The organism is Vibrio tapetis subsp. tapetis (assembly GCF_900233005.1).
GTDB lineage: Bacteria > Pseudomonadota > Gammaproteobacteria > Enterobacterales > Vibrionaceae > Vibrio > Vibrio tapetis.
Window position 1 is genome coordinate 1614565 of the sequence record NZ_LT960611.1, and the last position, 57671, is coordinate 1672235.

49 protein-coding genes and 2 tRNA genes (2 of these 51 only partly in view) are annotated in these 57671 nt (G+C 43.9%); 15 read left to right on the forward strand and 36 right to left on the reverse strand.

Annotated elements, in window-relative coordinates:
- On the reverse strand, positions 1 to 416 hold the 5' end (the start) of the coding sequence (gene fusA, locus VTAP4600_RS07230; RefSeq protein ID WP_102522177.1) for an elongation factor G. Its footprint begins 1669 nt before the window's first position; the window shows 416 of its 2085 coding nt (coding positions 1-416); the start codon lies at positions 414 to 416; its stop codon lies off the left edge, out of view.
- A 296-nt stretch (positions 417 to 712) separates the two neighbouring features.
- Positions 713 to 2092: a DNA repair protein RadA gene (radA, locus tag VTAP4600_RS07235; protein ID WP_102522178.1), complete on the reverse strand. Its 1380-nt coding sequence runs from the start codon at positions 2090 to 2092 to the stop codon at positions 713 to 715.
- A 122-nt stretch (positions 2093 to 2214) separates the two neighbouring features.
- Here radA and VTAP4600_RS07240 point away from each other — a divergent pair, with 122 nt between their 5' ends.
- Positions 2215 to 4560 (forward strand): PilZ domain-containing protein, encoded by a 2346-nt coding sequence (locus VTAP4600_RS07240; protein ID WP_102522179.1) that lies wholly within the window; start codon positions 2215 to 2217, stop codon positions 4558 to 4560.
- A gap of 64 nt (positions 4561 to 4624) precedes the next feature.
- On the opposite strand, the gene serB is transcribed toward VTAP4600_RS07240, so the two are convergent.
- A complete protein-coding gene (gene serB, locus VTAP4600_RS07245; protein WP_102522180.1) occupies positions 4625 to 5584 on the reverse strand; it encodes a phosphoserine phosphatase in 960 nt (319 codons plus the stop codon).
- Between the two features lie 125 nt (positions 5585 to 5709).
- Between serB and VTAP4600_RS07250 the strand changes: the two genes are divergently transcribed.
- The 5 genes from VTAP4600_RS07250 (at position 5710) to VTAP4600_RS07270 (ending at position 10402) form a co-directional block, all read left to right on the forward strand.
- Complete coding sequence (locus VTAP4600_RS07250; RefSeq protein WP_102522181.1) at positions 5710 to 6324, forward strand: YtjB family periplasmic protein; 615 nt, start codon at positions 5710 to 5712, stop codon at positions 6322 to 6324.
- Positions 6325 to 6468: 144 nt separating this feature from the next.
- Positions 6469 to 6855 (forward strand): hypothetical protein, encoded by a 387-nt coding sequence (locus tag VTAP4600_RS07255; protein WP_145958559.1) that lies wholly within the window; start codon positions 6469 to 6471, stop codon positions 6853 to 6855.
- A gap of 45 nt (positions 6856 to 6900) precedes the next feature.
- Positions 6901 to 9042 (forward strand): protein-disulfide reductase DsbD family protein, encoded by a 2142-nt coding sequence (locus VTAP4600_RS07260; protein ID WP_231897887.1) that lies wholly within the window; start codon positions 6901 to 6903, stop codon positions 9040 to 9042.
- On the forward strand, positions 9042 to 9596 hold the full coding sequence (locus VTAP4600_RS07265; RefSeq protein WP_231897888.1) for a protein disulfide oxidoreductase: 555 nt from the start codon (positions 9042 to 9044) through the stop codon (positions 9594 to 9596). The genes VTAP4600_RS07260 and VTAP4600_RS07265 overlap by 1 nt, the downstream gene beginning before the upstream one ends.
- Before the next feature lie 74 nt (positions 9597 to 9670).
- The gene (locus VTAP4600_RS07270; RefSeq protein WP_102522184.1) at positions 9671 to 10402 is read left to right on the forward strand and encodes a DsbA family protein; all 732 of its coding nucleotides are present in this window, start codon (positions 9671 to 9673) and stop codon (positions 10400 to 10402) included.
- A gap of 68 nt (positions 10403 to 10470) precedes the next feature.
- On the opposite strand, the gene deoD is transcribed toward VTAP4600_RS07270, so the two are convergent.
- The 9 genes from deoD to prfC form a co-directional block, all read right to left on the reverse strand.
- Entirely contained in the window at positions 10471 to 11184 is a 714-nt protein-coding gene (deoD, locus tag VTAP4600_RS07275; RefSeq protein WP_102522185.1) for a purine-nucleoside phosphorylase, read from the reverse strand.
- Between the two features lie 91 nt (positions 11185 to 11275).
- Positions 11276 to 12496 carry a phosphopentomutase gene (locus VTAP4600_RS07280; RefSeq protein ID WP_102522186.1) on the reverse strand — a complete coding sequence of 407 codons (1221 nt, stop codon included), beginning with the start codon at positions 12494 to 12496 and terminating at the stop codon, positions 11276 to 11278.
- An 18-nt stretch (positions 12497 to 12514) separates the two neighbouring features.
- A complete protein-coding gene (deoA, locus tag VTAP4600_RS07285) occupies positions 12515 to 13861 on the reverse strand; it encodes a thymidine phosphorylase (protein WP_102522187.1) in 1347 nt (448 codons plus the stop codon).
- Positions 13862 to 13951: 90 nt separating this feature from the next.
- Entirely contained in the window at positions 13952 to 14728 is a 777-nt protein-coding gene (deoC, locus tag VTAP4600_RS07290; RefSeq protein WP_102522188.1) for a deoxyribose-phosphate aldolase, read from the reverse strand.
- Between the two features lie 268 nt (positions 14729 to 14996).
- On the reverse strand, positions 14997 to 15167 hold the full coding sequence (locus VTAP4600_RS07295) for a XapX domain-containing protein (RefSeq protein WP_102522189.1): 171 nt from the start codon (positions 15165 to 15167) through the stop codon (positions 14997 to 14999).
- A gap of 306 nt (positions 15168 to 15473) precedes the next feature.
- Positions 15474 to 16736: a NupC/NupG family nucleoside CNT transporter gene (locus tag VTAP4600_RS07300; RefSeq protein WP_102522190.1), complete on the reverse strand. Its 1263-nt coding sequence runs from the start codon at positions 16734 to 16736 to the stop codon at positions 15474 to 15476.
- A 206-nt stretch (positions 16737 to 16942) separates the two neighbouring features.
- A complete protein-coding gene (locus tag VTAP4600_RS07305; protein WP_102522191.1) occupies positions 16943 to 17728 on the reverse strand; it encodes a TatD family hydrolase in 786 nt (261 codons plus the stop codon).
- A complete protein-coding gene (locus VTAP4600_RS25920) occupies positions 17718 to 17873 on the reverse strand; it encodes a DUF5363 family protein (RefSeq protein ID WP_172443089.1) in 156 nt (51 codons plus the stop codon). Before VTAP4600_RS25920 ends, VTAP4600_RS07305 begins: the two co-directional genes overlap by 11 nt.
- 193 nt (positions 17874 to 18066) lie before the next feature.
- A complete protein-coding gene (prfC, locus tag VTAP4600_RS07310) occupies positions 18067 to 19656 on the reverse strand; it encodes a peptide chain release factor 3 (protein ID WP_102522192.1) in 1590 nt (529 codons plus the stop codon).
- 456 nt (positions 19657 to 20112) lie between these two features.
- Between prfC and VTAP4600_RS07315 the strand changes: the two genes are divergently transcribed.
- Together VTAP4600_RS07315 and VTAP4600_RS07320 are read left to right on the forward strand one after the other, a co-directional pair.
- Complete coding sequence (locus VTAP4600_RS07315; protein ID WP_172443090.1) at positions 20113 to 20853, forward strand: transporter substrate-binding domain-containing protein; 741 nt, start codon at positions 20113 to 20115, stop codon at positions 20851 to 20853.
- 9 nt (positions 20854 to 20862) lie between these two features.
- Entirely contained in the window at positions 20863 to 23280 is a 2418-nt protein-coding gene (locus VTAP4600_RS07320) for an EAL domain-containing protein (RefSeq protein ID WP_197708660.1), read from the forward strand.
- Positions 23281 to 23295: 15 nt separating this feature from the next.
- Here VTAP4600_RS07320 and rimI read toward each other — a convergent pair whose 3' ends face one another.
- The 4 genes from rimI to ubiT form a co-directional block, all read right to left on the reverse strand.
- Positions 23296 to 23742, reverse strand: a complete 447-nt coding sequence (gene rimI / locus VTAP4600_RS07325; RefSeq protein WP_102522194.1) for a ribosomal protein S18-alanine N-acetyltransferase — start codon at positions 23740 to 23742, stop codon at positions 23296 to 23298.
- The gene (locus VTAP4600_RS07330) at positions 23735 to 24154 is read right to left on the reverse strand and encodes a DNA polymerase III subunit psi (protein ID WP_102522195.1); all 420 of its coding nucleotides are present in this window, start codon (positions 24152 to 24154) and stop codon (positions 23735 to 23737) included. Before VTAP4600_RS07330 ends, rimI begins: the two co-directional genes overlap by 8 nt.
- Before the next feature lie 151 nt (positions 24155 to 24305).
- On the reverse strand, positions 24306 to 24812 hold the full coding sequence (locus tag VTAP4600_RS07335; RefSeq protein WP_102522196.1) for a GNAT family N-acetyltransferase: 507 nt from the start codon (positions 24810 to 24812) through the stop codon (positions 24306 to 24308).
- Positions 24796 to 25323, reverse strand: coding sequence for a ubiquinone anaerobic biosynthesis accessory factor UbiT (gene ubiT / locus VTAP4600_RS07340; RefSeq protein ID WP_102522197.1), 528 nt, complete (start codon positions 25321 to 25323; stop codon positions 24796 to 24798). The genes VTAP4600_RS07335 and ubiT overlap by 17 nt, the downstream gene beginning before the upstream one ends.
- Positions 25324 to 25521: 198 nt before the next feature.
- Here ubiT and VTAP4600_RS07345 point away from each other — a divergent pair, with 198 nt between their 5' ends.
- The 3 genes from VTAP4600_RS07345 (at position 25522) to VTAP4600_RS07355 (ending at position 29710) form a co-directional block, all read left to right on the forward strand.
- Complete coding sequence (locus tag VTAP4600_RS07345) at positions 25522 to 27561, forward strand: sensor domain-containing protein (protein ID WP_102522198.1); 2040 nt, start codon at positions 25522 to 25524, stop codon at positions 27559 to 27561.
- Positions 27562 to 27811: 250 nt separating this feature from the next.
- Positions 27812 to 28825, forward strand: coding sequence for a ubiquinone anaerobic biosynthesis protein UbiU (gene ubiU, locus VTAP4600_RS07350; RefSeq protein WP_102522199.1), 1014 nt, complete (start codon positions 27812 to 27814; stop codon positions 28823 to 28825).
- A 12-nt stretch (positions 28826 to 28837) separates the two neighbouring features.
- Positions 28838 to 29710, forward strand: coding sequence for a U32 family peptidase (locus tag VTAP4600_RS07355; protein ID WP_102522200.1), 873 nt, complete (start codon positions 28838 to 28840; stop codon positions 29708 to 29710).
- A gap of 83 nt (positions 29711 to 29793) precedes the next feature.
- Here the strand turns inward: VTAP4600_RS07355 and VTAP4600_RS07360 are convergent, their stop codons facing one another.
- The 16 genes from VTAP4600_RS07360 to rlmE all read right to left on the reverse strand — a co-directional run bounded on the left by VTAP4600_RS07360 (position 29794) and on the right by rlmE (position 47862).
- Positions 29794 to 31149, reverse strand: a complete 1356-nt coding sequence (locus VTAP4600_RS07360) for an MATE family efflux transporter (protein WP_102522201.1) — start codon at positions 31147 to 31149, stop codon at positions 29794 to 29796.
- A gap of 263 nt (positions 31150 to 31412) precedes the next feature.
- Positions 31413 to 32309: a lipoprotein NlpI gene (gene nlpI / locus VTAP4600_RS07365; protein WP_231897889.1), complete on the reverse strand. Its 897-nt coding sequence runs from the start codon at positions 32307 to 32309 to the stop codon at positions 31413 to 31415.
- 137 nt (positions 32310 to 32446) lie between these two features.
- On the reverse strand, positions 32447 to 34579 hold the full coding sequence (pnp, locus tag VTAP4600_RS07370) for a polyribonucleotide nucleotidyltransferase (protein WP_102522203.1): 2133 nt from the start codon (positions 34577 to 34579) through the stop codon (positions 32447 to 32449).
- A 424-nt stretch (positions 34580 to 35003) separates the two neighbouring features.
- The gene (rpsO, locus tag VTAP4600_RS07375; RefSeq protein WP_102522204.1) at positions 35004 to 35273 is read right to left on the reverse strand and encodes a 30S ribosomal protein S15; all 270 of its coding nucleotides are present in this window, start codon (positions 35271 to 35273) and stop codon (positions 35004 to 35006) included.
- A 275-nt stretch (positions 35274 to 35548) separates the two neighbouring features.
- Entirely contained in the window at positions 35549 to 36517 is a 969-nt protein-coding gene (truB, locus tag VTAP4600_RS07380; RefSeq protein WP_102522205.1) for a tRNA pseudouridine(55) synthase TruB, read from the reverse strand.
- Positions 36517 to 36912, reverse strand: coding sequence for a 30S ribosome-binding factor RbfA (gene rbfA / locus VTAP4600_RS07385; protein WP_102522206.1), 396 nt, complete (start codon positions 36910 to 36912; stop codon positions 36517 to 36519). Before rbfA ends, truB begins: the two co-directional genes overlap by 1 nt.
- A 96-nt stretch (positions 36913 to 37008) precedes the next feature.
- Positions 37009 to 39585, reverse strand: coding sequence for a translation initiation factor IF-2 (gene infB, locus VTAP4600_RS07390; protein WP_102522207.1), 2577 nt, complete (start codon positions 39583 to 39585; stop codon positions 37009 to 37011).
- Positions 39586 to 39608: 23 nt separating this feature from the next.
- The gene (nusA, locus tag VTAP4600_RS07395; RefSeq protein ID WP_102522208.1) at positions 39609 to 41096 is read right to left on the reverse strand and encodes a transcription termination factor NusA; all 1488 of its coding nucleotides are present in this window, start codon (positions 41094 to 41096) and stop codon (positions 39609 to 39611) included.
- Between the two features lie 35 nt (positions 41097 to 41131).
- A complete protein-coding gene (rimP, locus tag VTAP4600_RS07400) occupies positions 41132 to 41587 on the reverse strand; it encodes a ribosome maturation factor RimP (RefSeq protein WP_102522209.1) in 456 nt (151 codons plus the stop codon).
- Positions 41588 to 41847: 260 nt separating this feature from the next.
- Positions 41848 to 41924 (reverse strand) — tRNA-Met (locus VTAP4600_RS07405).
- A gap of 54 nt (positions 41925 to 41978) precedes the next feature.
- Positions 41979 to 42063: transfer RNA gene (locus VTAP4600_RS07410), tRNA-Leu, on the reverse strand.
- Positions 42064 to 42073: 10 nt separating this feature from the next.
- On the reverse strand, positions 42074 to 42409 hold the full coding sequence (gene secG / locus VTAP4600_RS07415; protein ID WP_102522210.1) for a preprotein translocase subunit SecG: 336 nt from the start codon (positions 42407 to 42409) through the stop codon (positions 42074 to 42076).
- Positions 42410 to 42817: 408 nt separating this feature from the next.
- Entirely contained in the window at positions 42818 to 44155 is a 1338-nt protein-coding gene (gene glmM, locus VTAP4600_RS07420) for a phosphoglucosamine mutase (RefSeq protein ID WP_102522211.1), read from the reverse strand.
- A gap of 24 nt (positions 44156 to 44179) precedes the next feature.
- Positions 44180 to 45016: a dihydropteroate synthase gene (gene folP, locus VTAP4600_RS07425; protein WP_102522212.1), complete on the reverse strand. Its 837-nt coding sequence runs from the start codon at positions 45014 to 45016 to the stop codon at positions 44180 to 44182.
- Between the two features lie 89 nt (positions 45017 to 45105).
- A complete protein-coding gene (gene ftsH, locus VTAP4600_RS07430; RefSeq protein ID WP_172443091.1) occupies positions 45106 to 47106 on the reverse strand; it encodes an ATP-dependent zinc metalloprotease FtsH in 2001 nt (666 codons plus the stop codon).
- Between the two features lie 126 nt (positions 47107 to 47232).
- Complete coding sequence (rlmE, locus tag VTAP4600_RS07435) at positions 47233 to 47862, reverse strand: 23S rRNA (uridine(2552)-2'-O)-methyltransferase RlmE (RefSeq protein ID WP_102522214.1); 630 nt, start codon at positions 47860 to 47862, stop codon at positions 47233 to 47235.
- Positions 47863 to 47975: 113 nt separating this feature from the next.
- On the opposite strand from rlmE, the gene yhbY reads away from it, so the two are divergent.
- Positions 47976 to 48272 carry a ribosome assembly RNA-binding protein YhbY gene (yhbY, locus tag VTAP4600_RS07440; protein ID WP_102523932.1) on the forward strand — a complete coding sequence of 99 codons (297 nt, stop codon included), beginning with the start codon at positions 47976 to 47978 and terminating at the stop codon, positions 48270 to 48272.
- 107 nt (positions 48273 to 48379) lie between these two features.
- On the opposite strand, the gene ltrA is transcribed toward yhbY, so the two are convergent.
- Positions 48380 to 49594: a group II intron reverse transcriptase/maturase gene (gene ltrA / locus VTAP4600_RS07445; protein WP_231897890.1), complete on the reverse strand. Its 1215-nt coding sequence runs from the start codon at positions 49592 to 49594 to the stop codon at positions 48380 to 48382.
- A gap of 1039 nt (positions 49595 to 50633) precedes the next feature.
- Positions 50634 to 51107 carry a transcription elongation factor GreA gene (gene greA / locus VTAP4600_RS07450; protein WP_102522215.1) on the reverse strand — a complete coding sequence of 158 codons (474 nt, stop codon included), beginning with the start codon at positions 51105 to 51107 and terminating at the stop codon, positions 50634 to 50636.
- Between the two features lie 564 nt (positions 51108 to 51671).
- Here greA and VTAP4600_RS07455 point away from each other — a divergent pair.
- Both VTAP4600_RS07455 and dacB read left to right on the forward strand, forming a co-directional pair.
- Positions 51672 to 52715 carry a porin gene (locus VTAP4600_RS07455; RefSeq protein WP_102522216.1) on the forward strand — a complete coding sequence of 348 codons (1044 nt, stop codon included), beginning with the start codon at positions 51672 to 51674 and terminating at the stop codon, positions 52713 to 52715.
- 123 nt (positions 52716 to 52838) lie between these two features.
- On the forward strand, positions 52839 to 54269 hold the full coding sequence (gene dacB / locus VTAP4600_RS07460; RefSeq protein ID WP_102522217.1) for a serine-type D-Ala-D-Ala carboxypeptidase: 1431 nt from the start codon (positions 52839 to 52841) through the stop codon (positions 54267 to 54269).
- On the opposite strand, the gene VTAP4600_RS07465 is transcribed toward dacB, so the two are convergent.
- Together VTAP4600_RS07465 and tyrS are read right to left on the reverse strand one after the other, a co-directional pair.
- Positions 54235 to 55062, reverse strand: coding sequence for a magnesium transporter (locus VTAP4600_RS07465; protein WP_102522218.1), 828 nt, complete (start codon positions 55060 to 55062; stop codon positions 54235 to 54237). The two genes, dacB and VTAP4600_RS07465, sit on opposite strands and share 35 nt — an antisense overlap.
- Positions 55063 to 55454: 392 nt before the next feature.
- Positions 55455 to 56642, reverse strand: coding sequence for a tyrosine--tRNA ligase (tyrS, locus tag VTAP4600_RS07470; RefSeq protein WP_102522219.1), 1188 nt, complete (start codon positions 56640 to 56642; stop codon positions 55455 to 55457).
- Between the two features lie 130 nt (positions 56643 to 56772).
- On the opposite strand from tyrS, the gene VTAP4600_RS07475 reads away from it, so the two are divergent.
- Positions 56773 to 57671, forward strand: the 5' portion of a protein-coding gene (locus VTAP4600_RS07475) for a peptidoglycan DD-endopeptidase ShyC (RefSeq protein ID WP_102522220.1). Its footprint extends 406 nt past the window's final position; only the first 899 of its 1305 coding nucleotides appear in the window; it begins with the start codon at positions 56773 to 56775; the stop codon falls past the right edge of the window.

Here is a 57671-nt window from a genome sequence, read left to right on the forward strand (position 1 = left end):
GCGCCCATACGGTCTAGTTTGTTAACGAAGATGATACGTGCAACTTCTGATTCGTTCGCGTAACGCCAGTTAGTTTCTGATTGTGGTTCAACACCACCAGAACCACAGAATACGCCGATGCCGCCATCAAGAACTTTAAGAGAACGGTAAACTTCTACTGTGAAGTCAACGTGTCCCGGAGTATCGATAACGTTAAAACGGTGATCATTCCAGAAACAACTTACCGCTGCAGATTGGATAGTAATTCCGCGCTCAGCTTCCTGTTCCATGAAGTCAGTAGTTGACTCACCATCGTGAACTTCACCAGTTTTGTGGATCTGGCCAGTAAGCTTTAGGATACGCTCAGTTGTCGTGGTTTTACCCGCATCAACGTGCGCGAAAATACCAATGTTTCTGTATTTTGATAAATCAGTCATCGTTTTACTCTATTAATAGGATATAAAATGCGCGCAAAGTATACCACAATCTGTCAAGACTAATAGTATTGCGTGCATTCGATAGAAAAAAACTCTCCGCGCTCGAGACGTGGAAAGTTGTGTGTTTAAACTTTAGTAGCGATAAGTTCGGTTTTCTATTCTATATAGTTAAAATAGTTCCTCTAGTGACAATTCCTCAGCATTTTTCAGCTCGGATACTACGTCTCGCGTACTAGGGTTAAAAGTTTGCGCCGATTATAGCTACTTTTGGATTGGGTTTGAATAGAAAAAACACACTAAAGCTCATCAAAAGCCTCGATGGCATCAGAAAGCTTTTTAACACCATGTATTTGCATACCTTCGATGCCGCCTTTTGGCATGTTCGCCGCTGGCACTATCGCTTTTTTGAAACCATGCTTGAATGCTTCCATCAAACGCTCTTGCCCACTTGGTACTGGGCGGATTTCTCCAGCCAACCCAACTTCACCAAAAACAACGACATCTTTTGGTAATGGACGGTCTCGAAAACTAGAAAGAAGTGCCACAAGCAGTGCCAAGTCTGCGCTGGTTTCCGTCACTTTGACGCCGCCAACTACGTTCACAAAGACATCTTGATCCGCCATTTGCAGCCCACCGTGTTTATGCAACACTGCGAGCAACATCGACAATCTATTCTGATCGAGCCCCACTGCGACACGGCGTGGATTTGCTAGCTGTGAGTAATCCACCAGCGCTTGTATTTCTACTAATAGTGGTCTTGTTCCTTCCCATACCACCATAACTGAACTGCCAGAAGTGTCTTCTTCACCTCTGGATAAAAAGATAGCGGACGGATTACTGACTTCTTTTAAGCCTTGTCCGGTCATAGCAAATACGCCGAGCTCATTAACAGCGCCAAAACGGTTTTTGTGACTACGCAACGTTCTAAACCGGCTATCGTTGCTGCCATCTAACAATACTGAACAGTCAATAATATGCTCTAACACTTTAGGCCCAGCTAAGCTGCCGTCTTTGGTAACATGACCAACAAGGAATATTGAGACATTATTTTGTTTTGCATAACGAGTTAATGCTGTCGCAGATTCTCTCACTTGAGCGACACTACCAGGGGAGGACTGAACATCAGCAACATGCATAACTTGAATTGAGTCGATCACCATAATGCGAGGTTGTTCTTTTTCCGCTATTTGGCAAATTTTATCGACGTTCGTTTCCGACAACATCTTTAAGTTATCTTTAGGTAAACCCAAACGAGATGCTCGCATGGCCACTTGTTGTAAGGACTCTTCTCCTGTGACATACAAGGTCGGCATTTCGCTGGCCAAGCGGCACATCGTCTGCAATAACAATGTTGATTTGCCTGCTCCAGGGCTGCCACCGATCAATATTGCGGCTCCGGGTACGATTCCCCCGCCCAATACTCGGTCGAGTTCTTTAAAGCTACTGCTAAATCGAGGAACTTCTTGTAAGTTGATTTCAGAAAGAACCTGTACTTGCGATTCGGTCGCGGAACCCGCATAACCGGACATTCGCTCATTACGTGCTACTTGAGGCGATGCCGCTAAGCGAACCTCTGAAATTGTATTCCATGCACCACAAGCGTTGCACTGCCCTTGCCAGCGGGGAAAATCCGCGCCACAATCATTACAAACATAAGCGCGTTTTGCTTTTGCCATACCATTCCACTTCTTAAAAACTATACTTAAAGATATCTATAATTAGACTAAACGTATAATCTACTAAAGGTACAGCGTACCTCGCCGATAACTCACTAAGGGTAAACACTTTAACAGAAACCATGGAACAGGCAGAAATACTCTCTTTCGTAGAACGATTAATTCCAGTATATCATTCCGATGATTTTGACCTTGTGTTGTCTCAAATGACAGAGGGGGAGCACCCTTCTGCCAAAATCATCATAAAAATGGAACTGAAACGAGTCATGGCGCCTTGCAGTAAATCCATTGATTTACGAGGTCGTGTACAAGGAGACTGCCGAGAATACAATCTCAATGGTATTCGTCATTGGTTCGATGATGTGGCAATCAATGCTTATCATAAAAAGATCAAGCGCTATGGTGGCTACACCGAAGGGGTCTGGGAAGCGCTGATCAACACTCGAAATAACTTTAGGGTAATGAGCAAAGTTCGCTCTAATATGCCGTACAGCATTACCGACCCAGAGAGCCCATATGAAGCCGAACTCATTCGCTTAGGCTATGACCTTCGTCGTCAAGAAAATCGCTTACGCATGGCTAGCCAAGTCAATATTAAGCTCAGCTCAGGACAAGAGATTCACGGAGTCAGTGTCGATCTTTCCTGTTCAGGCGCACGTTTTAAAGTACCCAGCGCGTTTGACTATCGTTTAGGCGAAGTGATACAAGCTACCTTTGTACAAATTGCTAAAGAAGTGAACGACCCTCAATTAGAAGAAGCCTTAGAATACCGAATTTTGGGTGTGGACGATTGCTACGAGAATAATAGCGTTCGCTGGTTGAGGCTAAAAAGGCTAACGGATACCGATGTTATCGCCCATGCCATAGAAGAACTACTACAGAAAAGCAGTAAGCGCGCCAAGCACGATAATCAAGATCACATCTTACGTGCCCGTTCTCGTGGTTATGAACACTGCTATCTTCGCCACACCACTAATTTGCCACTTTTCTTTAGCGGAACCAGTTTACGCTACGGCCTGCTGACGGATGCCAACCAATCCATTTGGAACTATTGGCATGATGAACGCAATCAACAAGCCTTTGGTACCTTATTTACCAAAGAGCGTATGGCACCACTTATACAGCCAGGCATGAAAGAGAGCAGTAATTTCGTGTATTCTTTCACCCACGACCATCAAGACAAAACCCTGTTTTATAGCATGATGCTTCCCGAAGCCAGCATTGCACAGCGTCAACTGTTTTGGCACGTTGGTGCAAGACGTGACAGCTGGCGTGTCCACAAATTACATATGTTTGAGCTAACGAAAGACGACATAGAGCATTTGCTTGAAGTTGCACCAGAAATGAAAGAAACGCTCAATACACTAACGCATATCGGTATTTTGCAAGAAGTCAGCGACGCAACGAATAGCTCCGACTATTTATTAACAGAGAAGCCGACACTGCCCAGTTCAGAGCTCAATCCATATCGTCATTCTCGCTCTGTTGTTGGATCACCTCAAGGCGTTTACTTTGATGCCAGCACTCAACGTAAAGAACCACGCTTTATGTTCGACTCTCCCGTGGCTGTTACTGCAAACGACGAAGAGGCGATTAAAGGCAAAAGTGTTAACTTTTCGACTAGAGGCATCCACTTAACGCTTGAATCTCCACTATCAGCAAAAGCGGGAGATGAAGTTCGTGTCAACTACCTTGAACTGCAACGCTATGACACTGATGTTCCGCTGTCTGATGTCAACTATCAAGTCATCAGGTTGAGCCCAGATAGCCGAGAAATTCAGCTCACCATCATCGACAGCCAACAAGCGAATCGCAGCATTAATTTCTTAAAAAGACTAATTAGTCACAACCAATCAAAACTGGTTGAAGATACTGAAGAGCTTCCATCTAAGGAACTGCTCAATGCTATGCACCTTTTGCTACTCAATAGAATGGTTAGCATTCCATTTTATATTGAAAAGAAAGACCGAATTCTCCAACCAAGAGCCGTCGGGGTTAACTTTCCACTGCATTCTTTGGCAAAAATACTGCAATCCTTAGGGCATGCGGGCAAAGTATCACTGGAACCTTTGTTTAAAAACCGAACCAATACTTTATTGGCCTCGCCTATGCGACCAGTAGAGGGAGCGAAACCACAGTTCCATGACTTATATATTGGGATCATACAAAACGGCAAACAAATCGAACAATTTGCGACCAAGCTACACAGTGATTTCGAAACGATTGAAGAACGGATTTTGTTTGTAAAGAAGACCAAATTAAAAGGCAAATTCTACGCATTGCGCCTTTCAGGAATGCCGATTTTTGAGTCCACTTCCAATTTGCTGAACCTCGAATTGGGAGATCTTGCAAAAGCAACCATGCATCACGCACGCGCGCTCGAGAAAGAGTTTAACAGTTTGGTAGGTTATGGGGAGTTGGTTGATATAACCGATGAAGTACTTATCCGCTTAGAGCTAACAGAATAACAATGAATCGGCTTTCACTCACCAAGTGAAAGCCGAACCAATCAAAAATATCAAAAACTTAGCACTACCAGTTCACTTTACGTTGCTTCACCAGCCCAGCACTTAAAATACACAATACCCCGCCTAATCCGGCATATCGTACGGCTGTTTGCGCCACCTGTTCGACCTTAGGTTTAGCGTGATAAGCAACGCCTAAACCCGCACTCGCCATCATCACGAGATCGTTCGCACCATCTCCAACGGCCACTGTATTGTGCGGTTCAATATCATATTGCTCGGCCAACTGCTGCAAAATCTCAGCTTTCGTTTGAGCGCTAACAATATCCCCTAATACTTGACCTGTAAGTTTGCCATCAAGGATCTCTAAGGTATTCGACTGTGCATGATCAAGATCTAAGGTATCTTTCAGGTAGTCAGAAAAGTAGGTAAAGCCACCCGATGCAATCGCCGTTTTCCAACCATACCGCTGCAATGTTTCAACCAGAGCTTCGAGTTCCGGCATAAACGGTAATCCACAACGAACTTGCTCTAAAATGGATTCATCCGCGCCCTTCAAGGCGCCAACACGCTGGCGTAAACTTTCCTCAAAGTCCAATTCACCTTGCATGGCCCGTTCAGTGACTTCTGCTACCATCTCGCCCACACCGGCCAATTTGGCAATTTCATCGATACACTCGATTTGAATTGCTGTGGAATCCATGTCCATAACAATGAGACCTGGCTTGGATAAGTCCGGCAGATCAGTAAGGCTGGCATAGTCTAGTTTGAGCGCTTGTAGGATTTCTTCATGCTGTGCCGTAAGATTACCCGCCATCAAGGCCACTTCATAGGGGCCAGCTTGCCACACTGATAGCACCGCATTATATTGACCCGTTAAAAAATCGAGATCTTCCAGTTGCTGTGTTGAAATATAAGAACCAAAAATGATCCAATTCGCTTTGCTTTTGTCTAGCTGAGTGGCATGGAGTACTTCTGGAAATCTATTAAGAAGAGGAATCCGTTTGTTAAATGAAAATGTCATCATTTCGTCCGTGAGTATTGATTCATAATTACAATACAGGAACGTTACCCTATTGCAATTTAGAAAGGCAAGCTACAATATGCTTTAACGTTCTAAATAGACCTATTTAGACACGACTAGGGAATTTTATGAGTACATCATTATTTTCATTTCGTTCTTTTTTACGACTACTGGCCATGGCCGTGTTGGCAGTCCTGTTCGTCTTGATGATCCAAAACAGCGTCGTGATCAGTAAAGGAAATGAACAAATCCAGACTCGCCAGTTGGAAACTCTGACTAACATCTTGGTCTCCCAAGCCGCACTCTCTGCCAGCAACATGCTGGTTAACGAGGAACAAGAGCGGCTGTTGCAATTAACTGAACAACTGTCCAAAGACCCTCTCGTATTTGATGCAACCATTTATGATGCCGAAGGTGTCAAGCTTGCTTCTAGTCAAAACGCTCAACCTGTTCGCGCCACTTTAGGCCTAGATACCCCTTTAGGTACAGCCAATATCGGACGGCAGCAACTTGTAGAACCTATCGATCATGATGGAAACCAAATTGGTTTTGTAAGAATTACATTTGAGAAAGGACGCGTCACCGCCATTTCCGATCACCACTATCGAAACAGTGATCGCATGATGTATCTCATGATTCTTATTAGCTTTTTCAGTGGTGTGCTGATCAGTTTCCTCATGCGCCGCCAAGTTCGAAAAAGTCGTACCGGTGAAAACCTTCTCCTTAAGAACGTGAACGGATAATCACCGAGCTTTTATTCGCATAAACATCAAATAAAGGTGGCTAAGGTCACCTTTATTTACATTTCCCTGACCAAACTCGTATTGCAACGCGGCTTACTCTTCTTTACTCTGATTCATTCCATCACAGATCAAACTGAGGCAACCTTGCTAAGACGTAACGAAACTCGTCGCGTTATCTGGTCGTTATTGTTAGTTGGATGGCTTCTAGTAAGCTGTTTAGCCAATACAATCAATGGCTACGGCAACGTCACGCCTGTCGTTTCATCAGACTTAGCTTCCTTATCTCAGCCCGTGGACTCGAAGGCTAACTTTGTCCAAGCTACGGCAGACAACGATGATTCCGGGGTATGTGAAAAATCCAAGCAATTACTGAATCAAAGCCATACTGACGGCAATTTAGTGTTCTTGTTGTTTGCCTTCACTATTCTCTTATCTACGCTTCTACAACCCCGTACGCTGCACGATCAACCAGAGCCTCTTCGCCCCCCCAAAGCTCGCCTCCACCTTACTCATTGCGTTTTTCAGGAATAAAAACACGGTATTACCGTTCTATATTTTTATTACTGGAGAAAAATCGTGTTAAAAAAAATTAAATTACGTCTTGCCGTGATTAAATCGTGGTATCTGCTCACACTTTGCTTACTGGCAAGCTTCGCAGTGAACGCGTCACAAACCGTACAAAGTACAGGCTGGATCACCGATCCGAATCACCCGCCGGCCTCGCTCAGATTTATGCTAACTGGCGCACAAGATCCTTCTGCACGTCAAATAGAAGCCGTGCTTGAAGTTCAACTTGAACCTGAATGGAAGACATACTGGCGTAGCCCAGGTGAAGGCGGCGTTGCGCCTACTTTAGACTGGTCAAACTCAAGTAACATTGCCGACTTGCAGTGGCATTGGCCCGCGCCCAACTACTATGAGTTGTTAGGGGTAACGACATTAGGCTACCAATCGCAAGTCGCTTTTCCTATTACCATCACGTTAGAAGATGAGACCAAGCCTGCTGTCTTAGACGCCTCGTTACGAATGGCCTCCTGCACAACCATATGCGTGATAACGGATTACCCTATCAAGCTTCCTTTTACTCCACAGGAACTGCGCTTAAATCAAGAAGCCATGTTCCTCTATAGTCAAGGCATGAGCAATACGCCTAAACAGACCCAACAAGTGTCCATCGAAGGCACTTATTGGGATCAAGCTAACCAAACACTGACAGTTGAATTAAGTCAATCAGGTCAATGGCAATCCCCAAGACTGTTCGTTGATGGAAAGGCCATAACTGACGAATACTTCGAACAACCAACCATACACCTAGAAGAGCAAACCTTAACTGCAACCTTTAAAGTCAGTAACTGGTTAGGGGAAGCCGACCTGACTAATAAACCGATAACGCTCACCGTGGCAGATGACACGCTTGCGGTCGAACTTAACACCGACATAAGCGCCGTACCATTTCAATCGAATATAACGACAACAACAGAGCATAGCTTATTCGTCATGCTGGGATTTGCGCTCCTTGGTGGCTTAATTCTTAACTTAATGCCCTGTGTACTACCTGTTTTAGGGATGAAATTGAATAGCATCGTGAGCGCACAGAATTTACCTCTTGCTCACGTAAGGCGCTCCTTTATTGCGTCTGCTCTGGGCATTGTCTCTTCCTTTGCGTTACTCGCGGTAGGCATCAGTGCCTTAAAACTTGGCGGTCAAGCCATTGGGTGGGGAATACAATTCCAAAATGGCTGGTTCATCGGATTTATGTTTGTTGTGACCCTCGCGTTTGCGGCTAACCTTTTCGGTTTTTTTGAACTACAGCTGCCATCTAAGCTGAATACTTGGCTAGCAAGGCAAGGGGACAACTCATATTTGGGTCATTACGTGCAAGGCGCATTTGCAACCTTGTTAGCGACCCCATGCAGTGCTCCGTTCCTTGGCACAGCAGTGGCGTATGCCCTTGGCGCATCCTATACCGAGTTATGGCTGATCTTTCTGGCACTAGGACTCGGTATGAGTGGCCCGTGGATACTACTGGCGATCAGACCGAAACTGATCACCTTGCTTCCAAAACCCGGCGCGTGGATGTTTAGAGTGAAAATGGTGTTTGCCGTGCTCATGTTGGCAACCAGTCTGTGGCTTGCCAGCTTACTAAGCCCTTTTATAGGCCAAGCTGCCATGCTCTTACTCATTGCTTTAGTACTGCTTGCCTTAATTATTTGGGTGCGTATCAAGCACGGGACAAAAGCCTTGCTCCTGATACTAGCAAGCATCGCGTTCTTTCTCGGTGCTGGGTTGGTCGTGGGCAGCGTTACCGCAAAACATTGGTCAACGCCAATTGTCGATGATCTAAACTGGCAGCCGCTAAATGCAGACGAAATCCCGACTCTTGTCGCACAAGGGAAAACCGTTTTTGTGGATGTCACCGCAGACTGGTGTATCACATGTAAAGCCAACAAAATCGGTGTGATTTTGCAAGATCCCGTCTATTCAGCTCTCGGGGATCAAAATATTGTGTTAATGAAAGGAGACTGGACGACACCGAGTGATTCTGTAACGAAATTCCTGCAAAGCCACCAAAGGTATGGCGTGCCATTTAACATCGTCTATGGGCCATCTTCGGCACAAGGTATTCCTCTACCCGTCATCTTAAACAGTGAAGACGTTGTCTCGGCTATTCATGCAGCCGATCTTGACTCTTCTTCCACGCAGAATCGAGGTGAGTGATGTATTACGCGAATGAAAAAAATAATTTACCTAGTCAAAAACCAAAGAAAGGACTCAAGGGCTGGATAAAAGAAATCACATCAATGCTCATTGTAATGACGCTGATCTCAACCGCCGCAAATTGGTTCTTTACCCGTGATATGCCATCTGGTGTGGCGCCGAGTATCGTCGGCCACACGTTAGACGGCCAGCCTGTCAATGTGGCTCAGTTAAGCAAAGACAAACCCGTAATTGTGTACTTTTGGGCAACGTGGTGCGGCGCATGTAAGTTTGTTAGCCCCGTCATTGAGTTCATAGCTCAAAACAATACGGAGCAATCCAAACATATTTTTAGTGTTGCACTTTCATCAGGCAGTGACGAGCGTGTGCAACGATTTATGACAGCAAAAGAATACCAGTTTGCGGTACTCAATGACCAAAATGGTCAGTTAAGCCGAGACTGGAATATTAGTGTGACACCCACTGTCGTTGTCATAGAACAAGGTGAAATCAAAAGTATCGCCACCGGTGTTACAGCCGCCGTATCGATTTGGTTCCGCTCTCTATTTATGTGATCGTTACCAAACTCGACTCGATAATAATTTAGCTCTGGCTGATTTTCGAAGAGACAGAGAAATAGGAAAAGACAATGAAAATAATGATTCGTACCAGCGCCTTGATCTTTCTACTTAGCCAGTCAAGTTCGTTACTGGCATCACCGCTTTCTAGCACACAACAAACCCAGCTTCGTGAAATTGAGGTGATCTTAAAAAGCGAACCGCAACTGATTGAACAACTACACCAAAGCTTAACTAACTATGTCAGTAGCCAAAATCAGTTTGAGAACAACTTAGCCCAGCATCGTGACTGGCTTTTTAACAACCCGATTCATCCATTTTATGGTAACCCTGATGCTAAGCATGTCATCATCAACTTTACTGATCATAACTGTCCTTACTGTAAAAAACTGGAAAGTGCACTGGAACAATTAGTAAAAGAGCGAAGTGACATTAAAGTGATCAACGTATACGTGCCCATTAAACATATGATGAGTCAGCAGCAATCTATCAGCGCTGCGCAATACGCATTAAACGTGTGGCAACAATCACCGAATGATTACGCCAAAGTTGACAAACTACTGTTCGCCAATCGCAGTATGCACAATTCAGAGTCAATTAATAAAGTGGCGAAAGCAACGAATACTCAATCGCTTCTTGTCGAAGACAAAGCACTAAAGCAAGCGGTAGAAAAAAACTATCAAGTATTTCAAGATCTTGGATTACGAGGCACCCCTGCCATGTTAATTAATGATCAAGTTCTCGCAGGTTACATGCCTTATGAGCAGCTTAAGCCTGTCTTAGCTAAAGAGTTTCCGCAGTAATAAAAAAGCCGAGCCCCTTTAACGGGCTCGGCTTTTTAATAATGAAGAGTTCAGATAGGTTGACTTAATTAGTCACCAAGTAACACTGAATCTAACGCAATTTCCATCATTTCATTAAACGTCGTTGCACGTTCTTCTGACGTGGTTTGTTCGCCTGTTTTAATGTGATCAGATACCGTGCAAATCGCGAGTGCTTTCGCGCCGTATTCCGCCGCAACGCCGTAGATTCCGGCCGCTTCCATTTCAACACCTACGATGCCGTATTTATCCATCACTTCAAACATTTCTGGATCTGGCGTATAAAAAAGCTCAGCAGAGAACAAATTACCCACTTTGACGTTAATGCCACGAGCTTTAGCTGCTTCTTCAGCATTGCGCACCATCTCGTAATCTGCAATCGCCGCAAAATCATGATCTTTAAAGCGAATACGGTTTACTTTTGAGTCCGTACACGCGCCCATACCAATCACGACATCGCGAACTTTGATGTCTTCATTGACTGCACCACAACTGCCCACACGGATGATCTTCTTGACGCCAAAGTCTTTGATAAGCTCTGTCGCATAAATAGAACAAGATGGAATGCCCATACCATGTCCCATAACAGAGATCTTACGGCCTTTGTAGGTACCCGTGTAACCGTACATGCTGCGAACATCACATACCTGAACTGCGTCGTCTAAAAACGTTTCAGCAATATATTTGGCACGTAATGGGTCACCCGGCATCAGTACGACGTCAGCAAAGTCACCCATTTCAGCGTTAATATGTGGAGTAGCCATTGAAGTTGTCCTTGTTGAAAATAAAATTCTAAATTCGAGGAGCTAAGTACTAAGCCACTTAGCGCTTAGTACTTAGGATTTCGTACCTAATTTATAGGAAGCTTTTGCCGTATTCCATGTCAGATGTACCAAAGTAGCTTGCTAAACTCTGGCCAATATCCGCAAACGTATCACGTAGGCCAAGTGAACCCGCAGGTACTTGCTTACCGTAAACCAAGACTGGGATGTGCTCACGAGTATGATCGCTGCCCGGCCAAGTCGGATCACAACCGTGATCGGCGGTCATAATTAATACGTCTTCTTCTTCCATCAACTCTAACACTTCAGGCAAACGCGTATCGAAATACTCAAGCGCCGCAGCGTAACCAGCTACATCACGACGGTGACCATAAGCTGAATCGAAATCAACAAAGTTAGTGAAAACGATGGTGTTGTCGCCTGCAACTTTAATTTGTTCTAAAGTCGATTCAAACAGCGCAGGAATACCGGTCGCTTTAAATTTCTGAGTAATACCACAACCCGCATAAATATCAGAAATCTTACCGATAGAAACCACTTCACCGTTTTTCTCTTCAACCAGTTTAGACAGCACAGTTTTTGCTGGCGGCTCAACAGAGAGATCTCGACGGTTACCGGTACGAGCAAACTCACCCACTTTGTTGCCAACAAATGGACGAGCGATAACGCGGCCAATGTTGTAATCTTCTAATTCTTCACGAACAATCTGACAAAGATCTAATAGATTTTGCAAACCGTACGTTTCTTCATGACAGGCGATTTGGAATACTGAATCAGCCGAAGTATAAAAAATTGGCTTGCCAGAAGCCATGTGCTCTTCGGCAAGATCATCAAGAACTTGTGTTCCTGATGCATGACAGTTACCTAGGTAACCCGGTAGATTTGCACGTTTCACGATACGATCAAGCAGCTCTTGAGGGAAACTGTTCGTTTTCTCAGTAAAGTAGCCCCAATCAAATAGAACTGGCACACCTGCAATTTCCCAGTGGCCCGATGGGGTATCTTTGCCTGAAGAGATTTCAGCTGCATGGCCATAAGCACCAATAATCTCAGCATTCTCGTCTAGCCCTGCTGGGAAGCTACCGGTCGACTCTTTTGAAGCCAGACCTAACCCCATTTTTGACAAGTTAGGCAGTGTGAGTGGCCCACTACGATCAGCGTTATCCGCTAAACCTTTAGCACAGTGCTCTGCAATGTGCCCAAGTGTATCTGCACCTACATCACCAAATTTAACCGCATCGGCTGTCGCGCCAATACCAAAGGAATCTAATACTAATATAAATGTTCTTTTCATCGTTCTCTCCACCAAACTTTATACGTCTTCCGCACGGATCTGACGGTAAACATCTGGAGTTGGGTTATAAGGGGTGTCGCCCACAGTCATTGCTTCTTGCAGTGCGTTTGCTGCTTCTTGCCACTGCTCTTCTGTGCGAGCATGAATTATTGCTAACGGTTTATTCGCATCTGCGACTTCACCTAAACGAATAAAGCCATCAAAACCTACTGCGTAGTCGATACGGTCTGTGGCAACACGGCGTCCACCGCCCATACCAACAACGGCCATACCAATAGCACGCGTATCCATTGCTGAAACAATACCACTTTGTTTCGCAAATACCGGTTTAATGATCTCAGCTTTATCCAAATAATTATCGTAATTTGCGACAAAATCAGCAGGGCCGCCAAGGCCTGCAACCATTTTGCCAAAACACTCCGCCGCTTTGCCGTTATCTAAAACAGTCATGAGCTTATCGCGAGCATCTTCTGAATCTGTTGCCAGTTTTCCAAGTACTAGCATTTCGGCACAAGAAGCCAAAGTAATCTCTAACAAGCGAGGGTTTCGGTATTCGCCAGTTAGGAATTGAACCGCTTCTCGTACTTCTACTGCGTTACCTGCAGATGAGGCCAATACTTGGTTCATATCGGTTAAAATTGCGGTCGTTTTAGTGCCAGCACCGTTGGCAACAGCCACGATAGATTTTGCTAACTCTTCTGAAGCTTCGTAGGTTGGCATAAACGCGCCAGAACCCACTTTTACGTCCATCACGAGTGAATCTAAACCCGCAGCCAGTTTCTTAGACAAAATAGACGCCGTGATCAGTGAAATATTATCAACGGTTGCCGTAATGTCACGAGTCGCGTAGACACGCTTATCTGCAGGGGCTAAGTCGCCAGTTTGACCAATAATAGCCACTCCAGCGTCTTTGGTTACGGCACCAAACTTATCGTTATTTGGCGTGATGTTATAACCTGGAATTGACTCTAGCTTATCTAACGTCCCGCCAGTGTGACCAAGACCACGACCAGAGATCATAGGAACGAAACCACCACATGCTGCCACCATAGGGCCAAGCATTAAAGAAGTTACGTCACCAACACCACCGGTTGAATGTTTGTCAACAATTGGGCCATCAAAATTCATGTGGCTCCAATCAATAACCATACCTGAATCACGCATTGCACAAGTCAGTGCTATTCGTTCTGGCATGGTCATTTCATTAAAAAAGATGGTCATTGCGAAGGCGGCGATTTGGCCTTCTGACACCGTGTCTTTTGCAACACCTTGGATAAAGAAATCAATTTCTTCTTTTGTGAGTACTTCACCATCACGTTTTTTGCGGATTATTTCTTGAGGTAAAAATGTTTGTGTTAAAGACATTAGCTACTCCTCAGCTCGATCGGCTGAATATTAATTGTAGGGTATGAGAGACAAAATGGGGTTTGTTAACCCCACCTTGTAAGTTTCAAATTAGTAAGCGGCTGGATCCGCTACTTGGTCTGAAACTTCTAATGTATTTAGCAGGCTTGTTAGTAGGCTTGAAGCACCAAAACGGTAGTGCATGTTATCAGCCCAATCCGCACCTAACAGCTCATCAGCCATTGATAGGTATAGCGCCGCATCTTCAGCAGTACGAACGCCACCAGCAGGCTTAAAGCCAACTGTTTTAGCTACACCCATATCGCGAATCACTTCAAGCATCATGCGTGCGTATTCTGGCGTTGCGTTTTCTGGCACTTTACCAGTCGAAGTTTTGATGAAGTTGGCGCCGGCCTCAATACAGATTTGAGATGCTTTCTTGATCAATGCTTCTTCTTTCAATTCGCCTGTTTCGATAATTACTTTCAGTAAAATATCGCCACACGCCGCTTTACACTGTTTAACCAGTTCAAAGCCAACTTCCTCATTACCCGCCATCAGTGCACGGTAAGGGAATACCACGTCAACTTCATCAGCGCCGTAAGCAACGGCAGCTTTAGTTTCAGCAACTGCGATAGCAATATCATCGTTACCGTGTGGGAAGTTTGTTACTGTCGCAATGCGCACTTCTGGTGTGCCTTGCTCGCGTAGAGTTTTCTTCGCAATAGGAATAAAGCGAGGGTAAATGCAGATTGCAGCTGTGTTGCCTACCGCTGTTTTCGCATCATGACAAAGTGCGATCACTTTTTCGTCAGTGTCGTTGTCATTTAGCGTTGTTAAATCCATCAATTTTAGCGCACGTAGAGCAGCTGCTTTTAAATCGCTCATTTCTATCTCCGATCAGTATATTCAATTAGTAAAAAATTTAGCCCAAACTATTTGGGATCAACTTTGTCACAACATGAACGGACTTGGTTCCTTGAAGACTCAGACCTATCTGAAGGTCTAATTGCTATCCCTGTCACCGCACAGTACCAGTTTGGCCTATGGCACAGCAGCTTTTGACCGCTGTGTCTAACGTGTATATAACGCCGATCGCCAAGGAGTAATATACTCTTGTCTTGGCTCTTAGTCCTACATCCTGTAAGAGTAAGTTTCAGCTAAAAAACTTCTCAATAATCCATTGATAAGTAATGCCACCTAAGTACACCCCGACAATTCCCATCACTCCAGAGAGAACGGGCGGTGCCGGTATTGGCAACTTGATGACTGAAAACAGGATGCCAACAGCAAACCCAGCGAGTGTTGCAATGATTACTTCGTTCATCACGGAGTACCCTAGTTTCCATAGTTATATACAGTATAGTGATTCCTTCAAAAACTGTAGTGCCATGTAAGGCGCAAACGGTTTGTATCTCAAAAAAACACGAAGTACGAAGTACTAAGTCCTAAACTCTAAGTCCTAAGCTCTAAATTCTAAGCTCTAAACTTCGCTTTCATACTTCGCTTTTAGTACTTCGCTTTTAGTACTTCGCTTTTAGCACTTCACATCCCTAAAACAAAAAAAACCCGCAGCAATTTCTTGCTACGAGGTTTTTTATAAAGTGGCGTCTATATAATTCTAACTATTCAATTAGAAAGATAGGAAGAAGCCAGCAATTGTCGCTGCCATCAGGTTAGATAGAGTACCAGCTGCTACCGCTTTCACACCCATCTTAGCGATGTCGTGACGACGGTTAGGAGCAATACCACCTAGACCACCTAGTAGAATCGCAATAGAAGAAAGGTTTGCGAAACCACATAGAGCGAACGAGATAATTGCTTGCGTCTTCTCAGACATTACTTTACCTGTTTCCGCTACGATTTGAGCGTTATCACCCACGTAAGGAACAAAGTTCAAGTAAGCTACGAATTCGTTAACAACGGTTTTTTGACCAATGAAAGTACCAGCAATAGTTGCTTCTTCCCATGGAACACCGATAACAAACGCAAGAGGTGCGAAGATCCAACCTAGAAGCATTTCTAGAGTTAGTTCAGGCATACCAACCCAACCGCCAACACCACCAAGGATGCCGTTGATTAGAGCGATAAGGCCGATGAATGCTAGTAGCATTGCACCAACGTTTAGAGCAAGTTGAAGACCAACTGCTGCGCCGCCTGCTGCTGCGTCAATAACGTTAGCAGGTTTGTCGTCGCCGCCGTCGATATCGTTACCTAGATTTTCATCTGGAGTATCGGTTTCAGGCTTGATGATTTTAGCAAACAGTAGACCACCAGGTGCCGCCATGAATGACGCTGCAACCAAGTACTCTAGTGGAACACCCATAGATGCATAACCTGCTAGTACACCACCAGCAACAGATGCAAGGCCACCACACATAACAGCGAATAGCTCAGACTGAGTCATCTTAGGAACAAACGGACGAACCACTAGAGGTGCTTCAGTTTGACCTACGAAAATGTTAGCTGCTGCAGACATTGATTCGGCGCGAGAAGTGCCAAGTGCTTTTTGAAGACCACCACCAAGAACTTTGATTACGATCTGCATTGCACCAATGTAGTAAAGTACAGAGATAAGTGCAGAGAAGAAAATCAATGTTGGTAGTACTTGGAAAGCAAAAATGAAGCCGATGCCGTCTACAGAGAAGTTAACTAAGCTTCCGAAAAGGAAACCAGTACCGTCTTTACCGTAGTCGATAACGTTAGCAACACCAGCAGAAAAACCTGCTAGAAGGTCGCGACCCCAAGGTACATAAAGAACGAATGCACCGAGTAAAAATTGGATGGCAAAAGCGCCAGCCACTGTTCTGATATTAATAGCTTTGCGGTTGTCTGACAGTAGTACTGCAATTAAAATCAGTACGACCATGCCGACGAGGCTCATAAACAGGCTCATAGTTTATGACTTCCTTATTAGTTATTGATTGGCGTGTTACAAAATGGGGTTTATTAAATCCGAGCTAATTATAAGCGCCAATGACATAAGAAAGTAATGCTAGAGTCACACTTCAGCGTAACTTTTTACCTCCAATTACCCATATATGTGACCAAAATCACACTACGCAAACGTATGCTCGATCATTTTCACATTGAACATCGAACTTATTCACATTTTGAGAAGAGATTATTGCTTTTAAACCAGATCTGCGCTGCAATCGTTTGCTTTGATTCGGCTCTCAAATTGTTAAATTCATTTAACACGAAGCGCAACATTTTGGGATGATTAGCTTGACCTTGGTAGCCAAATATAGGCATGTCTGGCGCATCGGTTTCTAGTAGCACACTATCGAGTGGTAAACGGCTAACGGTATCTCTTGTCTTTTTCGCTCTTGGGTAGGTAATAGTACCGCCGATACCAATAGAAAACCCCAAATCTATCCAGTCGTGTGCTTGCTGTAAGCTACCGCTGAATCCATGAATCACCCCGCCACATGTAAATTGGCTCGCTCTTAAACGTTTTATGAGTTCTTGATGAGATTTTCTCTGATGTACAACCATTGGCAGATGATGTGCTGCCGCAAGCGCAATTTGGCTTTCAAATAGATGCAGCTGTTTTGTTTTATCAAGATCAGCAATTGCGAAATCTAAACCACACTCACCGACCGCAACGCAACTGGCTTGTTTTTGGGATAATCGCTGTTCTAGCTGTAATAAATGTTCGTCTTTATGATCGTGACTAAAATAAGGGTGCAGACCTAAGGCATAGCTAACATTATCAAACTGGCAGGATAAATCAGAAACAGCTTGCCAGTTAGAGAAACCAACACTGGGCACCATGACTTTTTCAACACCAGCAAGCTTGGCGTCCAATAAAACTTGAGCGGGATCCCCTAGCCTCTCAAAGTCCAAATGGCAATGTGTATCGAACAACGGAAACTCACTGCTCATCAGGCACTTTATCTCTGGCGTTATCCTTAGCACTCGCAGGATCGGCTCTATATGGAACACAAGAGCGCTTGTTTTCTGGTGTCAGCCCCATAGACTCACACCACTCATCATACCGCTTCAACCACTTCTTAAACCAACTGCTCATCACCCCTCCCTCCACACCACTTCGCTCTTAATACTTCGCTCTTAATACTTCGCTTTTAGTACTTCGCTTTTAGTACTTCGCTTTTAGCACTTAGCTTTTAGCACTTCCCCCCTAGCCTTTTCATCCAAAAAAAACGCCCATTGACGAATCAATAGGCGTTAATCATAGCTTAAGTTAAGTTTACCTGTCTTTATTAGTGCTCACGAGTGGCTCGGAACTCAACATCAGGGAAACGCTCTTTCGCTAAGTTTAGATTCACCATGGTCGGTGCAACGTAAGAAAGGTTATCACCACCATCCAATGCTAAGTTGGTTTGGTTCTTACGTTTAAACTCTTCTAACATTTTCACGTCATCACATTCGACCCAACGAGCTGTAGCAACGTTAATGCCTTCGTAAATCGCCTCGACGTTATATTCAGACTTCAAACGAGCCACAACCACATCAAACTGAAGCACACCAACCGCACCCACAATAAGGTCGTTGTTTTGCAGCGGACGGAATACCTGTACCGCGCCTTCTTCAGAAAGTTGCACCAAGCCTTTAAGCAGCTGCTTTTGCTTTAGCGGATCTTTTAAACGAATGCGGCGGAACAATTCTGGCGCAAAGTTAGGGATGCCGGCAAACTTCAGGTTTTCACCTTGAGTAAAGGTGTCACCAATTTGAATGGTGCCGTGGTTATGCAAACCTATAATGTCACCCGCAAATGCTTGCTCAGCACGAGAACGGTCACCAGCCATAAAGGTTACTGCGTCCGAGATGCTGACATTCTTGCCAGTACGAACGTGGTTCATCTTCATGCCTTGATTGTACGTGCCTGATACAATACGCATAAAGGCAATACGGTCACGGTGTTTAGGATCCATGTTTGCTTGAATTTTAAAGACGAAACCAGAGAACTTCTCTTCTGTTGCAGTTACATCACGTTGATTCGCTTTACGCGTTTGTGGACCAGGCGCCCATTTAGTTAGACCGTCTAACATATGGTCTACGCCGAAGTTACCAAGAGCTGTACCGAAATACACCGGAGTCAATTCACCCGCTAAGAACAACTCTAGATCGAACTCAGGGCAAGCGCCCATAACAAGCTCTAACTCTTCGCGTACGCTTGATGCTAAGTCTTCACCAACGGCATCATCAAGTTCAGGGTTATCTAACCCCTTAATGATACGTACTTCCTGAATTTCATGACCGTGGCCAGATTCATATAAAATCGTTTCATCACGGTGAATGTGATAAACACCTTTGAACTCTTTACCGCAGCCGATTGGCCAAGAGATTGGCGCACACGCCATACCTAGCTCACTTTCAACTTCGTCTAGCACTTCCATTGGGTCACGCACATCACGGTCAAGTTTGTTCATAAAAGTGACGATAGGCGTATCACGCAAGCGAGTCACTTCCATCAGTTTACGAGTACGATCCTCGACACCTTTGGCCGCATCGATCACCATCAAACATGAATCAACCGCCGTAAGAGTTCGATACGTATCTTCCGAAAAGTCTTCGTGTCCTGGGGTATCCAGTAAGTTAACTAAACATTCGTTATACGGAAACTGCATCACAGACGTAGTCACCGAAATACCACGTTCTTTTTCCATTTCCATCCAGTCAGACTTAGCGTGTTGTTTTGAACCGCGTCCTTTTACTGTGCCGGCTTTTTGGATCGCGTTTCCGAATAACAACACTTTTTCTGTAATGGTGGTCTTACCCGCATCCGGGTGAGAAATGATTGCGAAGGTTCTACGTTTAGACACTTCTTGAACAAATGGAGAATTAGACATCAATGTAATCTTCTTTTTAAGTCATGGTGCTACAGCAATTACGAGACGTAATTACAGCACCTAACATTTGAAATTAGTTTGGCTTTAACACCAACGAACCAACCCACCTATCTTTAACTAGGTGTTGGTAGGCAAGGATAAGACGAGCTAAATAACGTCTATTACATCGGTTCGTATCTTATTGGTGTGAGCGAGTGGCGCAATTGTATGAGATTACAGCGCCGCTTTCCAGCATAGTGTGAACAATTCGAAAAACCGTGGCAGCACCATGAGCCCCACAGAAAATAGATCTATGTCACATTCCATTAAAAAGAGATTGCATATAAAACCACCGATAGCTCATCCTCCCAACATGCGCCGCAAAATTATTGATTAACATGATAAAAAGGACACGAAATAAGAGTATTTTATTTACCATTTTATCAATTTCACTTCACACGGATGAGAGGTGCCATTATGTTCTATAAAATCGCTCTTTTATCAATGATATTAAGTCTGTCTCCATTTGCATTCTCAGAGCCGGGTCCAATCTCATTGGCTGCAACTAACTACCCTCCCTATACTATTATTCAGCAGTTTGGGACGGTAGGCGGTGTCGACGCTGAAATTGTTAAAGCTGCATTTTCACAGCAAAGCCTCCAAATTAGTGTCAGTACGCCCCCTTGGGTTAGAGCGCTAAAAAGCGTAGAACATGGTAAGATCGACGGGCTCTTGAGCTGCACAAAAAACCAACAACGCAGTCAGTTCCTGTACTATTCGTCTCCAATCAATCAAATTACCCGAGGGCTTATTCTAAAAGCGAGCCATCCTCAGCAAGATATTCGTACCTTGAAACAAGCGTCACACCTTAAGATTATAGCCATCAGAAAATGGAGCACACAAACTGAGTTAGAGTCGAAAGGCATTAAACACACGCAAGTGGACACGATTCCTCAGGCACTAGACATGCTATTGATGCGGGATTTTGACGCAATTTACAGTGGTATAGAGAGTATAGGGTATTACGCAAAACAAGCAGACATGGGTGATAAAATCCGCTCTCATACACTGGTATCTCAACCACCAAAGAACCTTTATCTATGCCTAGGAAAAAAAACACCTAACGCTTTAACGATACTAAAACAGTTCAACGCTGGTCTGGTTACTATTAAAAAAAACGGTCAGCTAGACGCAATTTTAAATAAGTACAAACTATAAGGGTCTGTTGTGGAAAACAAAAAACACCGTTCTCTTGCAACGCATCAATCTGGCACTGTTTTTGTTGTCGCGCTTTTACTTGGATTATTATTTAGCTTTTATCAGATTGTTCTCGACTTGCACCAAGAAAAAACTCGATTGTTTGATAAGTACAATTACAAGTTATTGCAAAGCTATAGCACGGGGAGCCAGGCGGCCTATCACATCAGTCCGATGATGGCGAAGCAAGTCGCTTCCGGCTTGATGTCTGACCCTGCGATTCAAAAAGTAGAACTTAAAGATGATTTTAACGATGTGTTAGCGGTCGAATCGCGCGTTATCCTGCACAAAGGTAGCGTTGCTGCTCTTTTTTCTCAGTTTCTTTTTCCAGAAAATAGAATATTCACCACCGAACTGCATCAACCTGATACCAGAAAAAAAGTCGGTGAACTCTCTTTTAGTGTAAACGGTATAGCAGCGGCTCAAGAATTTTCAGTCAGAGCCATCAATATCCTACTTTTTGATCTTTTCCGGAATGTACTGCTCGCAAGTATTCTGCTGATATTCTTCTACCATAAGCTATCTAAACCCGTTATCGATCTCACATTTTGGGTTCGCTCACTACAACACAAAAGTGCCAATCAGCAACTGCCCGGACAACTAAGAAATGACGAATTAGGTCAACTCGCCCAGTCGTTTCAAGCATTATGGAATGAACGGGAAAACGCAACGGAACAACTCAATAAGCACATTGAAGCTCTCGCCAAAAGCGAACACTTTGCCAGTACTATCATGAATAATTCAGGCGATGCGCTGCTGCTCATCAACAGAACTGGAATTATTGCTCACGCAAATAAACACGCATGCAACAGTTTGGGATACTCTAGCCTAGAAATGTTAGGCAAGAAATCCGTTGAAATCAGCGTAAGCTATTCTATTGATTACTTAGAATTTAAGCTTAAGCAGCCTACCGCGAGTGATGTCACGCTATTCGAAGCAACTCATCGTACCCATTCTCAGGGCAACTACCCGGTTGAAGTAACGGCCATAGAGCTTGAACTCGATGGTGATTCCTTGATTTTATTGCAGGCAAGAGACATCTCCAGTCGTAAACTGGCCGAACGTCAAATCCACGATCTGGCTTACTTTGACAGCTTAACTGGGCTACCAAATCGAAAGCAGCTTCTTGATGTGCTCGAAGAAACCATACAAAAGTCATTTCGTACGAGCGAGCCTGGCGTATTAATATATCTAGACCTAGATCGGTTCAAAACGATTAACGACTCACTTGGGCATAACATTGGCGACTTGCTACTTAAATCCGTGGCTAGCCGGCTAATTGATACTCTTGACCCAGTTCAATGCTGTGCTCGTATTGGAGGGGACGAATTTGTCATCATTGTTCCAAATATGAACTTAGAGCAAGCTGAACCCTTTGTTCTCAATTTATTAGATGTCACCAGCACCCCATATACAATCGAATCACACCACTTATATTGCAGTGTCAGTGCAGGGTTAACCGTATTCCCAACCGCTAATAGCAATCCGTTGGATCTTTTACGCCAAGCAGATACCGCTTTATACCGCGCCAAAGCTCAAGGCAGTAATACCCACGTATGGTATGAACCTGAAATGCAGAATCAAGTCAGTTCTTACCTGTCGATAGAAAAAGGCCTGCATGAAGCTCTTAACCTCAATCAATTCGAATTATTCTATCAACCACAAGTAGATGACGTTGACCAAATGATAGGAGCTGAAGCGCTAATTCGCTGGCGTCATCCAGATAAAGGCCTGCTCTCTCCCTTTGTATTCATCCAGATAGCGGAAGAAACAGGTCAAATAATCCCTATCGGTAATTGGATTATTGAACAAGCCTGTATGCAGTTGGCTTTTTGGCAAAATAATCAGCAATTACCCCCTCACTTTAGCCGACTGGCAATCAATATCAGTCCTATGCAATTTGAGCAAAAAGACTTTGTTGACCAAATCGTATCGACACTCAACCGTCATGGCGTCAGCCCCCACGACATTGAGTTAGAGCTAACAGAAAACATGCTGCTGGATAATATTGATCATTGCGCTCAAAAAATGGCACAACTGAAACAATACGGCTTCGCCATTGCCATTGATGATTTCGGTACTGGCTATTCGTCACTAAAATATTTGAAACTGTTAGATCTGGATGTGTTAAAAATTGATCGCTCTTTCATTACCGATCTGCATAAGGAAAAAAGTGATGAAGCCATCGTAGATACTATGATCCTAATGGCCAAACGATTAGGGTTAGAGGTCATTGCAGAAGGGGTAGAACAAGCCGCAGAGCTTGCTCGTCTAAAAGAGTTAGGATGTAAGCATTTTCAAGGTTATTTCTTTGATAAGCCATTAACAGCACAAGAAATAACCCAGCGATTTTCACAGCAACGCATCAGCACAAATCTGAGTGAATAACACGGCAACTGGCTATTAGAAAAAGAAGTAACTCATGACAATGGCATCTTCTTTACCATTGCTTGTTGGATAGTAGTTTCGACGTCTATCCACTTCGTTAAAGCCACCTGTCTCATACAAATTGAATGCGGTTTGGTTGCTCTCTCGTACCTCAAGCCAAGCTGATTCTGCTTTATTTTGCTGACAAATATCTAAAAAGCCTTCCAGCAATTTACGCCCGAAACCTTGCCCTTGAACGTGAGGATCAACAACAAAGTTAAGCAGTGTCATTTCTCCTACGATATTTTGCGCATAAAAATACCCGACCACCTGCTCATCTTTTAGCAACATATAGTGGCATGCCCCTCGGGAGGCCAAATCCCGAATCATGGATTCTTTCCAAGGATGGCTGTGAGCCTGACTTTCAATTTGCCAAATACGATCAAGAAAGGAAGACTCGATAGGAATTAAGGTATTACTCATAGGATTTTATCTGCTGCCATAAAGCTCTACGCTCTATATTGTTGTCATTAATTTGATTCAACGGCAATGATGATAAGATTTTCTTGTCCGGCCAACGCTGTTTGACTGCTTGAATTGCCGCTTCGGGCATACCCGTTAGCCAAATCCATTCTGTACTGTCATTTACTTCAACATTGTCCAGAGCACTAGCTTGAATAAACTGAGCTTGCGAAAGAGCGACGCCAAAACTTTTCGCTACTTTTGCGAAGAACTCTACGTCATTGCCGACGGGAATTCCACTCGCGACCAGCAGTAAAAGGCAATCATCAGATAGAGAAATAACACGAGTATCTTTGCCATAAACCAAATTATCAGGTCGATGGATGATCCACTGATCGATCTGCATTTCTTCAAGGTAAGGGTGCTGTGACATGAAAAGCTCTTAAAGAGTAGATGAGAAGCGAGATGACGAGAATAATGGTAAATCGAACGCAGTGCAAATACATCAACACCACTGCGCTCTCTGCCAACTTCTAGAAAGACAATCAAAAGACTATATTCCCAAACACTGACAACAATTTAAGTTAAGTAAGTGCTAAAAACTCGTCGCTGTATTGAATCAACCCTGAATGACCACTGAGCTCATCCTCTAATAAGGGCATGACTTGGAACGCACCTTCAGGGACTTCCCACTGGCAACGTAATTGATGCACAGTTGCAGATTCAAAACCAAATCGACCGTAATATTTAGGGTCACCTAACACTACGCACACTGGGTAACCTAGTTCGGCGAGAGATTCTAACCCCTCCCGAATGAGTTGGGAGCCAATACCACGATTACGATAATCTTCTCGAACGGAAACAGGAGCCAGCCCTTGCCAATTCAAATCCGTGTTATTGAGCATTACCGGGCTGAACATGGCATGTCCAACCAGCTCTCCGTCATCATTACATGCCACAAGAGACAATGTTCTTTGTCCGTTCTCTCTAAGTTGCATCACGAGATCTGACTCACCACCTCCGGGAAATACATCAGAGACAAGGCGTTGAATCGGTAAGATATCAGCAGGAGCTTCAGTTCGAATAAGCATGAGTAGCCTCTTGATTTTCAGTCTGGGTTTGCAGGCCTTTTTGAACAAAATCCGCAAGTTGATCGAGCATTGTTTTCATCGCACTTGGTAGCGCATCCAAATCTACGCTATCCATCAAGTTTTTAACCTCTAAACCTAATTCAGTATCACCTTCAATACTCAATCTACGTTGAAAAAACAGCGTGTCGGGATCTTCTTTTCGGCCAGCAATTAGAACCAAATCATTCAATTGACCACTAAAGCTCACATCCGCTTCTTTTGGCGAATCAGCAACAACAAGCATTTCGTCTCGATAACTTATGTACCAAGCCAAATTCATATCACTAATATTCACCTTCAACCATTTATCTTCCAAGAACTCAAAGTCTCCATCTTCCAAGGCTTCTTTAAATACTTGTTTTAACGCTTCAAGCAGTGCTCGTTTTTGCAGCGTATGTGGCAGTAAATGGACTGGAGATCTCAAAATTGATGCTGCATTGTGTACCAGCTGGGCACGAATCTTGTTTAACACGCTAAAATCTCTTCAGTTAGTGGTTGGTTTTCTAGTGTCCATAGTAGAGGATTCTCGGACTCAAATCATGTTATGCGTCAAAAAAATCATTGCTAGAGTTTCGAGACCTTTTACATCTGAGTTTTCAAGGTTATAGTTATTGAGATCACGCATTCTAAGTACATGCAGAGCGATTGCAGACATTTCGGTAAAATATTGATGCCAACAGAACAACTACAACTCTGGTTTTCAAAGCTAACGGATAATAGCCCGTTTTTCTTTGCAATATTGGACAGCGCACACAACTATCGCATGGTGAATGATCGCTATTGTGAAATTTCGGGGCTAGATAAAACCGAAATGATTGGGATGTGTGACAAACAGATCCTCGGTGAGTTATTTTATAAAAACCTGCAACCATACTACCAACGCGCTTTTAATGGCGAAACCGTTGAATCCGAAATAACACTTAACGATCATAGCTTAGAAACCAGCTTACATTTTAGCCTTTCGCCAATCATCAGTAAGGGCATTGTTGAATTCATCGCCTTCCACGCGATTGATACGTCTGAAAAACAAATTTTGGTTCGGTCGCTAGAAGAATCTGAAAACAAATTCACACGTTTAACTGAATTATTGCCAAGCGGTTTGTTGCTAGTAGAAGATGGTTGTATCATTTCAGCCAACCGTACGTCATCTCAACTATTGGGGTTTAATAGCCCGGCAGAGCTGTTAGGCGAAGAATTCTCTCGTTTGTTTATCGATGAAAAGAGCAAACGTTCTTTTGGTTCTCAACTTATCCACCTACTGTCTGAGACCAGCATCAATTGCTTGACCGGTGCCCGTTGCGGTATCGAAAGACGCATTAAGCTCAAGTCAGAGACCACCAGCATTCTCGGTAGTCAATCTCATATCATCCTCATTGAGGATTTAAGTAATGCGGAACTAAACGACACTCAAAGCCGTGGTGAAGATGCTCATATTGACTCTTTCACCAAGCTATACAATCGGTTCGGCTTTACTAAACGATTAGAGCAATTCATTCAAAATGAAACACCTTTAGTGATGCTGTATCTCGACATCGATAACTTTAAGAATATTAATGACTCTTTAGGTCATCATATTGGTGATAAGGTCATCAAAGAAGTTTCTGCAAGGTTACAACGACTACTCCCATCTCAAGCTGTACTAAGCCATTTAGGTGGCGATGAGTTTGGCATCATCCTGCCCGATCCAGACCATAACAGAACGGTGGATTTGCTAGGAGAGCGTATCATTTCCTTGATCAACCAACCTTTCGACCTCCACCACTTCAGTAAACGCTTGGCGTGCTCTATCGGCAGTGTTTGTTTCCCTGGAGATGGCCAAGATGCTCGAATTTTGCTGCAAAATGCTGACACAGCGATGTACGAAGCCAAAGATCGCGGACGCAACCGCTTAATCAAATTCAACGACCAAATGAATAAAGAAGCGCGTATGCGACTTTGGCTTGAAATTGAACTTCAAAAAGCACTGCAACAAAATGGTTTGGAAGTTTGGTATCAGCCTAAAGTAAATGCAAAAGACTTCAGTATTAACGGCGCCGAAGCTTTAGTGCGATGGAAGCACCCGGTTGAAGGGTACATCAGCCCTGGTGCCTTTATTCCCGTCGCGGAGAAAGCTGGGTTAATTGAACAGCTTGGTCGAGTAGTCATGAGGGAAGTATTTTCAACGGTAAAGCGCTGGAAAGTACAAGGCATTTTGCCGGGTCGTGTCGCTATTAATCTCTCTCCTGAGCAGTTTGGTAACCCGAAACTGATTGATTACATGGAGAAGCTACTTCATACAACAGAACTCGATCCAAGCTGCATCACTTTTGAGTTAACAGAAAGTGCAGTGATGAGTAATAGTGATCACACATTACAAATGTTGAATGCCATCAAAAAACTAGGATTTGCGTTATCTATCGATGATTTTGGTACCGGTTACTCTTCGTTATCTTACCTTGCTCGTTTCCCTTTGGATGAGTTAAAAATCGACCGTGCGTTCATCACTGATATCGACACGCTTCCTAAGCAGATCACCGTGATCGAAAACATCATCAACCTCGGTAAGTCGCTTAATCTGACTGTGGTTGCTGAAGGGGTTGAAACGCGCCATCAAGCCACTTTATTGTCGAATCTGGACTGCCACTCAATACAAGGTTTTCACTTTTACCGACCACAACCAAAGCAAGAAGTGGAAGAGCTGTTAGTGCAAAATAGAAGACACAGAAATTAACAGAAGAGCTCTCGTCGAGCTCTTCTTTGTTCTTTTCAACTTTTCGGGCTGAAACCTTTAACCCTAAGCTTCCCAATGCTTCTTCTCCTACTCCACATTGAGTAATCCGCTTTTAGTACTTCGTATTTCGTCCTTCCTATTTAGTACTTATCCCACCTTAATCGACAAAAACCTGCCTTGTATCAAACTCAGCATTCATAATTCTTCATAAAATGCGGGCTATAAATAATAACAACTAGGTAACAAGCGCATGGAACTCCTTTGCCCTGCGGGTAATTTACCCGCTCTAAAAACTGCAATCGATTGTGGCGCTGATGCGGTATACATCGGATTCAAAGACGACACCAATGCTCGTCATTTTGCTGGGCTCAATTTTACTGGGAAAAAACTCGATAAAGCGGTTCAATATGTTCATGACCACAATAAGAAGATTCATGTGGCCTTGAATACATTTGCACACCCAAATGGATTTAACCGCTGGACAAATGCCGTTGATAACGCGGCCGCTATTGGTGTTGATGCCTTAATTGTGGCCGATATCGCGGTGTTGGACTATGCAGCAACCAAGTACCCAGAGATGGAATTGCATCTCTCTGTGCAAGCCTCGGCAACCAATGTTGCTGCCATCCAATTCTATACCAATAATTTCAATGTTAAACGCGTGGTTTTGCCTCGTGTACTTTCGATCCACCAAGTAAAACAACTCTCTCGTAACATCCCTCAAGGGGTTGAGCTTGAGGTATTTGCTTTCGGAAGCTTGTGTATCATGTCGGAAGGTCGTTGTTACTTATCATCTTATATGACAGGCGAGTCTCCAAATACGGTTGGTGCTTGTTCTCCAGCTAAGTATGTACGTTGGCAAGAAACAGAAAATGGTCTGGAGTCTAGGCTGAACGAAATCTTGATCGATCGATACGCTGAAGGGGAAAATGCTGGTTACCCTACTCTGTGTAAAGGCCGCTTTGACGTGAATATCGATGGTGAAACAAAGCGCTACCATGCACTAGAAGAACCAACGAGCCTAAATACACTGTCTATGCTGCCTGACTTATTTGCAGCGAATGTTGCCTCTGTAAAAATCGAAGGCCGCCAGCGAAGTCCTGCCTATGTAGAACAAGTGACTCGGACGTGGCGTGAAGCCATCGACCATTACCTAGCAAACCCAACGCAATATCAAGTCGCTAAGCAATGGGATGCAACTTTAGCCAACGTTTCTGAAGGCAGACAAACCACGCTAGGTGCATATCACCGAAAATGGCAATAAAGAGATTTGAATATGAAATACGCATTAGGCCCTCTTCTTTATTTTTGGCCAAAACAAGATGTTGAGAATTTTTACCAACAAGCCGCTAACAGCCAAGCGAATATTATCTATCTTGGTGAAAGTGTTTGCTCCAAAAGGCGTGAAATGAAGCCTGCACATTGGTTTGATATTGCCAAACAGCTCGCTGCTGATGGCAAGCAAGTGGTACTTTCTACCATGGCTTTATTAGAAGCGCCAAGCGAAGTCAATGTCATGAAGAAGTACATTGATAACGGCGACTTTACTATTGAAGCCAACGATGTATCGGCAATCCAACTCGCCAGCGATAGTAAAGTACCTTTTGTTGTAGGCCCGGCGGTTAATGCTTATAACGCGCAAACGTTGCAGCTGTTTCTTAAACAAGGCATGACACGTTGGTGTATGCCTGTAGAGTTATCAAGAGAGTGGTTATCGCAAGTCATGACTCAATGCGAGCAACTTGGTATCCGAAATAAATTTGAAGTAGAAGTGTTTAGCCACGGGTATTTACCACTGGCGTACTCTGCGCGCTGTTTTACCGCTAGAGCCGAGGATAAGCCTAAAGACGAATGTGAAACTTGCTGTATTCGTTACCCAACGGGGTTAAAGGTTGAAAGCCAAGAAGGACAGGAAGTCTTTAACCTTAATGGCATTCAAACGCAATCTGGCTATTGTTACAACCTAATCAATGATTTAACTAGTATGACAGGGTTGGTTGATGTGGTTCGACTTAGCCCACTAGGGCTAGAAACCTTCTCACACTTAGATCAATTTAAATCCAATGAACAAGGGCAAAACCCTATCAAACTAGAAAACCGCCAATGCAATGGTTTCTGGCATCAATTAGCTGGACTGGAAATAAAATAGCCGGGCAGGAAATCAAACAGATCAATTCAAACGCCATAATAAGCTCTCTGCGTGAGAGCTTATTATCTACCTTTCCGAACCGACTAAACAGCTGCACTCGTCTCTTGTCGTAGTCTAAGAGCGGTCTTTGAAGGCGAAAGTTTCACATCCCTTAATAGCACAAAGAAAATGAGCCCTGATAGTGCGATATTTGAAAGTGGGAATGCCATCCATACTCCATCGACACCGAAATAGCCGGGTAAAACAAATAAGAATGGCAATTGAATGACAATATTGCCTACGGTGATCATCACCGCCTTTTTACTTTCACCTAACGCTTGGTAATAAGCCGAGGCCACCACAATAAAACCATCTAAGAATACCGCGAATAAGTGCAAACGAATGCCTACAATCGCCTCTTGTTGTAAAGCAGGATCAGTACCATTGAAAATAGATACAATACCTTGAGGGAACACGTTAACCAAAACCGAAAATACAATGCCGCCAATGACCGCAGTAGCCATAGCAATTTTCAACAATCGATACACATTATTGTGCCGCTGCGCACCATAATTAAAGCTCACTAGTGGCTGCATTCCATTTGCTATTCCCTCCGCAACGAAGTAATAAATCGTCACGATATAACCAACAATGGCGTAAGCCCCGACAACCAGTAGATTGCTGTGTACTGAAAACATCCAGTTGTGTAATGCAACCATAGTACAGCCATAGGCATACATGAAAAAGCTCGATGCCCCCATGCCTGATATGCGAAGCATCGCCTCCCAATCTAAAGAGAAATGCTTAAGACGAATTCTTAGGGTGGCAAACGGGCTGAAAAAGTAAGATAAACCAATAACGGCAACAACGGATTGTGCAATAGACGTTGCAATCGCAGCCCCTAGTAACTCCCAGTCCAACAAAACAATAAACACGTAATCCAATGCTATATTAGTCAACGCACCGACCACCATTAAAATAGTAGCTAAGTTAGGGCGGTTATCATTTCGCAGTAAAAATGGGATGGCAAACGAGGTAAGTACGATAGGTGAGGCATAGTACAGTACCTGTACGTACTCCAGGGCCATATCAAAAACCACGCCTTCAGCACCTTGACTACGTAACAAGAATGGGGAGAATTCCATCAAAGAAAATGAAATTATCGGTGCCAAAAACACAATAAATACCATACTGGATGCAATGATCGTCTTCGCATCCTCTATTCGCTCCTCACCTTGCCAGATAGAAGCGATAGCCCCTGTCCCAACGCCAATCATCATGCCAAGGCCTAACACAGAACCAACGATTGGCCAGGCTAGATTAATCGCAGCGAGTCCGTCCGCTCCAATATAATGACCGATAAAAATACCATCGACGATTTGATACAAACCGTTGACCAGCATTGCAACAATGGTCGGTAACGTGTAGCGCCAAAACTGTTTGTAAATGGATTGTTCCATCAATTATTCACTCATGTTTAATGCAAAATATAAACTAGATATATATTTTAATATCAAACTTTATCACAATAGTTGATTAACAATGTACTATTAATTTCAAATCAACCTTTTATTAATATGACTTTCGACCAAAACCCCAATTAGAGAATAAATAGAACGACATTAAATTGAATGTAACAATTTCTTTTCAATCAACGCTTAATGATCAAAAAAGTCACCCATAAATGAGTGACTCTGTCGTCTTATTCGTTAGCTAGTGCTTATCATTGCTGCTCTTTTTCGAGCTCCTGCTGCCTTGCTTCACGAAGGATATTGTACATATTACCGAGTTCAAGGTAAGAGTACCTGTGCTCTACGTACTCAAATACATTGAACGCCAATGACAACTTATAAAGTGAGATAGCATTTGCGAAATCTCCTTTTAGTTGATGTCGCTTACCTAAATAAAAATACACTTCGGTTAAACGTTGAGCCAGAACTTCGTTCCCTGTCGTTCCATCAACGATGGCTTTGTATGCCTGCTCTTCGGTGATTTCTTCTAGCATAATGGCGACCATGAGCCAGCCCCAGCGTTCACCTCTGTCGTCGTAGCGCTGCTTTAATTTACTCTCAGCGGCAACCGGATCAATTTCAAGCTCTATAACATAAAGCCAAAGAGCTCGAAATGGGTCTTGAGGATCATCTAAATAATGCTTACTCATTTCTTCAAAAGCGAGTTCGTAGCGACCACCATAATAAAGTGCAATCGCACGGTTACGCTCGGCATATTCGTTGTCAGGATCGAGATCTAAGGTAGAATCGAAGGATTCATAAGCCGCATCAAATTCTCGTTTCTCAGTAAAGTAAACACCAAGCAGGTTATAAACATCCGGTTGGCGAGGGTTCAGTTTAAGTGAGCGCTCAAAATCCAATCGAGCTAAATCTCGCAAACCAACACTATCGTAATAATTACCGCGTTCGTAATACATTTTTGCACGAACATCATTGTTCAAATCTTGACGAGTGAGTAACTGAGAAAGGCGAGCAATTTGAACTTCTTGTTGCAAGCTAGGTTGAAGCGGAACGGCCATAGGTGGATAAACCCATTGGCTATTGTTAGATGCACATCCTGTTAGCAGTAGAAGCGCACTAACTCCTGCTATTTTTAACCATTTAACCAAACTGATTCTCCTGTTTTCTCCTCGCCTCATTGATTTGACGTATTTTTTTGTATAAAAAAAGGGAGGAGCTTATTCGCTCCTCCCTTTATAACATGCTTTTGCTTAATTGCGTAAGCGAGTTACTTATTCAGTATTCGTTATTCAGCGCTTGCTTCGTCACTAGATGCCGCTTCTTCAGCTGGCTTTTCTACTGCTTCTTTCATGCTCAAACGTACACGGCCTTGACGGTCGATTTCAAGTACTTTAACCGGTACTTCTTGGCCTTCTGTTAGGTAGTCAGATACTTTCTCTACACGCTTATCAGCGATTTGAGAGATGTGTACTAGACCATCTTTACCAGGAAGAATCGTTACGAATGCACCGAAATCAGCAAGACGCGCAACTTTACCCATGTAGATAGTACCGACTTCAACTTCAGCAGTTAGTGCTTTGATGCGGTTGATCGCATCTTCAGCTTGCTCACCAGAAGTTGCAGCAATCTTAACTGTACCGTCGTCTTCGATTTCGATCGTAGTGCCAGTCTCTTCACAAAGAGAACGGATCACAGCGCCGCCTTTACCGATTACGTCACGGATCTTATCAGTGTTGATCTTCATCGTGTGAATACGTGGAGCAAACTCAGAGATATCTTCACGAGCACCAGAAATTGCTTCATCCATCACTGTAAGGATGTGCTTACGCGCACCTTGAGCTTGGTTAAGAGCGATTTGCATGATCTCTTTAGTGATACCTTCGATTTTGATGTCCATTTGAAGCGCAGTGATACCTTCGTTAGTACCTGCTACTTTAAAGTCCATGTCGCCAAGGTGATCTTCGTCGCCTAGGATGTCAGAAAGAACAACGAAGTCGTCGCCTTCTTTAACTAGACCCATCGCGATACCCGCAACAGAAGCTTTAATTGGAACACCAGCATCCATAAGTGCTAGAGACGTACCACATACAGAAGCCATTGAAGAAGAACCGTTAGATTCTGTGATTTCCGATACAACACGAACTGTGTATGGGAACTCTTCAATAGAAGGCATTACTGCCGCGATACCACGTTTAGCAAGCTTACCGTGACCAATTTCACGACGCTTAGGAGAACCAACGAAGCCAGTTTCACCAACACAGTATGGAGGGAAGTTGTAGTGTAGAAGGAAGTGATCTTTCTTCTCACCCATTAGGCTGTCAATGATTTGCGCGTCACGTTGTGTACCAAGCGTAGCCGTAACAAGTGCTTGAGTTTCACCACGAGTGAACAAAGAAGAACCGTGAGTACGTGGAAGAACGCCAGTACGAACATCAAGTGCACGAACCATGTCTTTCTCACGACCATCAATACGTGGGTTACCAGCAATGATGCGGCCACGTACAACGTTTTTCTCTAGAGAACCAAGCATGCCGCGAACTTCGCGCTCATCCAAAGTTTCGTCAGACGCTAGAAGCTCAGCAACGACTTCATTTTTGATTGCGCCAACTTGCTCGTAACGAGCCATTTTTTCAGTGATTTGGTAAGCATCAGAAAGACGAGTTTCTGCTTTTTCAGCAACAAGCGCTTTAAGCTCAGTGTTTACTGCTGGTGCTTCCCAGTTCCAAGAAGGAGTAGCAACTTCTTCTGCGAACTCATTGATTGCTTTGATGACTACTTGTTGTTGATCGTGACCGTAAACAACCGCTGCTAGCATCTCTTCTTCAGACAAGTTGTCTGCTTCAGATTCAACCATAAGTACCGCACCTTCAGTACCAGACACAACAAGGTCTAGTTTAGAGTTTTCAAGCTCAGTATTTGAAGGGTTAAGTACTAGTTCGCCATCGATGTGACCAACACGTGCTGCACCGATAGGACCGTTGAATGGAACACCAGCGATAGACAGTGCCGCAGACGTAGCGATCATAGTGATCATGTCTGGGTTTACGTCAGGGTTGATAGAAACAACCGTTGCAATTACCTGTACTTCGTTTTTGAAAGCACTTGGGAAAAGTGGACGGATTGGACGGTCGATAAGACGAGCCGTTAGTGTTTCAGCTTCAGAAGGACGACCTTCACGCTTGAAGAAACCACCAGGGATTTTACCAGCAGCGTAAGTACGCTCTTGGTAGTTAACTGTTAGCGGGAAGAAGTCTTGACCTTCTACAGCCGCTTTTTTAGCAACAACAGAAACGAATACTGATGTATCGTCCATGCTTGCCATAACTGCAGCAGTCGCTTGGCGAGCCATTACGCCTGTTTCTAGAGTAACGGTGTGGTTGCCGTATTTAAACGACTTAACAACTGGTTTTTCGAACATTGTATTTCCTTTCGTCTAGGGGAGCCCTAGATTAGAGTTAAGGTAACCAAGACATTACGAATCGCGACTAGTAAAAAAGGGCTTAGGAAGTACGAAAAGCTAAGTGCTAAGCTCTAAGTGTTAAGAGCTAGAAGCATCACTTTATACGCTAAGCACTTATCTTCTCTTACTTCGCTTTTAGTACTTCGCTCTTAGTACTTAGCTTCTCGCACTTGGCGCAAGCCCGCTTTTAATAGCCGCGACCTTTTGGTCGACATCGGTGACTGTAATGTAAAGGTAGTATGCGATTAAAATAACGGAAGTTACTTTAATGGGACGTAGTATAAACTACTTAATCGAGGTATTGCTATTGCTAGCAATATTTAGATAGTAAAAAAGGGGCTAAAAGCCCCTTTTTTTACAAACTGTTCTAAGCAGTCACTAATTAGCGACGTAGGCCTAGGCGTTTGATTAGGTCTTGGTAACGAGAAAGGTTTTTGCCTTTCAGGTAATCAAGAAGCTTACGACGGCGAGAAACCATACGTAGCAGACCACGACGGCTGTGGTGATCGTGGATGTGCGATTTGAAGTGACCTTGTAGGTGGTTGATAGAAGCAGTAAGTAGTGCTACTTGTACTTCAGGTGAACCAGTGTCGCCTTCTACTTGCGCGTATTCTGCAACGATTGCTGCTTTAGTTTCTGCATTCAGAGACATATATCTCTCCTAATAAGAGTTAGGTTTTTAAAAGTGTGTCAGCCAATCTCTGATTCAGCCGACACGTGAAGCGCGAATTATACGGGAGTATTTTTTAAACACAAGCGGTTTAAAATAATGAATGAGCGGAAGGCGGAAGGCGGAAGGCAGGATTAGGGACTCTGCTCGCAAGGCAAAGCTAAATCACTTTGCTGCTAAAAAAACAAAAGAGCAAAAGCGCCCCCGCTTTTGCTCCTAAATCTCTAACTTCGCTTTTAGTACTTAACTTTTAGCACTTAGCCTTTCGCACTTTGCACTTCGCTTTCTTCGTCTCTAAAGACAACCAAACGCTTTGGCGCTACGCGGCCTGAATCGTCCATCTCTGCAACACCGATGAAGAGTTTTTCTTCTCCACTGGTCATGCGAACGGTGCCTTCAGTTGGCGTTCCGGAAACTTGCACTGGTTGGCCATGTTGTACCAAATCGGTTAACTGAGCATCAAGATTTACTTCTGGTAAATCTTCAACTGCCGTATCCATTGGTAACAACAATACGTCCAATAGTTCTTTAGGTGCTAGACCTTGCGCATTGGCATGCTCAACAAGCTCGTTCAATTGCTCAAGCGTCATCATGCGTTCATATGGGTATTTCGCGACACCAGTACGACGTAGATAAGTAACGTGTGCACCACAACCTAGCATTTCACCCAAATCATCAGTGATGGTTCGAATATAAGTGCCTTTAGAGCAATGTACTTCCATCTCAACTTCATCACCTTCAAAGCGAAGAAGCTCAATAGAGTAAACCGTAATCTTTCTCGATTCACGAGGGACTTCAACCCCTTCTCTTGCGTATTCGTACAAAGGACGACCTTGGTACTTAAGCGCAGAAAACATCGAAGGTATTTGATCGGTTGTGCCACGAAATGTCGCAATACATTCCTCAAGTTGTTCTTGAGTCACGTTTATGTCACGAGTCTCGACCACTTCGCCATCAGAGTCTGACGTATTTGTGCGCTCACCAAGCTTGGCAACCACGACATAACGCTTATCTGAATCAAGGAGGAATTGAGAGAACTTCGTTGCTTCGCCAAGACAAATCGGCAGCATGCCTGTCGCTAAAGGATCAAGCGCGCCAGTGTGTCCTGCTTTTTCAGCAAAAAAGATGCGCTTAACTTTTTGCAAAGCATCATTTGACGAAATGCCCGTAGGCTTATCGAGCAACAACACACCATTAATAGGGCGACCTTTACGACGACGAGCCATTACTCTTCGTCCTCGCGACCTGCATCTTGTTTTTTCTGCTTATCGTTACTTAGTACTTCACTTACTAAGTTAGACATACGCATGCCTTCCACTAGGGTGTCATCATAAGTAAAACGAACTTCAGGAGTAAGGCGGTGACGAATGCGCTTGCCTAGTGCCATGCGAACTGGCACTTCATGCTCTTTAAGAGCCGCTAAACATGATTCTGGTGTTTGCTCACCAACACAAAGGAAAGTAACAAATACTTTTGCATAAGCAAGATCACGAGATACTTCAACATCAGAGATGGTAACCATCCCGATGCGAGAGTCACGAACTTCGCGCTGTAGGATCAAAGCCAGCTCTTTTTGTAGCTGTTGCGACACACGTTGTGTGCGGCTAAATTCTTTTGCCATTTTCTTTTCTCACTATAGAAAGAATGGGGGGCAAAAGCCCCCCATGGTGTATTCAACAACCCATTACTGTCTTATCGACAAGGTAATGTTAGTCAATTAGTCGAGAGTACGTTTGATTTCAACGATTTCGAATACTTCGATTTGGTCACCAACGCGAACATCATTGTAGTTCTTAACGCCGATACCACATTCGTAGCCGTTCTTAACTTCTTGTACGTCATCTTTAAAGCGACGAAGTGATTCTAGCTCACCTTCGTAAATAACCACGTTTTCACGAAGAACGCGAATTGGGTTATTACGCTTAATTAGACCTTCAGTAACCATACAACCCGCGATAGCGCCAAGTTTAGGAGACTTAAATACGTCACGTACTTGAGCAAGACCGATGATTTCTTGTCTAAACTCAGGAGCAAGCATACCGCCCATCGCTTGTTTTACTTCGTCAATCAATTGGTAAATGATTGAGTAGTAACGAAGATCTAGGTTTTCATTCTCGATTGTACGACGAGCTGAAGCGTCAGCACGAACGTTAAAGCCAAGAATGATAGCATTCGATGCTGCTGCAAGAACCGCGTCAGTTTCGGTAATACCACCAACACCAGAGCCGATGATGTTCACTTTAACTTCGTCAGTAGAAAGCTTACGTAGAGAATCAGCAATCGCTTCAACAGAACCTTGAACGTCAGCTTTAAGTACTACGTTACATTCAGCAACTTCACCAGCGGTCATGTTCGCGAACATGTTCTCTAGTTTCGCTTTTTGTTGGCGAGCTAGTTTAACATCACGGAATTTACCTTGACGGTAGTTTGCAACTTCACGAGCTTTACGCTCATCACGTACAACCGTTGCTTCATCACCTGAAGCCGGAACGCCAGAAAGGCCTAGAATTTCTACAGGGATAGATGGACCTGCAGTTTCGATGTCTTTACCATTTTCATCGCGCATTGCACGAACACGGCCGTACTCTTGACCACAAAGAACGATATCGCCTTTATTTAGAGTACCAGACTGTACTAGTACTGTTGCAACTGGACCGCGACCTTTATCAAGGCGAGATTCAACAACAACACCAGATGCCATGCCTTCTTTAACCGCTGTTAGTTCAAGAACTTCAGACTGAAGAAGGATAGCTTCTAGAAGACCATCGATATTTGTACCCTGTTTTGCAGAGATGTGAACGAAGATGTTCTCACCGCCCCATTCTTCAGGGATAACGTCGTATTGAGCTAGCTCATTTTTAACGTTGTCTGGGTTTGCGTCTTCTTTATCGATCTTGTTCACAGCAACAATCAGAGGAACGCCTGCCGCTTTCGCGTGCTGGATTGCTTCGATTGTTTGTGGCATTACGCCATCGTCAGCTGCAACAACAAGAACAACGATATCTGTCGCTTGAGCACCACGAGCACGCATTGAGGTAAACGCGGCGTGTCCAGGAGTATCAAGGAAAGTAATCATGCCGTTGTCAGTATCTACGTGGTAAGCACCAATGTGCTGCGTGATACCGCCCGCTTCGCCAGAAGCAACGTGCGCTTTACGAATGTAATCAAGAGTAGACGTTTTACCGTGGTCAACGTGACCCATGATAGTTACAACTGGAGCGCGAGGCTCAACCGCTGAATCATTATCACGATCAGACAATACCGCTTCTTCTAATTCGTTTTCTTTACGAAGAATAACCTTGTGGCCCATTTCTTCTGCTACTAGTGAAGCAGTTTCTTGGTCAATCACTTGGTTAATGGTTGCCATTGCACCCATCTTCATCATTACTTTGATAACTTCTGTCGCTTTAACTGACATTTTGTTAGCAAGTTCAGAAACTACGATAGTTTCGCCGATTGCTACGTCAGATTTAGCTACTGATGCACTCTTATCAAAGCCATGTTGCATTGAAGTTGGTTTTGCAAGCTTACCTTTACCACCACGACCACGTTGGTTACGACCACCACGGCTGTTGTTAGCAGTTTGACCCGCTGGTGCAGCTTTCTTCTTACGGCGACGAGGTGCTTTTTCGTCTTTCTTATCCGCAGCGTCTTCTGCTTCACGAGCGTAAGTAGAAGTAGTCACATGGTAATCAGAGTTCTCCATGGCTTTCTTCTTCTTCTCTTCTTCAGTCCAGCGCTCTTGGTTTTCTTCCGCTAGCTTACGTGCTTCTTCAACAAGCTTTGCAGCTTCTTGTTCTGCTTTACGTTGCGCTTCTTCTTCCTGACGACGTTTAAGTTCGTCAGCATCTTTTTTCGCTTGTGCGTTTACATCTGAATTCTTCGTGTTCATGTCTTTTTTAGCCTTTTCAGCTTGTACGCGTTTCGCTTTCTCGTCTGCTTCACGTTTCGCTGCTTCCTCAGCTTCGCGTTTGGCTTCATCGTCAATTGCACTGCGTTTTACGTAGGTACGTTTCTTACGTACCTCTACTTGAACATTTTTACTCTTACCGCCACCTGCGTTGACGCTAAGCGTACTGCGGGTTTTACGCTGTAGAGTTAGGCGAGTAGGCTCTGTTTCACCAGAGGTATCACCGTGCTCTTTTTTAAGATGAGTAAGAAGCTGTTGCTTCTCGTCATCGTTAACTTGGTCTTGACCCGATTTCTTCATGCCTGCATCAGCAAGTTGTTCAATCAAGCGGTCCACTGGCGTACCAATTTCTTCACTCAGTGCTTTAACTGTCAATTCTGTCATGCCGCTACTCCTTGCTGAATCAATTATTCTTCGTCGCCAAACCAACAGATGTTACGTGCAGCCATAATAAGCTCACCAGCACGTTCTTCGGTTAATCCTTCGATACCTTCTAATTCGTCGACACCTTGGTCAGCAAGGTCTTCCAACGTTGCAACACCTTTTGCCGCAAGCTTGAACGCCATCTCGCGCTCTAAGCCTTCAAGAGCAAGTAGATCTTCAGCTGGCTCTACGCCATCGAATGTTTCTTCTTGAGCAAGAGCGATAGTAGTAAGCGCATCTTTCGCACGTTGGCGAAGCTCTTCTACCATTTCTTCGTTCAAGCCATCAACTTCCATCAACTCGTTCACTGGCACGTAAGCCACTTCTTCAAGTGTTGAGAAGCCTTCTTCAACCAACAATTCAGCAAAGTCTTGTTCGATGTCTAGGTACTTCATGAAGTTTTCAATAGCAGCAACAGATTCTTCTTGATGCTTCTTCTCAAGGTCAGCAACCGTCATTACATTCAGTTCCCAGCCAGTAAGCTGAGAAGCTAGACGTACGTTTTGACCAGCACGGCCAATCGCTTGAGCCAAGTTATCTGCTTCTACTGCGATATCCATTGAGTGAGCGTCTTCATCTACAATGATAGATGCTACGTCAGCAGGAGCCATTGCATTGATAACGAATTGTGCCGGGTTATCATCCCAAAGCACGATATCAATACGCTCACCGCCAAGTTCACTTGATACAGCTTGTACACGTGCGCCACGCATACCAACACAAGCACCAACAGGGTCGATACGCTTATCGTTAGTTTTAACAGCAATTTTAGCACGTGAGCCAGGATCGCGAGCAGCCGCTTTTAATTCAATTAGCTCTTCTGCAATTTCTGGCACTTCAACACGGAAAAGCTCAGAAAGCATTTCTGGCTTAGAACGCGTGATAAACAGTTGGAAACCACGAGCTTCCGGCGCAACCTTGTAAAGAAGACCACGAACGCGATCCCCTGGACGGAAGTTTTCACGCGGAAGTTGGTCATCACGAAGGATAACGGATTCTGCGTTGCTGCCTAAGTCTAGGATAACCGTATCGCGGTTTACTTTCTTAACAACACCAGTAACTAGGTCACCTTCGTTATCAATAAACTGCTCAACGATTTGTGCGCGCTCTGCTTCACGTACTTTTTGTACGATAACTTGCTTGGCTGTTTGAGTCGTAATACGATCAAACGTTACTGAATCGATGTCATCTTCGACGTACTCGCCAAGTTGCAATTCAGGGTCTTCATATTGAGCCGCTTCAAGCGAGATTTCTAGTGTTGGGCTTTCTACTTCCTCAACAATCAACCAGCGACGGAATGTATCGAAGTTACCTGTTTTACGATCAATCTCGACACGTACTTCGATTTCCAATTCGTGTTTTTTCTTTGTAGCTGTCGCTAATGCGATTTCAAGCGCTTCAAAAATACGCTCACGAGGTACTGCTTTTTCGTTTGAAACAGCCTCTACAACCGCTAAAATTTCTCTGTTCATTAATCTAGCCTCTTAAGCTCTTTTCTCTATGAGAACTAAAATTTAGGGATCAGGTTAGCTTTCGAAATATTGCTAAGAGCAAATTCTTCTTTCTCACCATCTACTGTTAGCGTGATTGTTTCACCTTCTACGGTTTGAATCACACCTTTCCATTTGCGACGGTTGCTCATAGCCATCTTCAAAACAAGATTGACCTCGTGACCAATAAATTGTTCGTAATGTTCTACTTTGAAAAGTGGTCGCTCTAAACCAGGTGATGAGACCTCTAGGTTATAAGCAACGGTAATTGGGTCTTCAACGTCCATCACTGCGCTAACCTGACGGCTTACTTCAGCACAATCATCAACAAAGATGCCATTTTCGTGATCAATAAAAACACGAAGCGTTGAGTGTTCACCCGCACGGATGAACTCTAATCCAACCAATTCATAACCCGAAGCTGCCACTGGCGCTTCAAGTAATTCTGTCAGTTGTCTCTCTAAACCAGTCATGATATCACCCTTAGATAACCACTCTAGAAACAAAAAAAGGGCACATAGCCCTATCGATTTTACCAAGCGCACCCTGTACTTTAAAAAATCTAAAATACAGATAACAAAAAACCCCGAATTAGTCGGGGTTTTTGCTGCTGGACCCTGATATTGCTAAGTGACGATTTCACTTAGCTCGCAATCCGTTATCACCATATGATATTAACGTATCGCGCAAACTTGCATCCATTATCCAAACTCAGATAAACCAAGCTTAGAATTGGTTGCGGGAGCCGGATTTGAACCGACGACCTTCGGGTTATGAGCCCGACGAGCTACCAAACTGCTCCATCCCGCGTCCGACTGTCGTGCATTATACGCTCGAACAGTTTTTTTACAAGTTTGTAAATCATGGTGCCGAGAGGGGGACTTGAACCCCCACACCCTAAGGCACTAGCACCTCATGCTAGCGTGTCTACCAATTTCACCATCTCGGCATTTATTCTATTACTGAGGAATCTCGTCGCTTTTTTCAGCGGGTAATTCACTCACTACATCAGTAGCTTGTTCAACAGTTTGACCTAAAGTTGGGTCAATCCACTGAGACTCAGTCGTGTGTGTAGACATACGACCTAACGCCAAGCTAGCGATGAAAAATACTGTTGCAAGAATTGCAGTTGTTCGGGTTAGGAAATTTCCTGAGCCACCGGCGCCAAATACTGTATTTGATGCACCCGCTCCGAACGAAGCTCCCATGTCTGCGCCTTTACCTTGTTGAATCAACACTAGGCCAATTACACCAACCGCTGCCAACAGGTAAATCACAAGTAGAACTGTATACATGCCTTCCACCTATGTTCAAAATTGTTGAGCCAGCGCAGTCGCATTGAACTAATCTGCTTGAAATTAGATTCGAAAGACAAGGCTAGCGCACCTTCATTTCCGAAGGCCGAGCAATACTAGCGAAAGCCCCATGCGCTGACAAGTAAAAATTCAAGAAAACGTAACCTTTTAGGTGCGTTTGGCTAAAAATAACACAAAGAAGGTTGTAGACTCTCGAAAATGTATAAAATACGAATACAGAGACGGGCTTCGCCCTGAGAGTACAGAAACAACAAAAGCGATAACTAAAGCATTATGCAGCTAAAAACGAGACCGCTTCGCTCCTATAAAAGCAAAACAGCGGTTCCCACCCTTATCGTTTCTAGTTTCTAGTTTCTAGTAAGCGAAGCGTATTCTGTATTCGATCCCTTAACAGCTGGCTTTAACCGCTTCTGCAATATCCGTTGCCGATTGCTGCACTAATTCAGCATCTTCACCTTCAACCATAACTCGAAGTAGCGGCTCAGTACCTGACTTACGCAATAATACTCGGCCTTTATCACCCAAATTAGCTTCAGCCACTCTAACCGCTTCTTTTACCGCTTCTGCATCCAATGGATTAGAATCACCACTAAATCGTACATTCTCTAACACTTGCGGATAAAGTGTCATGCCTTGAGATAATTCATTCAGGGTCATTTCACTGCCAATGACAGAAGCAAGCACTTGCAGAGCAGCGACGATAGCATCACCGGTGGTGACTTTATCAAGTAAGATAACGTGACCTGAGTTTTCTGCTCCGATCTTCCAACCTTTTGCTATCAACTGTTCCATTACGTAGCGGTCACCAACAGATGCGCGTACGAATGGGATACCTAATTGCTTAAGACCGTTTTCCATTCCTAAGTTAGTCATCAATGTACCAACAACGCCGCCTTTTAGCTCTCCACGACGAAGCGCGTCACGAGCAATGATGTAAGCAATTTGGTCACCATCAACTTTGTTGCCAAGTTCATCAACCATGATGATACGATCACCGTCACCATCAAAGGCTAAACCGAGTGCGGCTTTCTCTTCTACAACACGTTTTTGCAGTGCGCGCACATCGGTAGCACCCACTTCATGGTTGATGTTAGTACCGTTTGGCTCACAGCCCATCGCAATAACATCGGCTCCTAGCTCACTGAATACGCTCGGTGCAATATGGTAAGTCGCACCATGCGCACAATCGACAACGATTTTCATGCCAGCTAAGCTAAGTTCACTCGGGAATGTGCCTTTACAAAATTCGATGTAACGACCAGCTGCATCATCAAGGCGTACTGCCTTACCTAGATCTGCAGATTCAACACACTCAATATCTTTATCAAGTTCAGCTTCAATGGCTAATTCAATTTCATCGGAAAGCTTAGTGCCTTCTGAAGAGAAGAATTTAATGCCGTTATCGTAATAAGGATTATGCGAGGCAGAAATAACAATGCCCGCTTCAGCTCGGAATGTTTGTGTCAAATATGCAACCGCTGGTGTTGGCATTGGACCTGTAAATGTCGCTTTAAGACCTGCTGCAGCCAAACCGGCTTCCAGTGCCGACTCCAGCATGTAACCAGAGATGCGCGTATCTTTACCAATAATAACTTTTTTGGTGCCCTGCTTAGCTAAAACACGGCCAGCAGCCCAACCTAATTTTAATACGAAGTCTGGGGTAATTGGGTATTGCCCTACTTTACCGCGCACACCGTCGGTACCAAAATAACGTCTTGTAGACATAGAATTTCCTTTCTAATTATTAGATTATTTAATTTGATTGGCGCAAATCATTTTGATTATTTTCATCGCTTCGACGGTTTCTTCTACGTCGTGGACTCGAATAATCTGAGCACCTTTTAATGCAGCAATACTTGCACACGTGACGCTACCAACAACAGAGTCAGCAGGTGTTTTATTCAATAGTTTAAAAATCATCGTTTTACGCGACATCCCAGCAAGAATAGGAAGACCAAACTGATGAAAGTGTTCTAGGTTAGCCAATAACTGGTAGTTATGTTCCAGTGTTTTACCAAAACCAAAGCCGGGATCTAATATCAGCTTGCTTTTATCAATGCCTGCCGCTTCGCACGCTTTAGTCCGCTCAGTCAAGAACTCACCGACATCTTGCAGAAGATTGTCATAACTCGGTGCCGACTGCATGGTTCTAGGCTGCCCTTGCATATGCATAAGACAAACAGGCACATTTGCTTTTGCCGCAACTTCTAGTGCTTTCGGTTCTTGCAGAGCTCTGACGTCATTAATGATATCGGCCCCCGCGTTCACGGCTTGGCGCATAACCTCAGCTTTGCTGGTATCGATAGATATCCAAACATCGGATATAGCTCGTAATGCTTCAATTACAGGAATAACTCTAGCAAGCTCTTCTTCTAATTGAACATCAGGGGCTCCCGGCCGAGTTGACTCTCCGCCAATATCAATGATTGTTGCACCCGCTTGTATCATTGCTTGCGCTTGCTTTAACGCATCTTCAATTGCGGTATAACGCCCACCATCAGAAAAGGAATCAGGAGTGACATTAAGTATGCCCATGACCTGTGCTGTCTCAAGGCTTAATTTTTTTCCGTTCGCTTCGAGCATCATTAAATACCGTCTTTCAGTTAGTTGGATTTATTTACTTTCTGAAACAGAAAAACCCCGAGTTTCCTCGGGGTTTGAAACAACGACGATGATTACTCTGCGTCTTTGTTTTTCTTTTCTTCTGCTACATCATCTGACTTTTGAACATCAGATTTTGACGCTTCATCCTGAGCTTCTTGCGAAGTAGCTTTAGATTCATCGTCTTTTTGAGCATCCGCTTTTGCAGTTTCTTCAGCTTTCGCATTCGAAGCTTCTTGTGCCGCAGAATGGTCACCCCAGCCTGCTGGATCACGGATGTCTTCTTTACGTTCCATCAAATCATCAATTTGGCCTGCATCGATAGTTTCAAACTTAACCAATGCATCTTTCATGGTGTGCATGATGTCGATGTTTTCTTCCAAGATCTTACGTGCACGGTCATAGTTACGGTCGATGATGATACGTACTTCTTCATCAATCAACTTCGCCGTGTCATTAGATACATGCTTAGTCTGAGTTACGCTACGACCAAGGAAAACTTCACCTTCATCTTCTGCGTACAACAATGGGCCCAGTTTTTCAGAGAAACCCCATTGAGTAACCATTTTACGAGCAATATCCGTTGCACGTTCAATATCGTTTGATGCACCTGTCGACACTTTATCTACACCATAGATGATCTCTTCCGCTAAACGGCCACCGTAAAGGCTAGAAATCATTGACTCTAAGTGTTGTCTGTTCATGCTAACGCGATCTTGTTCTGGCAAGTACATAGTCACACCAAGTGCTCGTCCACGAGGGATGATAGACACTTTGTAAACTGGATCATGCTCAGGAACAAGGCGACCAACAATGGCATGGCCCGCTTCATGGTATGCCGTTGACTCTTTAGTATCTTCAGATAGCACCATTGAACGACGCTCTGCGCCCATCATGATTTTATCTTTAGCAAGTTCAAACTCAACCATGGAAACGTTGCGCTTATTGCCACGAGCGGCAAACAAGGCAGCTTCGTTAACTAAGTTGGCAAGGTCTGCACCAGAGAAGCCAGGAGTACCACGTGCAATCAATGATGGTTCAACATCACCAGCTAGTGGAACTTTACGCATGTGAACTTTCAATATCTGCTCACGGCCACGTACATCCGGTAAACCAACCACAACTTGACGGTCAAAACGACCAGGACGAAGTAGTGCAGGGTCAAGTACGTCTGGGCGGTTAGTCGCGGCAATAACGATGATACCTTCGTTACCTTCAAAACCGTCCATTTCAACCAACATTTGGTTCAATGTTTGCTCACGTTCATCATGACCACCACCAACACCAGCGCCACGTTGACGACCTACAGCATCGATTTCATCGATAAAGATGATACATGGTGATGCTTTTTTCGCTTGTTCGAACATGTCACGCACACGAGATGCACCTACACCAACAAACATTTCAACGAAATCAGAACCAGAAATAGTAAAGAACGGTACTTTTGCTTCACCAGCAATCGCTTTAGCAAGCAAAGTTTTACCTGTACCCGGAGGACCGACTAACAAGACACCCGTTGGAATTTTACCACCCAATTTTTGGAAACGGCTTGGGTCACGTAAGTAATCAACGAGCTCTTTTACATCTTCTTTTGCTTCATCACAGCCTGCGACGTCGCCAAAAGTCGTTTTTATTTGCTCTTCACTCATCATGCGGGCTTTGCTTTTGCCAAATGACATCGCACCCTTACCGCCACCGCCGCCTTGCATCTGACGCATGAAGAATATCCATACACCGATCAACAAGATCATTGGGAACCATGAGATAAAGATAGTACCGAGGAGGCTTTGCTCTTCCGGCGGCGTACCCATTACTTTAACGTTTTGATTGATCAAATCGTCCAGTAATTTGCTGTCATAAACAGGCATGTACGTCACGTAACGTGAGTTATCACGACGATAGAAAGTAATTTCTCTATCGTTAAACTGCGCTTCTCGAATCTGGCCTTGGCCAACTTCCTGTACGAATGTGGTGTAATCCACAGCTTTTCCGTTGCTTTCTCCAGGGCCAAAGCTCTGGAAAACCGACATCAAGACTACGGCGATTACTAGCCACAATATTAGATTTTTTGCCATATCACTCAAGGTGGCAGCCTCTCGATAACTGATTGTAATTAAAGGTAGGGTACTACAGTTTAAAACCTGTAGCTACAGTGTTAACTTGCTCATTGTTGCTGTACTTCACTCTTTGGTGACTAACTGCTAGCCTTTGTAACCAGTTGCTACAATGTAGACTTCTCTTGAGCGAGCTCGCGAGGAATCTGGCTTGCGGATCTTCACTACTTTGAACATAGCACGAACTTCTTTTACGTATTGCTCAAAGCTTTCACCTTGGAACACTTTGACAGTAAAACTACCACCGGGTATCAAAACTTGTCGACACATATCCAATGCTAATTCTATTAAGTACATTGCACGAGGCTGATCCACTGATTGGTTACCCGCCATATTTGGCGCCATATCAGACATCACCACATCCACCATATTAGGTTGAATGCGCTCTAGCAATGCGTCTAATACTGCTTCTTCACGGAAATCACCTTGTAAAAAGGAAACCCCTGAAATTGGATCCATCGGTAAAATATCACAAGCAATCACTTGCCCTTCATCACCGACAACTTTCGTCGCGTATTGTGACCACCCGCCTGGAGCTGCGCCTAAATCGACGACCGTCATGCCCGGTTTCAGTAATTTATCTTTTTCTTGAATCTCTTTTATTTTGAAAATAGCGCGAGAACGATAGCCACGTTTTTGAGCTTCTTTCACATACTTATCATCAAAATGTTCTTTCAACCAACGGCCTGAACTGGCCGAGTGCTTCTGCTTACTCATTCGATTCCTAACTAAACGGTAATTATCGTTACCCAATAAACTATAGTCTTCGGGATTAAATGGCGGTAGAATGTCTTCTTTTCAACCCTATGATAAATAAAATTGGCCGCGTAATGAACCTAAGCACAAAACAAAAACAGCATCTCAAAGGCCTAGCTCACAGTTTAAAACCTGTCGTGCTAATGGGCGCAAACGGATTAACTGAGGCTGTGCTAGCGGAAATAGAGTTAGCACTCGACCATCACGAACTGATCAAAATTAAAGTTGCATCAGAAGACCGTGACACTAAACAATTGATTATCGATGCAATTGTTCGCGAAACCAAAGCAGAGAAAGTACAAACCATTGGTAAAACATTGGTACTTTTCCGCCAGTCAGAAGCGCGTAAAATCGAAATTCCTCGTAAATAGGATAGCCGCTAATAAGCATAGACAACTGTCTGCTTATAATGCATCGAGTAGGGTGAGGCGTCTCCGCCTCATCCCTCTCACAGAACCGTACGGACCTCGTATACGGCTCATGCACATTTCCATTCAGCATAATGGCTGAACACATATCCTGTCCTAACGTGTTCAAGATTCACTAATCCAAGGTCGTTAAACCATTGATTTGGCATCGAGTAACTGGCTAATGGACTCGCAGCATTTCTCCAACTATCCATACAGATATACCTGAATGACCCTTCGTAACCTAGCTGTCTTAGCCTGCGGTGGAGTCGGGTCGGTTTTTTCCATAATCGTAATTGGACGCTGCGAAGTCTTCGCCTTAACCACGCGGCCAGTTTCTTAAACTCCCTGTTGGCATTCGCTATTCGAAAGTACTGGCTGAACCCTCTCAGAAGTGGATTCAGTTGTTTAATGACTTCTAACAATGGCTTACCGCCATTGCGTCTTGTCACTCGCTTCAACTTTCCTTTGAACGTCGACATTTTCTTTGGCTGAATACGGCTATAATGGCTACCGATTTCTATTCCAAGGAATTTCACACCTTCGCCGCTGTGCGCTATGTGTGATTTGGTTTCGTTCACCGTTAACTTGAGCTGTTTTTCCAGGACCTTCGTTGCCTGTACTTGCGCATTTTCTGCACCTTTACGGCTGCGACAGAAGATCAGTATGTCGTCGGCATAACGGACTATTCGATGTCCTCGCTTTCGCATCTCTTGATCAAACGCATCCAGATAGATGTTCGCTATCAGTGGGCTTATTACTCCACCTTGCGGACTACCTATCTCGGTATGCTGCCACTCTCCATCAACTATTACGCCACTTTTCAGGAACTGTTTGATGAGCTCCAGTACGCTACTGTCTGTGACTCGTTTCTTAATGCTTTTTAGAATAAGCTCATGATCGAGCTTATCGAAGCACTTCGATAAGTCCATATCTACGACGTGTTGCATTCCGTATCGACGGATGAACATCGTCGCTTTGTTTATAGCATCGTGACAACTTCGATTCGGTCTATACCCAAAGCTGGATGGGTGAAACTGCTCTTCGAAGATTGGGGTTAATAGATCATTTAGAGCTTGTTGGACAACTCTATCCCGTACTGTTGGGATCCCAAGTAATCGCACCCCACCATCATCTTTCGGTATTTCTACCCGTCTGACGGGTTGAGGGGTGTATCGCTTGGTTTTGAGTTCCAGAAGAAGTTGATCTAGGTTATCACTCAGATTTTGGGCGTAGTCGCTTAGGCTCTGCCTATCTATTCCGGCCGCGCCTTTCGCTTTCCACACTTTTTTAATCCTTTATAGAGTCGCTCTTTGTGGAGCAAGTGACCATATAAACTGTAGTAAACTCTCAACTTTTTCCTTTAGATTGTGTGCCGTGTGGGGACAAATGCTCTCTCACAGTGTTGGTGTATTTCACTCCACTCTCTAGCCTTCTAGCTCAATGGCAATTTACTAGAGTGAGTCAGAGTTACTCCCTTGTACGGTTTCTCGCTTCAGTGCTTTGCTTTCACAAAGACCGAGACGGAATACCTCGATAGCTAATCAACTTGTATACCACTGAAAAAAAAACATCTGCTCATCACAGACTTAAAATGTACTTCATCCCTTCGCAACACCAGATTGCTTTTGGCAAAATGTTGTCCCATCAGACGTGTTACTGATGGTCAGCTCAGTTTTATCCTCCACACCATTACTGGGCTTCACCGGCCGAGCTTTACTCACTACTACGGATTCATCTGCCACCTCGCACCAACATAGATCTTGGCTCTCGCCTTGAGTTTATGCTTCCGACGTTTGCTCGGATGTGGTGTCAGGCTTCCCCAGTTACTGCACTGGCTCCCTGTTAACAATGCCACCCTCAAGCACAATCTAGGTCTGATTGAGTATCGGGCTTCACGCTATTTTGCACGCTTACCCACCTAAATTGCCGAATCAGGTTCACTTTCGTTGTGTACTGTTAACTTCCTATCGCTTCCTTCAAACCCTGCCGTTGGCCAGCAACGCCCTTGCGATTCGGATTATCTTCCCCTCAATCAGGGTGATTTAGGCTTCTTTCAGCCTAATGGGTTTGCCAGCTTCGCTGGGCAAACAAAAAAAGGTCGCAATTTAAATTGCGACCTTTTTTGTTTTTAAAGCCAGAGTACAAAATTCGCTTTGCTCATTGGATTACAGAACGCTCGGAAGCTTCCTTCTAGAAACTAGAGCGCTTTGCTACTAGAGACTATAAAAGAAAAGAGCAACAGCGATGGGGCTATTGCTCTTCTACTTAGCTTTTAGTACTTAGCTTTTAGTACTTAGCTTTTAGTACTTAGCTTTTAGTACTCTAAACGTACGCTACTTTATCAATCTCGTAGTCTTTATCACCACCTGGGGTGCTGATAGAAACTTCGTCACCTTCAAGTTTGCCAATCAAACCACGAGCAATCGGTGAGCTTACTGAGATTTTGCCAGCGCGAATCTCTGCTTCGTCTTCACCAACAATTTGGTAAGTCACTTCTTTATCTGTATCGATATCGATCAACGTTACGGTGGTGCCAAAAATTACTTTGCCAGTATTTTCCATTTTGGTGACATCGATAACCTGAGCAACAGAGAGCTTGTATTCAATATCTCGGATCTGAGCTTCACATACACCCTGTTCTTCACGTGCTGCATGGTATTCAGCATTTTCTTTAAGGTCACCTAGCTCACGAGCTTCACCAATGGCTTGTGAAATAATAGGACGGCGCTTAATCAACACATCAAGTTCTTCACGTAGCTTTTCTTCGCCACGAGCAGTCATAGGGACTTTTTCCATTTTAAACCTCTAACGTAAAAGCGGGCAGAGTTAACCAATTAACTGGGCTTTTTGCTTTTAACTATCATTCAGACAATACAACCCCACCCCAATGGTATAAATCGGAGTAAAGGGAAATTTCAACATTTGTTCTAGTGTAATCAAACTAAACAAATAGGTCATCTAAAAACCTAGATCGGGATCACATTTCCTATCTAGTCAATGATTTATCCCATCAAACAGCAATACCTAAAAAAGATGTAAATTCACACAAAACAGCGAACTCATCTCAATTTCAACATAAAAAAACATAAAATATTTTTGTCATGAATAGTTCACAATAAAATACAAGCCTTTGTTTTTTAAGGTTATTAAATATAAAAACACACAATAAAACAGTGTGCAGTTATTATTTTTATATCATTTTACTACCTGAAGAGTGAACTTTAGGGGTACAACATAACCACCTTGAAATGCGAGAGACATCACGCAGTCCACTGCCACTGATATCATTCGCATCTATAAGTAGTGTAGGAACCACCCTCTACTGCTTGTTATGGACTATAAATTAGGACTTAGAAACCAATGAACAAGAAATTTATCGCTCTAGCAATCGCTGCTGCTGCAACAGCTACTGGCGCATCAGCTGCTGAAATCGCAAAAAACGACACTTCTTCTCTAGAAATGGGCGGCCGTGTTGAAGCACGTCTAGCAATCCAAGACGGTAACGTTGAAGACCAATCTCGCGTTCGTCTAAACTTCCTAGGCAAAACTCAAATCACTGACGGTCTATACGGTCTTGGTTTCTACGAAGGCGAATACAAAGCAACTAAATATGTTGATGCAACTGATTCAGCTGCTTCAAAACTGGCTAGCGACACCCTAGAGCATCGTTACATGTACACTGGTATCGGCGGTAACTTCGGTGAAGTAACTATGGGTACAGTTAAAGGTTCGCTACAAACTGTAACCGATTTCACTGATATCATGGCATATCATGGTAACAGTGCTGCAGCAAAATTAGATGTTGCAGATCGCCCTGATCGTTCAATTGCATACTCTGGTGAGTTCTCAGGTGTTGAACTACGTGCAAATTACGCATTTGCATCAGCTACTCGCGCAGATAACGACAAAAACACTCTAGCAAAAAGCGATGAGAACAATGGCTTCGCAGCTTCTGCTATCTACAACATTGGCGACACTGGCGCTCGTGTAACTGGTGCTTTCGCTAAGCAAGATGGCCTAGACGGAACTAAGAAAGTTGAAGCTCAAGAGTTCATGCTTGGTGCATCTTACACTATCAGCGACTTCTACTTCGCGGGTCTTTACACTAACGTAAATACCAAGAAAGAAGGCGTATCTGACGAAGCTAAAGTAAATGGTTACGAATTAGCAGCAGCTTACACTCTAGGCCAAGCTAAATTCACATCTACATACAACCGTGCAGAAATGGAATCAGGTTCTACTAAAGAAACTGGTGTAGATAACTTTGCTGTTGATGCATCTTACTTCTTCAACGCTAATTTCCGCACTTACGTATCTTACAACTTCAACCTTCTTAAAGAAGACAAAGTTGGTAAGTTCGCAGCACAAGACCAAGCTGTTCTTGGCCTACGTTACGACTTCTAATTTGGCTTTTAGCTAATAAAGAATCTCTAAACGCTCGCATCTGCGAGCGTTTTTTTATGCCTAAACAAAATGCTACGCAATTGCTATACTGAACGCTAACCCCAATCAACTGCCTATTTAGCAATGCGATTATTCCTATCACTTGTCACTCTTGTTAGCTTATCAACTGTACATTTCGCAAGCTTCGCCAATTCATCTAGCGATTTACTGCCCTATGGTGCCCGTGCCAGTTTAATCGTCGCAAATGAGAGCCAAATTTTCGTAGAGCAAGACAGCAAACAATTTTTTGCACCAGCAAGTACTCTAAAAGTAGTGACGGCTCTGGCGGCTAAACTTGAACTTGGTGATGATTATCGCTTTGAAACTCAAATAGAGCGTATTGGCTCAGAGTTAGTGGTTCGTTTTTCAGGCGACCCAACCTTAACCAACGCCCATTTGAATGCCTTACTAAAAACCATCAAGAAAAAAGGAATTGATAAGGTATCAAATATCTATTTAGATAACAGTGCCTTTAGCGGATATGAACGTGCCGTGGGTTGGCCATGGGATATTTTAGGGGTGTGCTACAGTGCGCCAGCCAGTGCCATTACGTTAGATCGCAATTGCGTTCAGGCATCGATTTCTTCTGCTTCGTCTAACAAAACCAAAACCTTTGTGCCCGCACATCAACCGATAACCGTTACCAGTGATGCCAGAAGTTTGTCTAGCCTTGATAAAAAAGCCCAGCAATGTGATTTGGAGTTAACCACTAGTAGTGGTAATCAGTATCACTTGTCGGGTTGCATGAGCCACAGAAATAAGCCTCTACCGCTCAAATTTGCTGTTCAAGACACGGTTGATTACACCCAACACGTTTTAACCCGTTTACTAAAAGAAAATCGGATCGAGTATTCAGGAAAAATCCTAACCAAGTCGGTGCCTAATCAGGGCGTGATCATGGCGAGTCACCAATCGGAACCGCTTAATAAATTACTCGACACCATGCTTAAACGTTCTGATAACTTGATAGCCGATAACCTAACCAAAACCTTAGGCCGTGAGTTTTTCTTTCAAGCAGGCAGCTTTGCCAATGGTACTGAAGCGATCAAGCAGATCATCTTCGCTAATACTGGCATCAACTTAGAGCATGCAAAACTTGCTGATGGTTCAGGCCTATCGCGTAACAACAGAATGACCGCCGACGATATGCAGAAAATTCTCAGTTACATTTGGCTGCACGATAAAAATTTAAACTTAATCGCGTCTCTACCTGTTTCTGGTGAAAGTGGCACTTTGAAATATAGAAAAAGTATGCGTAGCGCACCGATCAAAGGGCAAATCCAAGCAAAAAGTGGCTCGGTATACGGCAGCTACAATATGGCAGGCTACATATTGGATAAACAGAAACAGCCCACCGCCCTGTTTGTTCAATTTGTGGGTGACTATCATCCGGTGAAAAAAGACAGCGACAAAAAAGGCGAGTCACCAAATGTGCTCGCCCCTATCTATCAATTTGAACAACAATTTTATGCCAATGCGATTAAGCTAGACCAAGAAAGTGATTCACAACACTAAAGTAGATCCAAATTCCTGAGATATCGACAACCGACGCAAGTACTGGACTCACCAAAACGGCTGGGTCTAACTTGCAGGCTCTGGCCAAAATAGGCAGCAACCCACCGAGCGTCGTTGATATGGTTACTTGAATAAACAGCGCTACCGCAATCGCTAGTGCTATCACTTCTAGGTCAAAGCCACCGGTTGACGTATTTCCACTAAACAACATAATGCGCCCAGTCATAACCATGGCGATAACCAGCGCTAAGCAAAGAGCAATACGGCTTTCCTTCCAAAATACATCCAGCCATTGTCGTTTTTTCAGCTCTCCAGTGGCCAGTGCTCGTATCACCAAGGTTGCTGCTTGAGAGCCCGTATTGCCCCCTGCTGCCGCAATCACTGGCATATAAATAGCTAACAGCATTAATTGGCTTAACGTGTCTTCATATTGGGCAATAATAAGACCTGAGACTATTCCCAATAATGCGAGAGCAACAATCCACCCTACACGCTGGCGAAAATGCTCAAACACACTGGTCGATAAATAGCCTCGGCTAGTTTCCGCTTCTGAGTGAATAAATCCCAATTGCATTGCATAATGCCTTGCTCGCTTTGTATAGCCAGTTTGATCTAACTTAGTCAAAAACCACTGAACTTCGGCGATCGTGCACGAATGAAGAATGGCAACTGCCTCTTCAATAGGCATCACTGTTAACAGGTGAAGTTGAGTTTCTTGCTCGTATTGTGCAAACGCGCCGTGCGCTGCTCCTATTTCTTCTGCGGTGTACGCAGTAGTATTCATTACCGTCATGGCGAATCTCCCGATTAGCAATGGTGACGACCAATATAGGATCTGAAGTGCTAAGTGTTAAGTGTTAAGTGTTAAGCACAGCAAAGTACACAGATCTATAAGTAAGTAAAAGTATGGAGAAAAATACGAAGGGGATAATAGAATAGCATCCCTACCACTAAGGCAGGGGCAAAAGCGCCAATACCGAAGCGGTTATTTCTCTCCCCTCCTACTTGGGGGATGGTCGGTATTGTTCATTTAACGCTCCAAATGAGATGTACTGCTAAAATGCAGCGGGCAGATTATAGCCGAATTTTGATTTAAAACCAATGACCATAAGCCAAGAAAATGGGCAAAAAAATAGCTCCGCCATGCGGAGCTATTTTTTCATTCATAAGAAAAATAGACTTGTCTTATTTAATCGTAATACGTGCAAACTTGCGCTTACCAACTTGGTAAACAGCGGTGCCCGCTTCCGGTATAAGTTTGGTATCTTCGATCTTCGCGCCATCGATTTTCGCAGCGCCTTGACGGATCATGCGCATCGCATCTGAAGTTGAGCTGACCAAAGCCGCCTCTTTCAGTACGTTACCAATTGGTAAACCGGCTTCGAATTCGAATTCTGGCATTTCGTCTGGCATTGCGCCTTTTTGGAAACGGTTAATGAACTCTTGTTCTGCAGCATCAGCATCGGCTTCAGTATGGAAGCGAGCAATGATTTCTTTGGCGAGTAAAATCTTCACATCACGTGGGTTCTTACCAGCTTCAATGTCGGCTTTAAACTGAGCGACTTCTGCTAATGGGCGGAAAGACAACAGCTCGTAGTAGCTCCACATTAGCTCATCAGAAATAGACATGATTTTACCAAACATCTCGCTTGGTGCATCACTGATACCAATGTAGTTATGAGCAGATTTAGACATCTTCTTAACGCCATCTAAACCCACCAATAGCGGCATCATTAATACTGCTTGAGGTTTTTGACCTGCGGCTTTTTGTAGCTCTCGACCCATTAACAAGTTGAACTTCTGATCCGTACCACCAAGCTCTACATCACTCTTTAACGCTACAGAATCATGACCTTGAAGTAGCGGGTACATAAATTCATGGATGGCAATAGGTTGGCCACCAGCATAACGTTTTTTAAAGTCATCACGCTCAAGCATACGAGCAACCGTTTGGTTTGATGCAAGGCGAATCATGCCTTCAGCGCCTAATTCAGATAGCCACTCAGAGTTAAAACGAATCTCTGTTTTTGCTGGGTCTAAAATTTTAAAGACTTGCTCTTTATAGGTTTCGGCATTTCTAAGAACGTCTTCACGGCTTAGAGGTGGACGTGTGGTGTTTTTACCAGACGGATCACCAACCATAGCGGTAAAATCGCCAATCAAGAACGTCACTTCGTGGCCCAAATCTTGGAACTGACGAAGTTTATTGAAAATCACCGTGTGACCAAGGTGAATATCAGGCGCAGTTGGATCAGCACCCAATTTAATACGTAACGGACGACCTTCTTTTAATTTCGCGATCAGCTCTTCTTCAGGGATAAGCTCTTCTACACCGCGCTTAATTTCAGCCAGTGCTGCTTCAATACTCGCCATTCTTGTTCACTCCCACAGATTTGGCAAAAATATGACTTTGGGACAGTGTACTTGAATAGCACTCAGTTTTGAAACCAGTTAGACTCAGTAACTGTTATTTTTATCGTATTAATTGAGCGAATAGATCCAAATGTCGAAATTTGCCCGCCTTTCTCTGTTACACCGCATTCTGATTGGCTTCTTTACTGCTGTAATTGTCATCGCCATTTTTTTTCTTCCTGATGCGAAAGACTTAAGGCCCGAACAATCCGGTTTAGAAGTTGGTAAACTTTACCCGCTGACAATCAATGCAGAAGCACTCAACCCTGCAGGGACCATTGCACCGGTTTCTCTGATTCGTTGGGAGTCCCACAAAGTACAATCCGGTGAGAGTGCCGCACTATTATTTAATCGAATTGGCCTATCTGCTCGACTTCTTCACAACCTCATCACCAGTGAAAAAGAAATCAATCAGCAGCTGTCACGCTTACGTCCAGGCAACGTTCTTAAATTCGGATTTAACGAAAAAAATGAATTGGTTCAACTCAACCGTGTTATTAGTGAATTTGAAACCTTTCAAATAACCAAGACAGATTCAGGGTTTGAGTCAAAGACAGCAAAGAAAGAAGTCAACATTCAACTCAACTACGCTGAAGCAGAAATCACGTCAAACTTCTGGAATGCCAGTATTGTCGCTGGTCTAACCCCAAATCAGATTATGGAATTAGCCGGGATCTTTGGTTGGGATATCGATTTTGCCTTAGACATTCGTAAAGGCGATGCCTTTCAAGTTCTTTACGAAGAAAAAGTGGTTGAAGGTGAAAAAGTCGGTCGTGGTAATATTATCGCGGCCATCTTTACCAACCAAGGTGATACGTTCAAAGCGATTCGAGATAAAAAAACAGGCAACTACTTTGATCAAGACGGCAGAGCGATGAAAAAAGCCTTTTTACGCTCTCCAATTAACTTTCGTTATGTAAGTTCTAACTTTAATCCTCGTCGACTTCACCCAGTTACAGGACGAGTCAAGGCACACAGAGGAACCGACTA

What these genes read in the sequence shown, in the direction of transcription:
- radA (WP_102522178.1), bottom strand. Translation starts at nt 2,092, where the DNA reads ATGGCAAAAGCAAAACGCGCTTATGTTTGTAATGATTGTGGCGCGGAT.
- VTAP4600_RS07240 (WP_102522179.1), top strand. Translation starts at nt 2,215, where the DNA reads ATGGAACAGGCAGAAATACTCTCTTTCGTAGAACGATTAATTCCAGTA.
- serB (WP_102522180.1), bottom strand. Translation starts at nt 5,584, where the DNA reads ATGATGACATTTTCATTTAACAAACGGATTCCTCTTCTTAATAGATTT.
- VTAP4600_RS07250 (WP_102522181.1), top strand. Translation starts at nt 5,710, where the DNA reads ATGAGTACATCATTATTTTCATTTCGTTCTTTTTTACGACTACTGGCC.
- VTAP4600_RS07265 (WP_231897888.1), top strand. Translation starts at nt 9,042, where the DNA reads ATGTATTACGCGAATGAAAAAAATAATTTACCTAGTCAAAAACCAAAG.
- VTAP4600_RS07270 (WP_102522184.1), top strand. Translation starts at nt 9,671, where the DNA reads ATGAAAATAATGATTCGTACCAGCGCCTTGATCTTTCTACTTAGCCAG.
- deoD (WP_102522185.1), bottom strand. Translation starts at nt 11,184, where the DNA reads ATGGCTACTCCACATATTAACGCTGAAATGGGTGACTTTGCTGACGTC.
- VTAP4600_RS07280 (WP_102522186.1), bottom strand. Translation starts at nt 12,496, where the DNA reads ATGAAAAGAACATTTATATTAGTATTAGATTCCTTTGGTATTGGCGCG.
- deoA (WP_102522187.1), bottom strand. Translation starts at nt 13,861, where the DNA reads ATGTCTTTAACACAAACATTTTTACCTCAAGAAATAATCCGCAAAAAA.
- deoC (WP_102522188.1), bottom strand. Translation starts at nt 14,728, where the DNA reads ATGAGCGATTTAAAAGCAGCTGCTCTACGTGCGCTAAAATTGATGGAT.
- VTAP4600_RS07295 (WP_102522189.1), bottom strand. Translation starts at nt 15,167, where the DNA reads ATGAACGAAGTAATCATTGCAACACTCGCTGGGTTTGCTGTTGGCATC.
- VTAP4600_RS07300 (WP_102522190.1), bottom strand. Translation starts at nt 16,736, where the DNA reads ATGAGCCTGTTTATGAGCCTCGTCGGCATGGTCGTACTGATTTTAATT.
- VTAP4600_RS07305 (WP_102522191.1), bottom strand. Translation starts at nt 17,728, where the DNA reads ATGAGCAGTGAGTTTCCGTTGTTCGATACACATTGCCATTTGGACTTT.
- VTAP4600_RS25920 (WP_172443089.1), bottom strand. Translation starts at nt 17,873, where the DNA reads ATGAGCAGTTGGTTTAAGAAGTGGTTGAAGCGGTATGATGAGTGGTGT.
- prfC (WP_102522192.1), bottom strand. Translation starts at nt 19,656, where the DNA reads ATGTCTAATTCTCCATTTGTTCAAGAAGTGTCTAAACGTAGAACCTTC.
- VTAP4600_RS07315 (WP_172443090.1), top strand. Translation starts at nt 20,113, where the DNA reads ATGTTCTATAAAATCGCTCTTTTATCAATGATATTAAGTCTGTCTCCA.
- rimI (WP_102522194.1), bottom strand. Translation starts at nt 23,742, where the DNA reads ATGAGTAATACCTTAATTCCTATCGAGTCTTCCTTTCTTGATCGTATT.
- VTAP4600_RS07330 (WP_102522195.1), bottom strand. Translation starts at nt 24,154, where the DNA reads ATGTCACAGCACCCTTACCTTGAAGAAATGCAGATCGATCAGTGGATC.
- VTAP4600_RS07335 (WP_102522196.1), bottom strand. Translation starts at nt 24,812, where the DNA reads ATGCTTATTCGAACTGAAGCTCCTGCTGATATCTTACCGATTCAACGC.
- VTAP4600_RS07345 (WP_102522198.1), top strand. Translation starts at nt 25,522, where the DNA reads ATGCCAACAGAACAACTACAACTCTGGTTTTCAAAGCTAACGGATAAT.
- ubiU (WP_102522199.1), top strand. Translation starts at nt 27,812, where the DNA reads ATGGAACTCCTTTGCCCTGCGGGTAATTTACCCGCTCTAAAAACTGCA.
- VTAP4600_RS07355 (WP_102522200.1), top strand. Translation starts at nt 28,838, where the DNA reads ATGAAATACGCATTAGGCCCTCTTCTTTATTTTTGGCCAAAACAAGAT.
- VTAP4600_RS07360 (WP_102522201.1), bottom strand. Translation starts at nt 31,149, where the DNA reads ATGGAACAATCCATTTACAAACAGTTTTGGCGCTACACGTTACCGACC.
- pnp (WP_102522203.1), bottom strand. Translation starts at nt 34,579, where the DNA reads ATGTTCGAAAAACCAGTTGTTAAGTCGTTTAAATACGGCAACCACACC.
- rpsO (WP_102522204.1), bottom strand. Translation starts at nt 35,273, where the DNA reads ATGTCTCTGAATGCAGAAACTAAAGCAGCAATCGTTGCAGAATACGCG.
- truB (WP_102522205.1), bottom strand. Translation starts at nt 36,517, where the DNA reads ATGGCTCGTCGTCGTAAAGGTCGCCCTATTAATGGTGTGTTGTTGCTC.
- rbfA (WP_102522206.1), bottom strand. Translation starts at nt 36,912, where the DNA reads ATGGCAAAAGAATTTAGCCGCACACAACGTGTGTCGCAACAGCTACAA.
- infB (WP_102522207.1), bottom strand. Translation starts at nt 39,585, where the DNA reads ATGACAGAATTGACAGTTAAAGCACTGAGTGAAGAAATTGGTACGCCA.
- nusA (WP_102522208.1), bottom strand. Translation starts at nt 41,096, where the DNA reads ATGAACAGAGAAATTTTAGCGGTTGTAGAGGCTGTTTCAAACGAAAAA.
- rimP (WP_102522209.1), bottom strand. Translation starts at nt 41,587, where the DNA reads ATGACTGGTTTAGAGAGACAACTGACAGAATTACTTGAAGCGCCAGTG.
- secG (WP_102522210.1), bottom strand. Translation starts at nt 42,409, where the DNA reads ATGTATACAGTTCTACTTGTGATTTACCTGTTGGCAGCGGTTGGTGTA.
- glmM (WP_102522211.1), bottom strand. Translation starts at nt 44,155, where the DNA reads ATGTCTACAAGACGTTATTTTGGTACCGACGGTGTGCGCGGTAAAGTA.
- folP (WP_102522212.1), bottom strand. Translation starts at nt 45,016, where the DNA reads ATGATGCTCGAAGCGAACGGAAAAAAATTAAGCCTTGAGACAGCACAG.
- ftsH (WP_172443091.1), bottom strand. Translation starts at nt 47,106, where the DNA reads ATGGCAAAAAATCTAATATTGTGGCTAGTAATCGCCGTAGTCTTGATG.
- rlmE (WP_102522214.1), bottom strand. Translation starts at nt 47,862, where the DNA reads ATGAGTAAGCAGAAGCACTCGGCCAGTTCAGGCCGTTGGTTGAAAGAA.
- yhbY (WP_102523932.1), top strand. Translation starts at nt 47,976, where the DNA reads ATGAACCTAAGCACAAAACAAAAACAGCATCTCAAAGGCCTAGCTCAC.
- greA (WP_102522215.1), bottom strand. Translation starts at nt 51,107, where the DNA reads ATGGAAAAAGTCCCTATGACTGCTCGTGGCGAAGAAAAGCTACGTGAA.
- VTAP4600_RS07455 (WP_102522216.1), top strand. Translation starts at nt 51,672, where the DNA reads ATGAACAAGAAATTTATCGCTCTAGCAATCGCTGCTGCTGCAACAGCT.
- dacB (WP_102522217.1), top strand. Translation starts at nt 52,839, where the DNA reads ATGCGATTATTCCTATCACTTGTCACTCTTGTTAGCTTATCAACTGTA.
- VTAP4600_RS07465 (WP_102522218.1), bottom strand. Translation starts at nt 55,062, where the DNA reads ATGACGGTAATGAATACTACTGCGTACACCGCAGAAGAAATAGGAGCA.
- tyrS (WP_102522219.1), bottom strand. Translation starts at nt 56,642, where the DNA reads ATGGCGAGTATTGAAGCAGCACTGGCTGAAATTAAGCGCGGTGTAGAA.